General features: G+C 71.0%; 56 protein-coding genes (1 of these 56 cut by a window edge). 41 read left to right on the forward strand and 15 right to left on the reverse strand.

The features are described 5' to 3' along the window. Window positions 1-79 precede the first annotated feature (79 nt). The 6 genes from VGJ14_00550 (at window position 80) to VGJ14_00575 (ending at window position 4,833) form a co-directional block, all read left to right on the forward strand. On the forward strand, window positions 80-1,261 hold the full coding sequence (locus VGJ14_00550) for an acetoin utilization protein AcuC (GenBank protein ID HEY2830883.1): 1,182 nt from the start codon (window positions 80-82) through the stop codon (window positions 1,259-1,261). After that, window positions 1,258-2,052: a phosphatase gene (locus tag VGJ14_00555; protein HEY2830884.1), complete on the forward strand. Its 795-nt coding sequence runs from the start codon at window positions 1,258-1,260 to the stop codon at window positions 2,050-2,052. The genes VGJ14_00550 and VGJ14_00555 overlap by 4 nt, the downstream gene beginning before the upstream one ends. Window positions 2,053-2,300: 248 nt before the next feature. Beyond that, entirely contained in the window at window positions 2,301-2,510 is a 210-nt protein-coding gene (locus VGJ14_00560) for a helix-turn-helix domain-containing protein (GenBank protein HEY2830885.1), read from the forward strand. A gap of 153 nt (window positions 2,511-2,663) precedes the next feature. Continuing rightward, on the forward strand, window positions 2,664-2,762 hold the full coding sequence (locus VGJ14_00565) for an AURKAIP1/COX24 domain-containing protein (GenBank protein ID HEY2830886.1): 99 nt from the start codon (window positions 2,664-2,666) through the stop codon (window positions 2,760-2,762). Between the two features lie 41 nt (window positions 2,763-2,803). Continuing rightward, window positions 2,804-3,880 carry an NAD-dependent epimerase/dehydratase family protein gene (locus VGJ14_00570; protein ID HEY2830887.1) on the forward strand — a complete coding sequence of 359 codons (1,077 nt, stop codon included), beginning with the start codon at window positions 2,804-2,806 and terminating at the stop codon, window positions 3,878-3,880. A gap of 8 nt (window positions 3,881-3,888) precedes the next feature. Next, window positions 3,889-4,833 (forward strand): lysophospholipid acyltransferase family protein, encoded by a 945-nt coding sequence (locus VGJ14_00575; GenBank protein ID HEY2830888.1) that lies wholly within the window; start codon window positions 3,889-3,891, stop codon window positions 4,831-4,833. Between the two features lie 23 nt (window positions 4,834-4,856). On the opposite strand, the gene VGJ14_00580 is transcribed toward VGJ14_00575, so the two are convergent. The 3 genes from VGJ14_00580 to VGJ14_00590 form a co-directional block, all read right to left on the reverse strand. Then, window positions 4,857-6,071, reverse strand: a complete 1,215-nt coding sequence (locus tag VGJ14_00580; GenBank protein HEY2830889.1) for a DUF5667 domain-containing protein — start codon at window positions 6,069-6,071, stop codon at window positions 4,857-4,859. A gap of 183 nt (window positions 6,072-6,254) precedes the next feature. Then, complete coding sequence (locus VGJ14_00585) at window positions 6,255-6,947, reverse strand: ECF subfamily RNA polymerase sigma factor, BldN family (protein HEY2830890.1); 693 nt, start codon at window positions 6,945-6,947, stop codon at window positions 6,255-6,257. 297 nt (window positions 6,948-7,244) lie between these two features. Continuing rightward, window positions 7,245-8,105, reverse strand: coding sequence for an HAD-IB family hydrolase (locus VGJ14_00590; GenBank protein ID HEY2830891.1), 861 nt, complete (start codon window positions 8,103-8,105; stop codon window positions 7,245-7,247). Window positions 8,106-8,324: 219 nt separating this feature from the next. Here VGJ14_00590 and VGJ14_00595 point away from each other — a divergent pair, with 219 nt between their 5' ends. The 7 genes from VGJ14_00595 (at window position 8,325) to hemB (ending at window position 15,847) form a co-directional block, all read left to right on the forward strand. Beyond that, entirely contained in the window at window positions 8,325-9,818 is a 1,494-nt protein-coding gene (locus tag VGJ14_00595) for an AMP-binding protein (GenBank protein HEY2830892.1), read from the forward strand. Next, on the forward strand, window positions 9,815-10,060 hold the full coding sequence (locus VGJ14_00600) for a glutaredoxin family protein (protein HEY2830893.1): 246 nt from the start codon (window positions 9,815-9,817) through the stop codon (window positions 10,058-10,060). The genes VGJ14_00595 and VGJ14_00600 overlap by 4 nt, the downstream gene beginning before the upstream one ends. 108 nt (window positions 10,061-10,168) lie before the next feature. Then, window positions 10,169-10,861 carry a redox-sensing transcriptional repressor Rex gene (locus VGJ14_00605; GenBank protein HEY2830894.1) on the forward strand — a complete coding sequence of 231 codons (693 nt, stop codon included), beginning with the start codon at window positions 10,169-10,171 and terminating at the stop codon, window positions 10,859-10,861. Beyond that, complete coding sequence (locus VGJ14_00610) at window positions 10,858-12,192, forward strand: glutamyl-tRNA reductase (protein HEY2830895.1); 1,335 nt, start codon at window positions 10,858-10,860, stop codon at window positions 12,190-12,192. The genes VGJ14_00605 and VGJ14_00610 overlap by 4 nt, the downstream gene beginning before the upstream one ends. Beyond that, complete coding sequence (hemC, locus tag VGJ14_00615) at window positions 12,189-13,145, forward strand: hydroxymethylbilane synthase (protein ID HEY2830896.1); 957 nt, start codon at window positions 12,189-12,191, stop codon at window positions 13,143-13,145. The genes VGJ14_00610 and hemC overlap by 4 nt, the downstream gene beginning before the upstream one ends. Then, window positions 13,142-14,791 (forward strand): bifunctional uroporphyrinogen-III C-methyltransferase/uroporphyrinogen-III synthase, encoded by a 1,650-nt coding sequence (locus VGJ14_00620; GenBank protein ID HEY2830897.1) that lies wholly within the window; start codon window positions 13,142-13,144, stop codon window positions 14,789-14,791. The genes hemC and VGJ14_00620 overlap by 4 nt, the downstream gene beginning before the upstream one ends. Window positions 14,792-14,866: 75 nt before the next feature. Further along, window positions 14,867-15,847: a porphobilinogen synthase gene (gene hemB, locus VGJ14_00625; GenBank protein ID HEY2830898.1), complete on the forward strand. Its 981-nt coding sequence runs from the start codon at window positions 14,867-14,869 to the stop codon at window positions 15,845-15,847. On the opposite strand, the gene VGJ14_00630 is transcribed toward hemB, so the two are convergent. Next, a complete protein-coding gene (locus tag VGJ14_00630) occupies window positions 15,807-16,580 on the reverse strand; it encodes a hypothetical protein (GenBank protein HEY2830899.1) in 774 nt (257 codons plus the stop codon). The two genes, hemB and VGJ14_00630, sit on opposite strands and share 41 nt — an antisense overlap. A gap of 162 nt (window positions 16,581-16,742) precedes the next feature. Here VGJ14_00630 and VGJ14_00635 point away from each other — a divergent pair, with 162 nt between their 5' ends. The 6 genes from VGJ14_00635 to ccsB are packed head-to-tail and all read left to right on the forward strand — an operon-like array spanning window position 16,743 to window position 22,801. Next, a complete protein-coding gene (locus tag VGJ14_00635) occupies window positions 16,743-17,414 on the forward strand; it encodes a hypothetical protein (protein ID HEY2830900.1) in 672 nt (223 codons plus the stop codon). Between the two features lie 44 nt (window positions 17,415-17,458). Beyond that, complete coding sequence (gene hemL, locus VGJ14_00640) at window positions 17,459-18,763, forward strand: glutamate-1-semialdehyde 2,1-aminomutase (protein ID HEY2830901.1); 1,305 nt, start codon at window positions 17,459-17,461, stop codon at window positions 18,761-18,763. Next, window positions 18,760-19,404 carry a histidine phosphatase family protein gene (locus VGJ14_00645; protein HEY2830902.1) on the forward strand — a complete coding sequence of 215 codons (645 nt, stop codon included), beginning with the start codon at window positions 18,760-18,762 and terminating at the stop codon, window positions 19,402-19,404. Before hemL ends, VGJ14_00645 begins: the two co-directional genes overlap by 4 nt. After that, a complete protein-coding gene (locus VGJ14_00650; GenBank protein ID HEY2830903.1) occupies window positions 19,404-20,183 on the forward strand; it encodes a cytochrome c biogenesis protein CcdA in 780 nt (259 codons plus the stop codon). Before VGJ14_00645 ends, VGJ14_00650 begins: the two co-directional genes overlap by 1 nt. Before the next feature lie 5 nt (window positions 20,184-20,188). Then, window positions 20,189-21,799 carry a cytochrome c biogenesis protein ResB gene (locus VGJ14_00655; GenBank protein ID HEY2830904.1) on the forward strand — a complete coding sequence of 537 codons (1,611 nt, stop codon included), beginning with the start codon at window positions 20,189-20,191 and terminating at the stop codon, window positions 21,797-21,799. A gap of 3 nt (window positions 21,800-21,802) precedes the next feature. Continuing rightward, entirely contained in the window at window positions 21,803-22,801 is a 999-nt protein-coding gene (gene ccsB / locus VGJ14_00660) for a c-type cytochrome biogenesis protein CcsB (protein ID HEY2830905.1), read from the forward strand. 4 nt (window positions 22,802-22,805) lie between these two features. On the opposite strand, the gene VGJ14_00665 is transcribed toward ccsB, so the two are convergent. Further along, a complete protein-coding gene (locus VGJ14_00665; GenBank protein ID HEY2830906.1) occupies window positions 22,806-23,144 on the reverse strand; it encodes a PLDc N-terminal domain-containing protein in 339 nt (112 codons plus the stop codon). Window positions 23,145-23,280: 136 nt separating this feature from the next. Between VGJ14_00665 and VGJ14_00670 the strand changes: the two genes are divergently transcribed. Both VGJ14_00670 and VGJ14_00675 read left to right on the forward strand, forming a co-directional pair. Continuing rightward, entirely contained in the window at window positions 23,281-23,574 is a 294-nt protein-coding gene (locus VGJ14_00670; GenBank protein HEY2830907.1) for a DUF4229 domain-containing protein, read from the forward strand. A gap of 253 nt (window positions 23,575-23,827) precedes the next feature. Next, entirely contained in the window at window positions 23,828-24,985 is a 1,158-nt protein-coding gene (locus VGJ14_00675; GenBank protein ID HEY2830908.1) for a hypothetical protein, read from the forward strand. Window positions 24,986-24,989: 4 nt separating this feature from the next. Here VGJ14_00675 and VGJ14_00680 read toward each other — a convergent pair whose 3' ends face one another. Further along, window positions 24,990-25,862: a 1,4-dihydroxy-2-naphthoate polyprenyltransferase gene (locus VGJ14_00680; protein HEY2830909.1), complete on the reverse strand. Its 873-nt coding sequence runs from the start codon at window positions 25,860-25,862 to the stop codon at window positions 24,990-24,992. 49 nt (window positions 25,863-25,911) lie between these two features. Here VGJ14_00680 and VGJ14_00685 point away from each other — a divergent pair, with 49 nt between their 5' ends. Beyond that, a complete protein-coding gene (locus VGJ14_00685; protein HEY2830910.1) occupies window positions 25,912-26,358 on the forward strand; it encodes a universal stress protein in 447 nt (148 codons plus the stop codon). A gap of 8 nt (window positions 26,359-26,366) precedes the next feature. Here VGJ14_00685 and VGJ14_00690 read toward each other — a convergent pair whose 3' ends face one another. Next, window positions 26,367-27,515, reverse strand: a complete 1,149-nt coding sequence (locus VGJ14_00690) for an AMP-binding protein (protein ID HEY2830911.1) — start codon at window positions 27,513-27,515, stop codon at window positions 26,367-26,369. Then, entirely contained in the window at window positions 27,516-28,427 is a 912-nt protein-coding gene (locus VGJ14_00695; protein ID HEY2830912.1) for a 1,4-dihydroxy-2-naphthoyl-CoA synthase, read from the reverse strand. It lies immediately after the preceding gene. An 84-nt stretch (window positions 28,428-28,511) separates the two neighbouring features. Here VGJ14_00695 and VGJ14_00700 point away from each other — a divergent pair, with 84 nt between their 5' ends. The 8 genes from VGJ14_00700 to VGJ14_00735 all read left to right on the forward strand — a co-directional run bounded on the left by VGJ14_00700 (window position 28,512) and on the right by VGJ14_00735 (window position 35,842). Next, window positions 28,512-29,474 (forward strand): o-succinylbenzoate synthase, encoded by a 963-nt coding sequence (locus VGJ14_00700; GenBank protein HEY2830913.1) that lies wholly within the window; start codon window positions 28,512-28,514, stop codon window positions 29,472-29,474. Further along, window positions 29,471-31,150 carry a 2-succinyl-5-enolpyruvyl-6-hydroxy-3-cyclohexene-1-carboxylic-acid synthase gene (gene menD, locus VGJ14_00705; protein HEY2830914.1) on the forward strand — a complete coding sequence of 560 codons (1,680 nt, stop codon included), beginning with the start codon at window positions 29,471-29,473 and terminating at the stop codon, window positions 31,148-31,150. The genes VGJ14_00700 and menD overlap by 4 nt, the downstream gene beginning before the upstream one ends. 11 nt (window positions 31,151-31,161) lie before the next feature. After that, the gene (lspA, locus tag VGJ14_00710) at window positions 31,162-31,740 is read left to right on the forward strand and encodes a signal peptidase II (protein ID HEY2830915.1); all 579 of its coding nucleotides are present in this window, start codon (window positions 31,162-31,164) and stop codon (window positions 31,738-31,740) included. Continuing rightward, entirely contained in the window at window positions 31,737-32,705 is a 969-nt protein-coding gene (locus VGJ14_00715; GenBank protein HEY2830916.1) for an aldo/keto reductase, read from the forward strand. Before lspA ends, VGJ14_00715 begins: the two co-directional genes overlap by 4 nt. Before the next feature lie 104 nt (window positions 32,706-32,809). Continuing rightward, a complete protein-coding gene (locus VGJ14_00720) occupies window positions 32,810-32,932 on the forward strand; it encodes a hypothetical protein (GenBank protein HEY2830917.1) in 123 nt (40 codons plus the stop codon). Beyond that, the gene (locus tag VGJ14_00725; GenBank protein ID HEY2830918.1) at window positions 32,929-33,513 is read left to right on the forward strand and encodes a PRC-barrel domain-containing protein; all 585 of its coding nucleotides are present in this window, start codon (window positions 32,929-32,931) and stop codon (window positions 33,511-33,513) included. The genes VGJ14_00720 and VGJ14_00725 overlap by 4 nt, the downstream gene beginning before the upstream one ends. After that, window positions 33,513-33,947 (forward strand): hypothetical protein, encoded by a 435-nt coding sequence (locus VGJ14_00730; protein HEY2830919.1) that lies wholly within the window; start codon window positions 33,513-33,515, stop codon window positions 33,945-33,947. Before VGJ14_00725 ends, VGJ14_00730 begins: the two co-directional genes overlap by 1 nt. Before the next feature lie 77 nt (window positions 33,948-34,024). Next, window positions 34,025-35,842, forward strand: coding sequence for a long-chain fatty acid--CoA ligase (locus VGJ14_00735; GenBank protein ID HEY2830920.1), 1,818 nt, complete (start codon window positions 34,025-34,027; stop codon window positions 35,840-35,842). Between the two features lie 10 nt (window positions 35,843-35,852). Here the strand turns inward: VGJ14_00735 and VGJ14_00740 are convergent, their stop codons facing one another. Further along, on the reverse strand, window positions 35,853-36,575 hold the full coding sequence (locus VGJ14_00740) for a hypothetical protein (protein ID HEY2830921.1): 723 nt from the start codon (window positions 36,573-36,575) through the stop codon (window positions 35,853-35,855). Window positions 36,576-36,738: 163 nt separating this feature from the next. Between VGJ14_00740 and VGJ14_00745 the strand changes: the two genes are divergently transcribed. Further along, on the forward strand, window positions 36,739-37,323 hold the full coding sequence (locus VGJ14_00745; GenBank protein HEY2830922.1) for a YbhB/YbcL family Raf kinase inhibitor-like protein: 585 nt from the start codon (window positions 36,739-36,741) through the stop codon (window positions 37,321-37,323). 7 nt (window positions 37,324-37,330) lie between these two features. Here the strand turns inward: VGJ14_00745 and asnS are convergent, their stop codons facing one another. Then, on the reverse strand, window positions 37,331-38,740 hold the full coding sequence (asnS, locus tag VGJ14_00750; protein HEY2830923.1) for an asparagine--tRNA ligase: 1,410 nt from the start codon (window positions 38,738-38,740) through the stop codon (window positions 37,331-37,333). A 288-nt stretch (window positions 38,741-39,028) separates the two neighbouring features. Continuing rightward, entirely contained in the window at window positions 39,029-40,054 is a 1,026-nt protein-coding gene (locus VGJ14_00755; protein ID HEY2830924.1) for a DMT family transporter, read from the reverse strand. Here VGJ14_00755 and VGJ14_00760 point away from each other — a divergent pair. Further along, entirely contained in the window at window positions 40,053-41,447 is a 1,395-nt protein-coding gene (locus VGJ14_00760) for a PLP-dependent aminotransferase family protein (protein HEY2830925.1), read from the forward strand. The genes VGJ14_00755 and VGJ14_00760 overlap by 2 nt on opposite strands. 19 nt (window positions 41,448-41,466) lie before the next feature. On the opposite strand, the gene rpsD is transcribed toward VGJ14_00760, so the two are convergent. Next, on the reverse strand, window positions 41,467-42,075 hold the full coding sequence (gene rpsD / locus VGJ14_00765) for a 30S ribosomal protein S4 (GenBank protein HEY2830926.1): 609 nt from the start codon (window positions 42,073-42,075) through the stop codon (window positions 41,467-41,469). Between the two features lie 240 nt (window positions 42,076-42,315). Between rpsD and VGJ14_00770 the strand changes: the two genes are divergently transcribed. After that, complete coding sequence (locus tag VGJ14_00770; protein HEY2830927.1) at window positions 42,316-43,248, forward strand: DUF1524 domain-containing protein; 933 nt, start codon at window positions 42,316-42,318, stop codon at window positions 43,246-43,248. Here VGJ14_00770 and VGJ14_00775 read toward each other — a convergent pair. Then, window positions 43,245-43,799, reverse strand: a complete 555-nt coding sequence (locus tag VGJ14_00775; GenBank protein HEY2830928.1) for a hypothetical protein — start codon at window positions 43,797-43,799, stop codon at window positions 43,245-43,247. The two genes, VGJ14_00770 and VGJ14_00775, sit on opposite strands and share 4 nt — an antisense overlap. Before the next feature lie 164 nt (window positions 43,800-43,963). Between VGJ14_00775 and VGJ14_00780 the strand changes: the two genes are divergently transcribed. Further along, entirely contained in the window at window positions 43,964-46,933 is a 2,970-nt protein-coding gene (locus VGJ14_00780; GenBank protein HEY2830929.1) for a glycine--tRNA ligase, read from the forward strand. A gap of 16 nt (window positions 46,934-46,949) precedes the next feature. Here VGJ14_00780 and VGJ14_00785 read toward each other — a convergent pair whose 3' ends face one another. Then, window positions 46,950-49,091 (reverse strand): molybdopterin-dependent oxidoreductase, encoded by a 2,142-nt coding sequence (locus VGJ14_00785; protein HEY2830930.1) that lies wholly within the window; start codon window positions 49,089-49,091, stop codon window positions 46,950-46,952. Between the two features lie 150 nt (window positions 49,092-49,241). On the opposite strand from VGJ14_00785, the gene VGJ14_00790 reads away from it, so the two are divergent. The 3 genes from VGJ14_00790 to VGJ14_00800 all read left to right on the forward strand — a co-directional run bounded on the left by VGJ14_00790 (window position 49,242) and on the right by VGJ14_00800 (window position 52,063). After that, window positions 49,242-50,192, forward strand: coding sequence for a helix-turn-helix domain-containing protein (locus VGJ14_00790; GenBank protein ID HEY2830931.1), 951 nt, complete (start codon window positions 49,242-49,244; stop codon window positions 50,190-50,192). 153 nt (window positions 50,193-50,345) lie between these two features. Next, the gene (locus tag VGJ14_00795; GenBank protein ID HEY2830932.1) at window positions 50,346-51,431 is read left to right on the forward strand and encodes an S-(hydroxymethyl)mycothiol dehydrogenase; all 1,086 of its coding nucleotides are present in this window, start codon (window positions 50,346-50,348) and stop codon (window positions 51,429-51,431) included. A 2-nt stretch (window positions 51,432-51,433) separates the two neighbouring features. Beyond that, on the forward strand, window positions 51,434-52,063 hold the full coding sequence (locus VGJ14_00800; GenBank protein ID HEY2830933.1) for an MBL fold metallo-hydrolase: 630 nt from the start codon (window positions 51,434-51,436) through the stop codon (window positions 52,061-52,063). Here VGJ14_00800 and VGJ14_00805 read toward each other — a convergent pair. Continuing rightward, window positions 52,060-53,400, reverse strand: a complete 1,341-nt coding sequence (locus VGJ14_00805; protein ID HEY2830934.1) for a serine/threonine-protein kinase — start codon at window positions 53,398-53,400, stop codon at window positions 52,060-52,062. The two genes, VGJ14_00800 and VGJ14_00805, sit on opposite strands and share 4 nt — an antisense overlap. A 163-nt stretch (window positions 53,401-53,563) precedes the next feature. Here VGJ14_00805 and VGJ14_00810 point away from each other — a divergent pair, with 163 nt between their 5' ends. From VGJ14_00810 to VGJ14_00825, 4 genes are all read left to right on the forward strand, one after another. Further along, window positions 53,564-54,508, forward strand: coding sequence for a hypothetical protein (locus VGJ14_00810; protein ID HEY2830935.1), 945 nt, complete (start codon window positions 53,564-53,566; stop codon window positions 54,506-54,508). 25 nt (window positions 54,509-54,533) lie between these two features. After that, window positions 54,534-55,178, forward strand: coding sequence for a TetR/AcrR family transcriptional regulator (locus VGJ14_00815; protein ID HEY2830936.1), 645 nt, complete (start codon window positions 54,534-54,536; stop codon window positions 55,176-55,178). 117 nt (window positions 55,179-55,295) lie between these two features. Then, window positions 55,296-55,772, forward strand: coding sequence for a hypothetical protein (locus tag VGJ14_00820; GenBank protein HEY2830937.1), 477 nt, complete (start codon window positions 55,296-55,298; stop codon window positions 55,770-55,772). Window positions 55,773-55,779: 7 nt separating this feature from the next. Beyond that, window positions 55,780-57,079: the 5' portion of a hypothetical protein gene (locus VGJ14_00825; GenBank protein HEY2830938.1), read on the forward strand. 26 nt of this gene lie beyond the right edge of the window; 1,300 of the gene's 1,326 nt are visible here — the first part of the coding sequence; its start codon is at window positions 55,780-55,782; its stop codon lies off the right edge, out of view.

The raw sequence follows: 57,079 nt of genomic DNA on the forward strand, positions 1-57,079 counted from the left end.
CACACTCGATCGGCTCGGGAGCCAGAGCGAAAAGCGTGCTCCGGCTCCGCTCGCCTCACTCGTGTGTAGCGTGCAAGGCATGAAGTGCGACGTCCCGACCCGGGTCATGTGGGACCCCGCGCTCATTGGCTATGACTTCGGTCGCGGCCACCCGCTCGCCCCGATTCGGGTCGACCTGACCATGCGGCTGGCCCGTGAGTTCGGGGTGCTGGAGCGCTCCAACGTGACTGTGGCCGCCGCCCCCGCCGCCGCCCCCGAGTTGCTCGGCATGCTGCACACCGCCGACTACCTGGCCGCGGTGCGTAAGGCCGGGGCGGATCCGCGGGCGGTGGACCTCTCCCGCGGCCTGGGCACCGGGGACAACCCCACCTTCGCCGGCATGTACGACGCCTCCGCCCTGGTCGCCGGTCAGACTGTGGCCGCCGCCGAGGCGGTGTGGCGCGGCGAGGTTGCGCACGCGGTGAACATCGCCGGCGGCCTGCATCACGCCATGGCCGGCACCGCCAGCGGCTTCTGCGTGTTCAACGACGTCGCGCTGGGCATCGCCCGGCTGCTCGAACTCGGTGCCGAGCGCATCGCTTACGTTGACGTCGATGTGCACCACGGCGACGGCGTGCAGGAACTGTTCTGGGATGACCCGCGGGTGCTGACCATCTCCCTGCACGAGTCCGGCCGCACGTTGTTCCCCGGCACCGGCTTCCCGGCCGAGATCGGTGGGTCGGGCGCGGAGGGCAGCGCGGTGAACGTGGCGCTGCCCGCGGGCACCGGTGATGCCGGCTGGTTGCGTGCCTTCCACGCGATCGTGCCGCCCCTGGTGCGGGCGCACGCACCCGACGTGTTGGTCACCCAACACGGCGCCGACAGCCACATGGACGACCCGTTGGCGCACCTGGCGTTGACCGTGGATGGGCAACGCAGCGCCTATGCCGCGCTGCACGAGCTGGCCCACGAGGTAGCCGGTGGTCGCTGGCTGGCCACCGGCGGCGGCGGGTACGCCCTGGTCGACGTCGTCCCGCGGGCCTGGACGCACCTACTGGCCGAGCTCACCGGGGAGCCCATCGACCCGATGGTGGATACCGCCCCCGCATGGCAGGCACACGTGCGTGGGTTGGGCGCGAGCCCGCCAACCCGGATGACCGACGGCGCCGACGGCAACTACCAGGCGTGGACCGGCCCGGTTGCCGGTGATCAACTGGATGGCAGCGTGCAGGCCACCCGGGACGCGGTGTTCGCCCGGCATGGTTTGGACCCGGCGGGATGACGGTTCTGGACCGCGAGGCGTTGCGCGCGCAGTTGGTCGCCACGCGCATCGCCGGGGATGTGGCCACCCCACGGGAAGCCAACCTGCGTAGCTACCGCCGGCTGGCCGACGGCAGCAGCTACCAGCGCTTCGGGTTGGTCCTGCACCGGCGGTGGACCGGGCCGGCGATCCTGGAGGCCATGGCCCGGCTGGTCGGCGTCTCGCCCGACCCGGCGCACACCCACGGTCCGGACACCATCGATCCCGACCTCACCCTGGACGCGCTGGACGCGGCCGCGAAGCTGCTCGGCGATGCCGCTCGGGACCGGGCCCGGGTCATGCTGGCCACCGGCCACCCGTCGGGCCTGCTGCCGGTGCACCTGGCGCTGGCCGCCGGGCTGCGCGCGGCCGGCTGCACCGTGCTCACCCCGGTGCCCGGTTGGCGCTACGAGGAGTACAAGAACGACGACCTGGTGTTGCGGGAGATCCGCTACATCGGCGACGTGGCCATGGTGTCCAACCGCGGCGAGCTCAACCACACCCACTCCGCGGTGCCCATGCAGGGCGTGCTGGCCGCGTTGATCGAGACCGGCGAGGCGTTGCCGGATCTGGTGGTGGCCGACCATGGCTGGGCGGGTGCCGCGGGCGAGGCCGGGGTGACCGTCATCGGCTTCGCCGACTCCAACGATCCCGGCCTGTTCCTGGGTCAGGAGGAGGGCAAGGTTGACGTGGCGGTCCCATTGGATGACAACGTGTCACCACACCTGTACGGACCGTTGATTGGGTACCTGCGGCATGCCAGCGGCCTGTGAAAAAAATTCTGTTCACTGCCAGGTAAAGCACGTCGATGGCGCGGGGCGCTTTGTCATCAAATTTCCGAACACATCGGTCAACGCGTGTCGCGCCTGGCCCGGGCACCTCAATCAGGCACAATGCGGCCCCTTCCCCATCCGTACCTCAGGCCACTACTGTTGATGGTGTTGACGCAGAATCCCGCTCTGCGCCGTCGCGACGTGGGCCCACACTCACGCCGCCTTTGGCCGAAAGGTCCGGTGTGCCCATGGCAGCGAACGAGCAGCCTCTCGCCGACGTCTCGTTCCTCACCGTGGCCGAGGTCGCCACGAAGATGCGGGTGTCGAAGATGACCGTGTATCGGTTGGTGCACAACGGCGAGCTGCCCGCGGTCCGCGTGGGTCGCTCGTTCCGGGTTCCGGAGAACGCGGTGCAGGCCTACCTGCGTTCGTCGTATTACGAGGCCGACATCGGCTGAGCCGATCGCGCTTCTTCCGACGCCGATCCAATCCTCGCGGTTGGGTCGGCGTTCGCATGATGCGGCCGGCGAGCCGCGCCACACTGACGGGTAGGCTGACCCCCTTGCGCGCGCCGCTGGGCCGCGTGCCACTGAAGCGAGCGAAGGTACCCCGTGGGCTCTGTCATCAAGAAGCGTCGCAAGCGCATGGCGAAAAAGAAGCACCGCAAGCTGCTCAAGCGCACCCGGGTGCAGCGCCGCAACAAGAAGTAGCGCCCGCACCGGACAAGCACTGCGGCGGACGGGGTCGACGGGTGGGACGCACGGTTCTGGTCACCGGGGTCTCCCGACACGTGGGTAGTCGTCTGGTTCATCGGCTCAACGATGAACCGGGCGTCGATCGGGTGATCGGGATCGACGTGGTCCCGCCGCGCAGTGACCTTGGTCGGGCCGAGTTCGTGCGCGCGGACATCCGCAACCCGATCATCGCCAAGGTCATCGGGGCCGCGGAGGTGGACACCGTCGTGCACCTGAGCGTGAACTCCACGGGTTCGGGTTCCGGCGGCGCGTCGGCCAAGGAACTCAACGTCATCGGCACCATGCAGTTGCTCGCGGCGTGTCAGAAGGCACCGAGCCTGCGCCGGTTGATCGTGAAGTCCACGACCACGGTGTACGGCGCCTCGGCCAAGGACCCGGCGCTGTTCACCGAGGCCATGGAGCCGGTGGTGGCGCCGCGCGCCGGATTCGCCAAGGACGCGGTCGAGGTGGAGACCTACGTGCGCGGCTTCGCCCGACGGCGGGCCGATGTCGGCGTGTGCGTGCTGCGGTTCGCCAACTTCATCGGCTCCGACGTGGACTCACCGTTCACTCGGCTGTTCACGCTGCCGGTGATTCCCACCGTGCTCGGCCACGACGCGCGCCTGCAGTTCGTGCACGAACAGGACGCCCTGGAGGTGCTGCGCCGCGCGGTGGTCGCTGACCATCACGGAGTGTTCAATGTGGCCGGCGACGGCGTGCTGTTGCTGTCCCAGGCCGCGCGGCGGGCCGGCCGACCGACCTTCCCGGTGCCCGGGCCTTCGGTGAGCACGTTGGGCGGGTTGGCCCGGCGCATCGGCGCCTTCCATCTGTCCGGGGAGATCGTGCAGTACCTGACCCACGGCCGCGCAGTGGACACCACCCGGTTGCGGCAGGTGTTCGGCTACATCCCGCGGATGACCACCGCGCAGGCCTTCGACGACTTCCTCGCCGCGCGGGGCCACGGGCCGATCACCCCGGACCTGGTCGGGGCGGTCACCGACCGCGCCCACGACGCGGTCCGCGCGGTGACCCGCTACGTGCCCTCGCCGCGGGTGGCCGTGCCGGCCGGTTTCCGGGAGCGCCTTGATGATTGAGTTCGGCGATGACTGACGCCCGGGTGATTCCGCTCGACCCGCAGGGTCGTCGCCGGCCCAACCGGAGCCTCGCCGAGGTTGCCGAGCCGGCGGAGACCGACGGCGGTGGCCTGCGCCGCTTGGACCGCGCCGCGGCCCGCACGTTCTCGTTCCTGCGCCGCCGCTTGGTCGGCGAGTACGAGGTCGACGAGTTCGGCTTCGATGCCGAGCTCACCGATGCGGTGTTGATGGCGCCGTTCCGCCCGCTGTACTCGTCCTGGTTCCGGGTGCAGACCCGCGGGCTGGAGCACGTGCCGGACGTCGGCGGCGCGTTGTTGGTGGCCAACCACTCCGGCACGCTGCCGCTGGACGGCATCATGACCTCCCTCGCGCTGCACGACCATCACCCGGCGCACCGACACCTGCGGACGCTGGGTGCCGACCTGCTGTTCGGCACCCCGTTCCTCGGCTCCCTGGCCCGCAAGAGCGGTGCCACGCTGGCCTGCGTACCCGACGCGGAGCGGCTGCTGCGCGACGGGGAGATCGTCGGGGTGTGGCCGGAGGGCTACAAGGGTCTGGGTAAACCATTCGCCGAGCGGTACAAGCTGCAGCGGTTCGGCCGCGGTGGATTCGTCACCGCGGCACTGCGCGCCGGTGCGCCGATCGTGCCAACCGCGATCGTCGGCGCCGAGGAGATCTATCCGGTGATGGGCAATCTGTCCGCGGTGGCGCGCGCGGTCGGCCTGCCCTACCTACCGATCACCCCGACTTTCCCGTGGTTGGGGCCGCTCGGGCTGATCCCGTTGCCCTCGAAGTGGATCATCGAGTTCGGCAAGCCGATCCGCACCGACGAATACCCGGCGAATGCGGCCGACGATCCCATGCTGGTGTTCGACCTGGCCGATCAGGTGCGCGAGGCGATCCAGCAGGCGCTCTACCGGTTGTTAATGCAGCGACGCAGCGTCTTTACCTGACGGGCTTGACACCTGACGGGTAGTCAGCGCTCCAGGTGCATGTGGGCTTGTTTGCTGCCGGCCCGGGAGTCGCTGAAGTCCAGGCTGGCCGAGAGGCTGCCGGGCACCTTGGTGTCGATGCTGTCGAAGGGCAGCGGCAACAGGCCGAACAACCGAATCGCCGCGGACGGCGGAGGCTGTTCCACGGCACTCACCGAGCGGTGTTGGCCAATGCCACCGGGCAGGGCGCCCACCGAAGCCTGACCATTGCCCAGCAGGTCGACGTACACCAACTTGTGCACGTTGCGCTCGACCGCGACCTGCTGCGCCGACTTCGGCTGCGGCTTGGCCGCGGCCTCGGCGTTACGCCGTGCGTCGGCGACGGCCTTGTCGATGTCACGGACCGCCTTGGTGACCGAGCGGGCCAACGTGTCACGCTGATCGCTGCGGCTGGCCCGCGCCGCGAGGTCGGCGTTCAACGCCGACGACGGCGCGGAGATGCCCGCCACCGGGTGGCCGGTCACTGTGGCCACCCGGGCCGCGATGGTGTCCATCTCGACGACCAGCGTGTCCTGGCTCTGCCACAGCTCGGCAGGCAGCATCGGACGAACCTCGTCCAGTGTCACCGAGCGCTGGGCCAGGAAGCGCTCGAGCGGAGCCATCACGGCGGCGTCCGCGGTGCGGTTGAACACCTCGAAGAACCGCTCGCTGCCCGCCGCCAACGCGTCGGACATCGCTGACATCGTGTCGCGCAGCTCCTGGATGAGCACCGGGTCAGAGATCTGCCCATCGCTCTCCCGCAGCATCGCCTGCACCTCGCCCAGCCGGGTGGACGCGATCGACAGGTAGCGCTCGCCCCTGGCCAGATCCGAGTTCGCCAGCGCGAGCTGCATGGTTTCCATGGCGCGCTTGACGTCGTAGAGCCGGTCACCCGGCAGGGCGTGCTCGCTGGCCGCCGCGGTCGCCGCGGCGCCACCGGTGGCGACGGCCACCACCACGCCGGCAGCCACCAGACGGCGGCGCCACGGCGCGGGAGTGGCGGTCGGGACGATGGTCGGCGTCACCGCGCCGACGGCAAGCAACCGCTGGCGCAGGGCAAAGCGGAATTCCTCGGGCGGGCCCACGACCACGCCGCCGGCCGCGCTGAGCGCGGTGGCGACCCTGGTCCACGGGGCCATGGTCAGGTCATTGACCCCGACCTTGTCCAGCACGACCGCGAATTCGCGGGCACGCTGCCGGTCACCTGGTCGCATCGGCATCCAGTGCACCCCCGCCCTTACCCGGTCGTGGCGGCACGCGCCTCGACAGATTTGTCCGCTCGAAGGCCAACCGTTGCGGCGGGACGGTTGACCTCACTTGATCAATCCAACGACGCCGAGAGGCCGAGGTTACGGGCGGGTTCACGCTCGGCTGTCGCGTGGATATAACGATTGGGTATTCCGTCATCGGATGCCCTCCGGCAGTAGCTGGGCAAGTGTTCGCACCGCCCGGTACTGCAATGTCTTGATGGCACCCTCGTTCTTGCCCATGATCTTCGCGGTTTCCGCGACGGACAGACCTTGCAGGAAACGCAGCACCAGACATTCCTGCTGCTGCGGGTTCAGTCGCTTGACCGCGGCCAGCAGGGCGGCATTGGTCAGCGAGCGCAGTACCACGCCCTCGGGGCTTTCCGCGGATTCCGCGGCGCCCTCGGTGGCCACCATGTCGGCGATGGTGACCTCCAACCGGAACCGGCTGGATTTGAAGTGGTCGGCGACCAGATTGCGCGCGATGGTGACCAGCCAGGCGCCGAAGTCGCGGCCCTGCCAGGTGAACGTGCCCACGCTGCGCAGCGCGCGCAGGAACGTCTCGCTGGTCAGGTCCTCGGCGAGCTGCCGCGAGCCGACCCGGTAGTAGATGTATCGGTAGATGGTGTCCAGGTACCGGTCGTAGAGCTGGGCGAAGGCGTCGGTGTCGCCAACCTTGGCCCGCTCGACCAGCTGGCCGACCCGGCCGGTGGACGGGTCGACGGCGGGGCCGGCGACCGGCTGCGCGGGCGCCGGCAGCCCAAAGCCGCCAAGGGCGGGTTTGGCTGCCGCGGCGGCCGCCCCGGCGCTGACGCTGAACAGCGTCTGCGGGCCGCGCGGTCCGGCCAAGTTGGCCGCCGGCGCGGGCGTCCGGGACGGCGCCGGCAAGCCGGACAAAACTGCCGCACGCAGCCCGGAAAGGCCTGGCGCATGTGACGGCGGACGGGACATCGGCTCCCCGGGCGGGATTACGGCGGACGGGCTACTGGGGTTTCGGTCCGAATGGGCCAATGGTAGGCGCCGGTCCGGATTTCGACCAGGTTGTGTGAACGAAGCTTGACCTTTCGGACTCCGGTCCGAAGGCGGACGAACGACACAGTCCGGGCGCAGCCGTATTACAAACCTGTGATTAGTTCGTGATCTGCCTCAGGCGTGCGCTCGGCGTACCGAGATCGCGGCCGCGATTCCGCCCGCCAGGGCCCCGGCACCGACCGCTGTCGGCAATCCGATCTTGGCCGCTTTACGTCCGGTCCGATAATCCCGGATTCGCCATCCATGAGTTTTTGCGTGCGCGCGCAGATCGGCGTCCGGATTGACCGCGCAGGGATGCCCGACCAGGGTCAGCAGCGGGATGTCGTTGGCCGAGTCGCTGTACGCCGAACACCGCGCCAGGTCGAGCCCCTCCGCTGCCGCCAATGCCGCCACAGCCTCGGCTTTTGTGGGTCCGTGCAAGGGTTCTCCGACCAATCGGCCGGTGTATCGGCCCTCGGAGATCTCGGCCACCGTGCCCAGCGCGCCGGTCAGCCCGAGCCGGTCGGCGATGGTCCGGGCGAGCTCGATCGGGGAGGCGGTGACCAGCCACACCCGCTGCCCCGCATCCAGGTGCATCTGGGTCAACGCCCGGGTTCCCGGCCAGATTCGTCCGGAGATCAACTCATCGAAGATCTCCTCTCCCACGCGTTGCAGTTCTTCCACGCTGTGACCTTCGATGAAGCTCAGCGCGCGGGCGCGTACGGAATTCATGTCATCGAGATCTTCTGCACCGCCCACGACAAACTTCAGTTGCATGAGCGCGAATCGCGCTATGTCCCGATTTGTAAAGAAATGTCGGGCGTAGAGTCCGCGTGCGAGGTGAAATATCGATGCCCCGCGCACCACCGTGTTATCAACGTCAAAGAAGGCAGCCGCAGTCGGATCCGGCGCCCGGCGGCGGGGCCGTGGGCGGGGCACCGTTTCAACGGATGCGACCGCGCGCGGTTGCGGCGTGACGATCTCCCCAGCTGTCACGCGAACGAGACTAACCCTCCCCGATGACAGCCGTGGGTCGCGCGAGCCGGCCTGTCGATGGCGCTTCGCCCAACAGCAGGCACCGCCCGTCGGGGGGCTACCCGCCGCATGACACGCGCAGGCGGGCCTTGTCGTGCGTCCAGACGCCTGACAAGCGCCTTCTGCGCATGTCATGCGTCAGGGTGAGGGCGCGGTGCGGGTGTGCCAGACTCGCGAGGCGTGGACCAGCGCAGCGCGAATCTCGCCGGGTTGGTCGCCGCCGCCGCAGCGGCACGGTCGCAGCGCCCCGCGTTGCTGGCTGGGGGAATCCGCTGGACCTGGGCGGAACTCGATGCGGTGGTTGATGCGGCCGCGGCCGGGTTGCGAGCAGCAGACCTACGGATCGGCGACCGGGTTGCGCTGCTGACCACGGACGCTGTCGGCTTCATCCGCTGCTACTTGGGCGCCCTGCGCGCCGGGTTGGTCGCGGTCCCGCTGGATCATTCCGCCGCCGGGCCGGAGGTCGCCGCCGCGCTGACCGAGACCGGCGCCCGGCTGTTGATCGCAGACCCCGGCACCGAGCCCACCGCGCGGGCCGGGGCCGCGGCCGGTGGTGCCCGGCTTGCCGTCATCGGCTCGGCCGGCCCGGACGGGCTGGACGCGCTGCTCGCCGGGGGTCGCCCCGGGCCGCTGGACCCACCCGGATCCGGCGGCGAGGCCATCGCCGTGCTGCTGCAGACCGCCGGCACCGGCGGCCGGCCGAAGCGCGCGATGCTCTCCCACCGGGCCCTGTTGGCCAACCTCGACCAATGTGCCGCGTTGGACCCGGCCCCGGTCACCGCCGCCGACACCGTGCTGCTGGCGTTGCCGCTGTTCCACGTGTTCGGCCTCAACGCTGTGCTCGGCCAGGCCCTGCACGCCGGCGCCGCCGTGGTGGTGGCCACCGATCCGGACCCGGCCGCCACCCTCACGCTCATCGCAAACGAGCGGGTCACCAGCGTGGCGGGCACCCCGTCGACGTTCGCCGCCTGGGCCGGCGAACCCGCCGCGGCCGCGGCACTGCGCGGGGTTCGGGTCCTGGTCAGCGGGTCGGCGCCGATGCGGCCGGAGGCCGCGGAGGCCTTCCGCGCGGCCACCGGCAAACCCGTCTGGCAGGGCTACGGGCTCACCGAGGCCGCCCCGGTGGTCTCCGCGTCCATGCGGCCCGTCCCCGGCTCGGTCGGCGCCCCCCTGCCCGGCATCGAGATTCGCCTGCTGGACGCCGACGGCGCGCCGGTGGCCGAGGGCGACCCCGGCGAACTGTGGATCCGGGGCGCGAACCTGTTCTCCGGGTACTGGCCGGACCGGCACGACGGCCCCGGCCCGGACGGTTGGTTCGCCACCGGCGACGTCGGCTGGTCGGACCCGGACGGCAACCTGTTCATGGTCAGCACCCGCTCGGACGTCATCGTGGTCAGCGGCTTCACCGTCTACCCGGGTGAGGTGGAAGACGTGGTCGCGGCCATGCCCGGGGTGCGCGAGGCCGCCGTGGTCGCCGTCCCCGATGAGGGAACCGGGCAAGCGGTGAAGCTGTTCGTGGTGGGCGAGGCCGCGCTGGACATCGACGCCGTTCGGGAGTGGTGCGCGGCTCGGCTCGGCCGGTTCAAGGTGCCCCGTCAGGTGGAGTTCGTCGCGGAACTGCCCCGATCCGTGGCGGGCAAGATCGCCCGGGGCCGGCTGCGGGATGCCGAATGACGCCGACGCCGCGGGTGACCCTGCTCGGCAAGCCCGGCTGTCATCTGTGCGAGGAGGCGCGCACGGTGATCGAGGCGGTGACCGCCGAACTCGGCGTCGGCTATACCGAAGTCGACATCACCAGCGATGAGGAGCTGTACACGCGCTGGTGGGAGCAGATCCCGGTGACCCTGGTGGACGGCGTCCAGCACGACTTCTGGCGGGTCGACCCGGACCGGTTGCGCGCCGCCCTGCGTCGCTGACGGCAAGAGCCACGACGTCCACATACTGAGACGAGGGCCGTCTCCGAGTTTGTTCCTGTGTTCACAAATGCTTACCCTGGCGTCCGCGTCGAGCGAAACGGAGGCCCCGTGGTCGCAGGACAAGACGATGGTGTAAGCATCGTCCGCCCCTCTCGGGGTTCCCGGCGCGCCGGCCTCCCCGACGCCACCATCGCGCGCCTCCCGGAGTACCTGCGGGCGCTGCTCGCCCAGTCCGAGCGCGGGGTGGAAACGGTCTCCTCGGAGTCGCTGGCCGCCGCCACCGGGGTGAACTCAGCGAAGCTGCGCAAGGACCTGTCCTACCTGGGCTCCTACGGCATTCGGGGCGTCGGCTACGACGTGGCGTACCTGGTGCACCAGATCTCCAAGGAACTCGGGCTGACCCAGGACTGGTCGGTGGCCATCGTCGGGATCGGGTCGCTCGGCCACGCCCTGGCCAACTACGGCGGCTTCTCCTCCCGTGGTTTCCGCATCGTCGCGCTGATCGACGCCGACCCCGCGCAGGTCGGCGAGACGCTGGCCGGCGTCACCGTGGAACCGCTGGACGTGCTGGAGGACGTGGTACGCGCCCGGCGGGTTTCCATCGGGGTGATCGCCACCCCGGCGGCGGCCGCACAGGACGTCTGCGACCGGTTGGTCGCGGCCGGCGCGATGTCCATCCTCAACTTCGCCCCGGTGCTGCTGACCGTCCCGTCCGGCGTGGACCTGCGCAAGGTCGATCTGTCGCTGGAGCTGCAGATCCTGGCCTGCCACGCGCAGCGCAAGCTGGAGGTATTGGCGTGAGTGTGCTCGTGGTCGGGCTCTCGCACCGCACCGGTCCGGTGAGTCTGCTGGAGCGGGTGACCATCAGCGGTGACGCGCTGACCAAGCTGATCACCGACGCGGCGGCGGCGGAGCACGTGGTGGAGATCGCCGCGCTGTCCACCTGCAACCGCATGGAGCTCTACGCCGACGTGGACAAGTTCCACGGTGGCCTGGCCGACCTGTCCGAACTGCTCTGCCGGCACACCGGCGTCGGCCTGGAACAACTGCGTCCGCACCTGTACGTGCACTACGAGGACCGGGCCGTGCAGCACCTGTTCACGGTGGCCTGCGGGTTGGACTCGATGGTGGTCGGGGAGAGCCAGATCCTCGGTCAGGTACGGGCCTCATTGGCCGCCGCCCAGAAGCTGGGCACGGCCGGGCCGGTGCTCAATGAGCTGGTCCAACACGCGTTGCGGGTGGGCAAGCAGGCCCGCAACCGAACCGGCATCGACCGGGCCGGGCGTTCGCTGGTCGGCGTCGCCCTCGAGCAGGCTGCCGCGGTGCTCGGCGGATTGGCCGGACGGCGCGCACTGGTGGTCGGTGCGGGGTCGATGAGCGCATTGGCTGCCACGTCGCTGACCCGGGCGGACATCGGCGAACTGATCGTGGCCAACCGCACCCGCTCGCGCGCCGATCGGCTGGCGCGGGCCATGGGTGGGCGCGCTGTAGCGATGGACGACCTGCCCTCGGCGTTGGCCGCGGTGGACGTGGTGGTCTGCTGCACCGGGGCCACCGAGCAGGTGCTCGGCCTGCCCGCGATGAGCGCGGCGGCCGATGGGCGTCCGTTGGTGGTGCTGGACCTGGCCATGCCGCGGGACACCGACCCGGAGATCGCCGGCCTGCCGGGCCTGACGCTGATCGACCTGTCCGCGCTGGCCTGTGTGGAGGCCGCGGCCGGCACCCCGGCAGACGTGGAAGCGGTGCGGCGCATCGTGGCCGCCGAGGTGGCGAACCACGCCACCGAGCAGCGTGCCGCGCAGGTGGCCCCGACCGTGGTCGCGCTGCGCACCATGGCCGACGACGTGGTTGCCGCGGAGATGCTGCGGTTGGAGGGGCGGCTTCCGGAGCTGGACCCGCGACACCGCGAGGAGATCGCCCGCTCGGTGCGCCGGGTGGTGGACAAGCTGCTGCACGGGCCGACGGTGCGGGTCAAGGAACTGGCGGGCGGCCCGGATGGTCATGCCTACGCCACGGCGCTGCGCGAGCTGTTCGACCTGGACCGTAACGCGGTGGAGGCGGTCATCCGGGCGGACCTGACCGCCGAAGAAACGGCGTTGCCGCTCGAGTTCGGCAAGACGGAGTTGCTGTGACTCTTCGACTCGGCACCCGGGCCAGTGCGTTGGCGCTGGCCCAGGCCAATTCCGTGGCCGCGGACCTCACCGCATTGACGGGTCGTCAGGTGGAGCTGGTGGAGATCAGCACCTCCGGCGACACCTCCACCGAGCCGCTGGACCGCATCGGCGGCACCGGGGTTTTCGTCAGCGCGCTGCGGGAAGCGCTGCTCGATGCGCGCATCGACTTCGCCGTGCACTCGATGAAGGACCTGCCCACCGCCGATGCGCCCGGCTTGGTGATCGCGGCGGTGCCGCCGCGGCAGGATCCGCGCGACGTGCTGGTCACCTCCGATGGCCGCACGCTCGGTGAGTTGCGGCCCGGCGAGCGGATCGGTACCGGCTCGCCCCGACGGGTGGCCCAATTGCATGCGCTGGGCTTCGGGTTGGACGTCGTCGGCGTGCGCGGCAATGTGGACACCCGACTGCGCAAGGTCGCCGAGGGCGCGTTGGCCGGTGTGGTGCTGGCCAGGGCGGGTCTGGCCCGGTTGGGCCGGTTGCCCGAGATCAGCGAGGTGCTCGACCCGCTGCTGATGCTGCCCGCACCGGGCCAGGGCGCACTGGCCGTGGAGTGCCGGGCGCCGGACACCGACGCCGCGGCGGCGGAGTTGTGCGCGCTGCTGGCCGGCCTGAACGACCCGGATTCCCGCGCGGTGGTTGCTGCCGAACGCGCGCTGCTGGCGGCGCTGGAGGCCGGGTGCACGGCCCCGGTCGGTGCTCTCGGTGAGGCGATCACCGGCGACGAGGAGTACGAGGACGAGTTCTATCTCCGCGCGATTGCGCTCAGCCCGGATGGGTCAGCAAGCGTGAAGCTGTCGATCACCGGACCGTTGGCCGACGCAGAGGCCCTGGGCCGCAAGCTCGCCGGCGAGATGCTCAGCGAGGGCGCCACGGATTTGATGCAGGATGGAAGTTGGGAGCACAACGAATGAGCCCCACCCGCAAGGCGACCGCCAAGACCAGCCCCGCCGCGGCCCCCGCCAAGCCCGCCGTTCCGGTCGGCTCGGTGGCATTCGTGGGCGCAGGTCCGGGGGATCCTGGCCTGCTCACCGTGCGCGCGGTGGAACTGCTCGGGGAGGCGCAGGTCGTGGTCCTGGCCGAGCACTCCCGCGAGCAGTACCTCGGCGCGTGTGCGCCGGACGTGGCGGTGCTCGACGGGGCTTTCGACGCCGCAGGTGCAACATTGACTCCGTCGGCTCGGGGCAGGGTGCTGACCGCCGCGGCCAAGGGAGGCCGTCGGGTGGTGCGGCTGATGGACGGCGACCCCGGCCTGAACGGCGCGCTGGCCGAGGAGGCCGCGGCCTGTCTGAAGGCCGGGCTGGAGTTCCAGGTGGTGCCCGGTGTCGCGCCGATCAGCGCGGTGCCGGCGTTCGCCGGGGTGCCGCTGACCAACCGCACGGTGCGCGAGGTGCGGGTGGTCGACGCGCAGGACCCGAAGGTGGATTGGGCCGCCCTGGCCAGCAAGGACGCCACCCTGGTGGTGACCCATACGACCAGCACCGCACTGGTGGCCGGTGCCGCCGCCAAGTTGATCGAGGCAGGCCTGGACCCGGCCACCCCGGCGCTCACCACCTGGGCCGGCACCACCACCGAGCAGCGCACGGTGGCCGCCGCGCTGGCCGGCCTCGGCAAGGCGCTGCCGCATGAGCCATTGGAGCCGGGCGGTTTGACCGTGATCGGCGACGTGGTGGCGCTGCGCGATTCGCTGTCCTGGTTCGAGACCCGTCCGCTGTTCGGGTGGCGGGTGCTGGTGCCGCGCACCAAGGAGCAGTCCGCGGGGCTGGTGTCCCGGCTGCGCTCGTTCGGCGCTGTCCCCGAGGAAGTGCCGACGATTTCCGTCGAGCCGCCGCGCGCGCCGCAGCAGATGGAGCGCGCCATCAAGGGCCTGGTCACCGGTCGCTACGAATGGATCGCGTTCACCTCGCGTAACGCGGTGAAGGCGGTGCGGGAGAAGTTCGAGGAGTACGGCCTGGACGCCCGCGCGTTCTCCGGCATCAAGGTCGCGGCGGTCGGCGAGCAGACCGCCGCGGACCTGGCCGGCTGGGGCATCAAGGCCGACCTGGTGCCCAGCGGTGAGCAGTCCGCGCAGGGCCTGCTGAACGACTGGCCGCCCTACGACGACGTGTTCGACCCGATCAACCGGGTGTTCCTGCCGCGCGCGGACATCGCCACCGAGACGTTGGTGGCCGGGCTCATCGACCTCGGATGGGAGGTGGACGACGTCACCGCATACCGCACGGTGCGCGCCGCTCCGCCGCCCGCGCCGGTGCGTGAGGCCATCAAGAGCGGCGGTTTCGACGCGGTGGTGTTCACCTCGTCCTCGACCGTGCGCAACCTGGTCGGTATCGCGGGCAAGCCGCACGCCAGCACCGTCATCGCGTGCATCGGCCCGGCCACCGCGGCCGCGGCCGAGGAGCACGGGTTGCGGGTTGACGTGCTGGCCGAGACCCCGTCCGCGGTGGCCCTGGCCGATGCTCTTGCCGCGTTCGGCACCGCCCGGCGCACTGCCGCCGCGGAAGCCGGCGACCCGGTGCTGCGCCCGTCCGAAAAGCGCTCCAGCGCCCGCCGGCGGCGGTGAGGTCGTTGCTGACGTCATCCTCCCTGGCCACGGCTCCGGGCGATTTGTCCGGTTTGGCCGGCAAGGACGACTGACATGACCGGTCAGTTCCCGGCGGTCCGGCCGCGGCGGTTACGCCGGAGCGCTGCGCTGCGCCGGTTGACCGCGGAAACCACGCTGGCGCCCCGTCAGTTGGTGCTGCCGATGTTCCTCCGGGAGGGCGCGAGCGAGCCGATCCCGATCGCGTCCATGCCCGGCGTGGTGCAGCACTCGGCGGACTCGCTGCGCAAGGCCGCGGTGGAGGCGGTCGAGGCCGGCGTCGGTGGGCTGATGCTGTTCGGCATCCCCAACGCCAAGGATGCCCGCGGCTCGGGCGCGGACGACCCGAACGGGGTGCTCAACCGAGCGGTTGCCGACTTGGTCTGCGAGGTCGGCGACGCCACCGTGCTGATGACCGACCTGTGCCTGGACGAGTTCACGGATCACGGTCACTGCGGCGTGCTCGCCGCGGACGGCAGTGTGGACAACGACGCCACATTGGTCCGCTACGCCGAGATGGCGCTGGCGCAGGCCGCGGCGGGAGCCCACGTCCTGGGGCCCTCGGGAATGATGGACGGTCAGATTGGATACGTGCGGACGGCGCTGGACGCTGCCGGGTATGCCGACGTCGTGCTGCTCGCCTATGCCGCCAAGTACGCCTCGGCGTTCTACGGTCCGTTCCGGGACGCGGTGGAATCGAGCCTCCTCGGCGATCGGCGGGCCTACCAGCAGGACCCGGCCAACGGCCGGGAGGCGCTGCGCGAGGTCGCGCTGGACGTCGCCGAGGGCGCGGACATCGTCATGGTCAAACCCGCGATGGGATACCTGGACGTGCTGCACGCGGTGCGGGCCGCCGTCGACCTGCCGGTGGCCGCGTACCAGGTCTCGGGGGAGTACGCGATGATCACCGCCGCGGCCGCGGCCGGCGTGCTCGACCGCGACCGGGCCATCGAGGAGTCATTGCTGTCCATCCGTCGCGCGGGCGCGGACATCGTGCTCACCTATTGGGCGACGGAATGGGCGCAGCGGCTGCACTGAAACCATCCTGACGGTCCGTCAGCGACTGTGGGTGGTTCTGGTGGTGCGGCGCGTCGCTGAGGCACAGCGAGCCCAGCGCAATCAGCGCCAACCCGGCGCCGGCCAGCAGCAGGTCGCGCTGAAACGTGTGCTGCGCCGGGTCGCCGAGCGCGGCCGCATCCCCGCCGCCGGACAACGTCACCTCGCCGCCGAGCGTCGGGGTGCCGTCCGGCGCGCTGCCCACCTCGCCGGCCGCCAGCAGGTCCTCCCCGCCGGCCAGGGAGAACTCGAGGACCTGCACCGAGCCGACCGTGGTGGGCGCCTCGTCGAACCACGGGTGCGGCGCGTCCGCCTCCATCCGATAGGACGGCGCAATCTGTTCCAGGGCCGGGCACACCGGTCCCACCAGCACACGGCGGCCGGCCGCGTCCTGCAACGCGAACGGTGCCGGAGAGTAACGATCGACCGTGGACCGTTCGCCGTCGGCGACCGCGCTCTGGCTGGCCAGGTACCAGACGCACGCCGTGCCGGACAGCGGCGCGCGCAGCACGCCGCCCGGCCCGGCGACGACGGTGCCGCGGACCACCACCCGGCTGCCCGGCTTGGCCTCGGCCGGGGCGACGGAGTCCATGTCGACCGGCTTGCGGCCGGGCAGCAGGCGCATCTGCAGCCCAGCGCCGACCGCACCGAGCATTCCGATGATCGCCAGGAATGACCCGGTGAGCACGCAGACCAGACCGGCGAGCACGAGCACGGCGCAACGGTAGCCATCGCCGCGACAGCCCGTTGCGCCGGACGGGTGAGGGCATCCCGGACAAACCCGGACGAGCCGGGACATGTCGCGCCGTGCCGTGCAACCAGCCCGGTGCCGCCAACGTCGAACGGACACGGGGGAAGCCGGTTACAGGAGGTGAGCGTGGTGCGGGGCACCATCCACAATCGATTCACGACGATCGCGCTGGGCATCGGGACGGCGGTGGCCTCGCTGGCCTGCGTCCTGGCGGGCCCGGCGACCGCGCAGGCCGACAATGCACCCACCGCCGCGGCGGGCGGCCCATTGTTCGTCTCCACCGACGCGCTGCCGCAGGGCGCGCGGTTCGGCTCCTGGCACGGCGGCGCGGCGATCACCGGCGTGCCCGGCCGGGCCCCGTTCTGCCTGGGCGGGAAGTTCGATCCCGGTCACACCAAGTACCGGACCTACTCCGCGTCGCCCAAGGTGAACGCGCAGGAGTACATCAGCGTGATGCCGAGCGAGGCCGCGGCGAGTGCCCTGATCAGCAAGCTGGGTGCGCAACTGCAGGATTGCTACCGCAACTGGCTCGCCATGGACATCAAGGCGTACCACGACCACAAGCGCAGTGCGAGCTGGGAGAAGTACGCCTCGGACACCCCGGGCGGGATGACCGTCTACGGCGTGTTCACGGTGCCGCCGAAGGGCTATGACCCGGCCACCCACATGTACGCGGTGGGCCGAGAGGGCAGCACCGTGCTGCTGATGCACATGTCGATCGTCGGCGGCCGGGACAGCGCACCGGTGACTTCGTTCACCAAGGCCGCGGACACCGCGCTGCAGGTTATGTACCCCTGACGGGACCGGTCAGAGCATCCCGCGCGGTTTGAGACCATGGAGGGGTGAATCCCTCCGTTCCGGCACGTTCCGCGGCCCTGTTCGACCGGGCCCGGGCGGTCACGCCCGGCGGGGTGAACTCTCCGGTGCGCGCGTTCGGTGCGGTGGGCGGCACCCCGCGGTTCATGGCGTCCGGACGCGGTGCGTACCTGACCGACGTGGACGGCCGGTCCTACGTCGACTTGGTCTGCTCCTGGGGTCCGCTGATCCTGGGCCACGCCCACCCCGCGGTGGTCGCCGCGGCTACCGCCGCGGCCGCGGCCGGATCATCCTTCGGTGCGCCCACGGTCGGTGAGGTCGAACTCGCCGAGGAGATCGTGGCGCGGGTGCCGATCGTCGAGCAGGTGCGCCTGGTGTCCTCCGGCACCGAGGCCACCATGTCCGCGCTGCGGCTGGCCCGCGGCGTCACCGGCCGAGCGGCAGTGATCAAGTTCGCCGGCTGCTATCACGGTCACGTCGATGCGTTGCTGGCCGCGGCCGGTTCCGGGGTGGCGACCTTTGCCCTGCCGGACACCGGCGGCGTCACCGGTGCCGCGGTCGCGGACACCATCGTGCTGCCCTACAACGACCTGGACGCGGTCGCCGCGGCCTTCGCGGCCAACCCCGAGGGCATCGCCGCGCTGATCACCGAGGCGGCGCCGGGCAACATGGGGGTGGTCCCGCCCCGGCCCGGCTTCACCGCGGGGCTGGCGCGGCTGTGCCGGCAGTACGGGGCGCTGTTGATCTCCGATGAGGTGATGACCGGGTTCCGGGCCGGCCCGCAGGGCTGGTTCGGGGTCGAGGGCATCGCCCCGGACCTGATCACGTTCGGCAAGGTGATGGGCGGCGGCTACCCGGCCGCGGCGTTCGGCGGTCGGGCCGAGCTGATGTCCGCGCTGGCCCCGACCGGCCCGGTCTACCAGGCGGGCACGCTGTCCGGGAACCCGGTTGCAGTGGCCGCGGGCCTGGCTACGTTGCGTGGCTGCACCCCGGACGTGTACGACCACCTGGCCAAGGCGGGCGAGGTGATCGCGGGAGCCGCCGCCGAGGCGTTGACGGCGGCCGGTGTCGAGCATCGGGTGCAGTTCGCCGGAACCATGTTCTCCGTGTTCTTCACCGACGCCCCGGTGCGCGACTACGCGGCGGCCCGCACGCAACGGCTGGACCGCTACGCCGCGTTCTTCCACGCCATGCTCGATCACGGCGTGTACCTGCCGCCCTCGGCGTTCGAGGCCTGGTTCCTCTCCGCCGCGCACGACGCGGAGGCCGTGGGCCGGGTGCTGGACGCGCTGCCGCACGCCGCCCGGGCCGCCGCGGAGGTGGGCGCGTGACCACGCCGGTGACGCTGGTGCACGTGGTGCGCCATGGCGAGGTGCACAACCCGCAGAAGGTCCTGTACGGGCGGCTGCCCGGCTACCACCTCTCCGAACTCGGCCTGAAGATGGCCGAGCGGGTGGCGGAGTCCTTGGCCGGCCGCGACATCACCGCGGTGGTGTCCTCGCCGTTGGAGCGCGCCCTGGAGACCGCCGCGCCTCTCACGGCGGCCTTCGACCTGGAGATCTCGACCGATTCCCGGCTGATCGAGGCCGCCAACCACTTCGAGGGCAAGACCTTCGGCGTGGGTGACGGGTCGCTGACCCGTCCGGCGCACTGGCCCTACCTGGTCAATCCGTTCCGGCCGTCCTGGGGCGAACCGTACGAGAAGCTGGCCGCCCGGATGTTGGCCGCGGTCCAGGCCGCGCGTGGCCGGGCCGTCGGGCACGAGGCGGTGTGCGTCTCCCACCAACTGCCGATCTGGATCCTGCGTTCGCGCATCGAGGGCCGACACCTCTGGCACGACCCGCGCAAGCGGCAGTGCAACCTGGCCAGCATCACCACCATCCGCTTCGAGGGCGACCGCGTCCGCTCGCTGACCTATCGCGAACCGGCCGTCGACCTGGTGCCGCGCAAAGCCGGACCTCCGGGAGCCTGATGTTCGCCGTGCACACCTCCGGGACGCTGTCCCGACAGATCACCTCCGGCTCGTTGCTGGTGGCGATGCCGGTGGCGTTGCTGGCCGGGCTGGTGTCCTTCCTCTCCCCGTGCGTGCTGCCGTTGGTGCCCGGCTACCTGTCCTACGTGACCGGACTGGCCGGGGAGGATCTCGGCAGTGCCGATCAGGATGGGCGGCGGCGCGGTCGCATCTTGGCGGGCACCACGTTGTTCGTGCTCGGCTTCGCCGCGGTGTTCGTCTCGTTCGGCGCTGCCTTCGGCTACGTCGGGTCGCACTTGGTCGCGCATACCGACGCGGTGGACCGGGTGCTCGGGGTGATCACGATCCTGCTCGGGCTGAGCTTCCTCGGCCTGCTGCCAGGCACCGGTCGGGAGTTCCGGCTGCTGCACCGCGCGCCCGCCGCGGGCCTGTGGGCGGCGCCGGTGCTCGGCGTGCTGTTCGGCGTGGGCTGGTCGCCGTGCATCGGGCCGACGCTGGGTGCGGTGCAGGCCCTGGCCTTCAACTCGGCCAGCGCGGGTCGGGGAGCGCTGCTCACCTTCGTCTACAGCCTCGGGTTGGGGCTGCCGTTCATCGCGGTGGCGCTGGGCCTGCGTCGTGCGCTGGGCGCGATCGGTTGGGTGCGCGCACACCACCGGGTGGTCATGCGCACCGGCGGCGCCATGCTCTGCCTGCTCGGCGTGCTGCTGGTCACCGGGGTCTGGGAGACCGTGTCCGTGCACCTGCGCATCTGGAGCTCCGGCTTCGAGACGGCGATCTGAGCGCCATGGTCGTCGACACTCGCATCTCCGAGGAGCCGGTCGCGGTACCCCCGCCACTGGGTCCGCTGGCCACCGCGCGCTGGGCCTGGCGCCAGCTCACCTCGATGCGCACCGCGCTGATCCTGCTGTTCCTGCTCGCCGTCGCGGCCATTCCCGGTTCACTGATCCCGCAACGGCCGGTGGACCCGATCACGGTCGGCCAGTTCCACGCCCGGCACCCCGGTCTGTCCCGGTGGTACGACCGGGGATCGCTGTTCGACGTTTTCACCTCGCCGTGGTTCTCCGCGATCTACCTGCTGTTGATGATCTCGCTGATCGGCTGCGTGGTGCCGCGATCCAAGGTGTACCTCACCGCGGTCCGTGCCCGGCCACCGGCCGCGCCCCGCTACCTGGACCGATTGCCGGAGAATGCCAGACTGGACAGCAATCTGACGGTTGATCAGGTACTTGAGGCGAGCGTGACGGCGTTGCGCCGTCGACGCTTCCGGGTGGACCGGGTCGACGGCACGGTGTGCGCGGAACGCGGGTATCTGCGCGACACCGGCAACCTGGTCTTCCATCTGTCCCTGGTGGTGGTGCTGGTCGGCGTCGCCTACGGGCATCTGTACGGGTTCAAGGGCAGTGCGTTGGTGGTCGAGGGGGAGGGGTTCGCCAACACCGTCACCCAGTACGACAATGTGCACGCCGGCGCCCGCTACGACACCGACCAGCTGCCCCCGTTCGCGCTGAAACTGGACTCGTTTCACGCCACCTACCAGTCCGAGGGACAACAGATGGGCGCCGCCCGGTCGTTCTCCGCGGACGTGGACTACACGCCCGCGCCGGGCCAGCCCGCCGAGCGCCGGTTGATCAAGGTGAACCACCCGCTGCATGCCGGGGGCACCAAGGTGTACCTCGGCCCGCACGGCTACGCGCCGGTGGTCACCGTCAAGGACGGCAAGGGTGCCACTGTGTTCTCCGGGCCGGTGCCCTTCCTGCCCGAGGATCCGGTCGGGCTCACCTCCCGCGGTGTGGTCAAGGTGCCCGACGCCCAACCCAGCCAGCTGGGCTTCCAGGGCTTCTTCCTGCCCACAGCCGCGACGGACACTGTGCGCGGCCTGTTCTCGCTGTTCCCGGCGCCGAAGAATCCGCGGCTGGTGCTCAACGCGTGGACGGGTGATCTCGGTCTGGACGACGGCGTCCCGCAGTCGGTGTACCGGTTGAACACCGAACACATGGCCCAGGTGCACCAGGCGGCGGCCGCGGGCGCCCCACCGTTCACGGCGGCGCTGGCCACGGGGGAGACGATGACGCTGCCGGGCGGGCTGGGCAGCCTGACGTTCGATGGCTACCGGCAGTGGGTGGTGTTGCAACTGGCTGACGACCCCGGCCGCGGGTTGACCCTGCTCGGCGCGGTGTTGGCCGTGCTGGGCCTGCTCGGTTCGCTGTTCGTGCGGCCCCGCCGATTGTGGGTGCGCGCAACCCCCGACGGGGCCGGGCGTACCGTGGTCGACGTCGGTGCGCTGGCCCGCAGTGACGGCCCGGACCTGGCCGCGGACGTCGCCGGGGTGTTGGACGCCGTGCACGCGGGCCCGCCCGCTCACCGCGACATTGCTCAGCGTGGGAACGAGGAGTAGCCCGTGCACGTGCACCACAACCTCGCGCACCTCAGCGACCGCTTCATCCACTTCTCGCTGTTCGTCTACGCGCTGGCGATGTTCGCGCTGTGCGCGGAATGGGCCTTCGACTCCCGGCGGTTCGCAACGGCGCCGGCCGCCGTGCCCGCGGCCCAACTCGTCGGGGTGGGCGCCCGTGGGGTGGACGCATCCGTCGCGCCGCCGGCCGCTCCGATCCGGCCGTCCCGAACCGAGACCGAGCGCGCGGAACGGTTCGGGCGCATCGGGATCTCGTTGACCACGCTGGGCTTCGGACTGCACTTCGCCGGCGTGCTCTGCCGCGGCCTGGCCGTACAGCGGGTGCCCTGGGGAAACATGTACGAGTTCTCCACCGCGGCGGCACTCGCCGCCGTGGGGGTGTTCCTGGTGCTGACCCGCCTCTACGACGTGCGCTGGCTCGGCGTATTCGTGATCGCCCCGGTGCTGCTCACCATGGGCCTTGCGGTCACCGTGCTCTACACCGACGCCGAGCAACTGCAGCCCGCACTGCAGTCCTACTGGTTGGTGATCCATGTGGTCGCCGCGGTCACCTCGGCCGGGGTGTTCACCGTGGGCGCGGCGGTCAGCGTGCTGTACCTGATCGTGGACCGCGCCGAGCGGCGCGCGGTGATGGGACGCGCTGTTAGCGGGCGGTTGGCCGAGCGGTTGCCCAGCGCGGCCGCGCTGGACCGGTTGGCCTACCGGATCCACGCGTTCGTGTTCCCGCTGTGGACGTTCGCGGTGATCGCCGGCGCGATCTGGGCGGAAAGTGCCTGGGGCCGGTACTGGGGCTGGGACCCCAAGGAGACCTGGGCATTCATCACCTGGGTGGTCTACGCCGCGTACCTACACGCGCGGGCCACCGCGGGTTGGAAGGGCCGTCGCGCCGCGGCGATCGCGCTGACCGGCTTCGGCTGCTTCCTGTTCAACTACTTCGTGATCAACCTCGTGGTCACCGGGTTGCACAGTTACGCCGGGACCTGACCGTTCAGTCGCGGGCGGTTTGCTCGCCGTCGGTGTCCGGGCCGGGTTCGCCGCGCAGCCGACGCTGCAGGTCGAGGCGGGCCTCGATATGCCGCATGAACTCGGGATCGTCGTCGGGCGCCGGGGCCGCGACCCTTGCCGGACGCGGCCGCTCCGGCGCCGGAGTGGCGACCTTGGGCCGACCCAACCAGAACCAGGCCAACGGACCGAACGCGAAGACCAGCGCGATCAGCAGCGCCCACACCGGCCGTGGCAACTGGCGCACATGCTTGGGGTCCGCCTGCGCCACCTCGACCAGCGCCCACACCATCACGACCACGCCGAGGAGCAGCAGTATGGCCATGCCACTCCTTCCGGTCGTTCTCCGCGGTTGGCGCAGAACTCCAGAATAGTGCCCGCCGGCCGCTGATCCGGGGCGTATCCGACGGCCGGCGCCCCGGTCGGCACCCAGATCCGGGCGTCGTGCTTTCATGGGCCGCGTGCAGTTGCCTCCCGCCGTGTCCTACTCGATCCGCCGGATCGCCCTGTTCCTGGCCACGTTGGCGTTGGCTGCGGCCAGCCTGCGTGGAGTAAATTTCTTTGCGGTGATTCTGGTCGCCACGCTCGTGTCCGGTGTGCTCAGTTATGTCCTGTTATCCGGGCCGCGGGAGCAGATGGCCAGGTCAGTGTCAGGTCGGGTGGGCCGACTCAGCGCCCGGATTGATGCTTCCGCCGCCCGTGAGGACGCCGCGCTGGATGCGCCCGAAGCGGCCCGGCCGGCCCCCGAGCAGTAAACCGTTCGGCGCAATCTAATTCCCCTTTCACCGGTTCGGGGCGAATTCTGCATTGTGACCACACGCCCGAAGTGCGCGAGTTAGCGTGCTGGTGAGGTGGGCCGCCCGGCCGAGCCGGGGCAAACAGCGTCAATGGCCCGGCATAGCCGGGACAGCACGGTCAACGTCATAGGGGGACGTCGTGGGTGGTAACGGACCGAGCTCGCGGATCACGCCCGAGCTCAATCTTTGGGCTCAGGCGGTCCGCGGGTCGATGCGCAGCCTGAAGCGGCGCCGCGAGATGGGCTACCGGCATGGGTCCGGTTGGGCCGCCGCCGAGCCGCACTACTACGAAGCCCGGGGCATGGCCGCGCCGGAGGGTGGCGTACCGGCCGTGCACATCCCGGCGCAGACCACGGCGGCCACCGCCTACCGGGTGCCCAAGCGTGCGGCGGGCGCGGCCTTTCTGGCCCGTCGGCGCACCGCGCTGACCGTGGTGGGCATCGTGGCCGGTGCCAGTGTCCCCGCATTCGCGCTGGTCGCCGCGCTGACCGCACCGTCCATGCACGCCGGTGACCTGAACAACGTCACCGCCGACGGCCCGTCGGTGAGCGTCCCGGCGCAGGGCGCCCGGGCCGACCAGCAGCCGGCCGTCACCACCCAGGATTCCGACGCCGCGCAGCAGGCAGCCGAGGTTGCCGCCGCTCAGCAGGCCGCCGACCAGCAGGCCGCCGACCAGCAGGCCGCGGCTGAGCAGGCCGCCGCCCGGGCGGCCTCGGAGGCGACCCGCTCCACCTCCGCCGCCGACCCGGCCGCCGTGGCCCCGGCCGCGCCCATGCAGCACAGCGCGCCGGCGCAGCACGCCGCAACCACGCCCAAGCACGTGATCACCAAGGCACCCGCGCACCCCGCCGCGCCCACGGTGCACAGCGAGCCGAGCAGGCCGACCAGGCCCGCGCGGTCGGACCAGCACGGTTCCCGGTCCGACGCCTCGCAGCACAGCTCGCACAGCTCGCACGCCTCGCATCACCCGAGCGTGCCCGCCACCTCTACCGGCGGGGCCACCTTCACCGGCACCGCGCCGTCCGCGCCCACATCCCCGACCACCCCGAGCGGGCCGTCGGTGACCCAGGACCCGGCCGACCCGGGGAACAACTCCTCTCCCCAGGACCCGGCGCAGGACCCGTCGAACCCGGACTACGGCGCGGACAACCCGTCGGCGCCCGCCCCGGCCACCCCCCAGCAGCCGGTGTCCGACCCGGCCACTCCGGCCGCTCCGGCCGCTCCGTCCGCGCCCGCGGCGCAGCCGGTCACCCAGCCGCCGGTCGCCACCAAGCACAGCGGCGAGCGGTTCGAGCCGCGGGACACCGAGCCCTCGATGCACTCGGACTCGCACGACAGCGGTGACCCGTCGCAGCCCACCAACGGCTGAGGAATCAACGGGAGAAAGACAGAGCCAGCGCGAGCAGCAGCCCGTAACTGAGTTGCGCGCGCGCCGTCCCGGCCAACGCCGGGATCAGATCACGACTGTGCGCCCCGCCGGTGACCGCGAGCACCGGCGGGCGCGCTGCTGGTAGGGCCAGTAACGCCAGCGCGGCCCATGGATGGCGGGGCAGCAGGGCCAGGACCACCGCGAACGGCAGCAGCAACAGCGCCACGAACAGCGTGCGGGTGCGCCGATCGCCGAGCACCACCGCCAGGGTCTTCTTGCCCACCTTGGCGTCGCCGGGCGCGTCACGCAGGTTGTTCACCACCAGCAGCGCGCAAGCGAGCATGCCGACCGGCACCGCCACCACCACCGACAACGCGGTGAGCTCCCCGAGCTGGGCGTACGTGGTGCCGAGCACGGCGACCAAGCCGAAGAACACGAAAACCGACAGCTCACCGAGCGCCCGGTAGCCATACGGCTTGCTGCCGCCGGTGTACCCCCAGGCCGCCGCCACCGCGGCGATGCCGACTCCGAGCAGCCACCAGGAGCTGGTGGCCGCCAGCACCAACCCGGCAATCCCGCCGACCCCGAACGCGGCGAAGGCGGCCGCCTTGACCTGCCCCGGCGGGGCCAGCTTGCCGCCGACCAACCGGGCCGGACCAACCCGCAGCTCGTCGGTGCCGCGCACCCCGTCGGAGTAGTCGTTGGCGTAGTTCACCCCCACCTGCATGGCCAGCGAGACCACCAGCGCCAGCAGCGCCTTCCACCACACCGCGCCGTGGGCCTCGGCAGCCGCCCCGGTGCCCACCGCCACCGGGGCCACCGCGGCCGGCAGCGTGCGCGGCCGGGCACCGGCCCGCCATTGCCCGCAGGTCGCCATGGTGCCAGTGTTCCAGGGGGCTTCGGCGCCTGGAACTGGAGGGATTCGGATGTACACCACGATCGTGGTCGGCACCGACGGGTCGCCCACCGCCACCCTGGCCGTGCAACGGGCGGCGGCGATCGCCGCCGGGTTGAGCGCTCATCTGCACGTCGTCAGCGCGCACCGACCGTCGGGCGCGGGCGTGATTGCCGGTGCCGAGGGTGCCTTCGCGGGCGCTCACGGCGCCGAATGGAATGCCGAATTGCGCAGCGGCCTGACCACCATGCTCGAGGCCGTGGTCAACGAGCTGGCCGCCGGTGGGGTCAAGGCCACCGGGCACGTCGTGGACGGGCATCCGGTGTCGGTGCTGTTGGACATGGCCAAAACGCTGCACGCCGATCTCGTCGTGGTCGGCAACAAGGGCATGAAGGGCGCCCGTCGCATGCTCGGCAGCGTGCCCAACGATGTGGCCCACAAGGCCGGTTGCGATGTGCTGATCGTCAGCACAACCTGATCGTCGCCTCAGGGCGAGGTCTCGACCGCGCGCCGCACCGCGACCCGGTCGACCTTGCCGGAGGGCAGCATCGGCAGCCCCGCCGCCACCCGGAACTCGCGTGGCACGTGCGCGCGCCCCAACGCGCCGGCGACCGCCGCACGCAGTGGTTCCGGGTCGGGCGGGACAGCCGGATCGGCCGGCACCAGCAGCGCGACCACGCGCATGCCCCATTCCGGATCCGGCCGGCCGACCACCGTCACCGCGGCGACCCCGGGTTGGCCGGCCAGCACGGCCTCCACCGCTTGGGCGGCAACGTTCACCCCGCCGGTGACGATCACGTCGTCGGCCCGGCCGTGGACGTGCAGTACCCCGGCGGCATCGAGGTGGCCGAGATCCGAGGTGGCGAACCAGGCGCCGTGAAATCCCGACGGCGGCGGTCCCAGGTAGCCGTGGCCCAGCACCGGGCCGGAGATGTGAATCAGACCGTCCTCGCTGATTTTGAGCCGCACGCCGGGCAGCGGCAGCCCGTCGTAGACGCACCCACCACACGTCTCGGTCATCCCATAGGTGCGCACCACGCGTGCCCCGGCGGCGGCGGCGCGCTCGGGCAACCCGACCGGGATCGGGCCACCGCCGAGCAGGATCGCGTCCAGGTCGGCCAACCCGACCCCGGCGTCCAACAAGCGGATCAACTGGGTGGGCACCAGCGCGCTGTACCGGCGGGTGCCGGCGTCCATGCGGGCCACCGCGGCCGCGAAGGCGTCCGGGCGGAACCCGTCGAGCATGTCCAGCGCCACCGACGCGACGTCGGCCGTGCGGCAGCGCACCAGCACGGTCAGCCCGGCGATGCGGGCCGGGGACATGGCCAGCAACCACTGGCCGGGACCGCCGAGGTGGGTGTGGGTGGCGGTGGCGGAGTACTCCAACGCGGCGGTGCCGATTCGCACGCCCTTCGGCTCCCCGGTGGAGCCCGAGGTGGGGACCACGACTGCGGTGTCCGCAGGGACGACGCCGGCGCACGACGCCATCAGGTGCGCGGCGACTTGTGCGCCGTGCACCCCGGCCGGCACCGGTAGCAGCGCCGGGCCGGCCCCGGTCAGCGCCGCGTCCAGGCCCGGCACCGGGTCGGCGGCCGTGGCGTCGACGACGACCGGGACGAGGTCGCGGGTGTCCACTCAGAAGTACCAGGGGAAGCGGGACCAGTCCGGTGCGCGCTTCTCCAGGAACGAGTCGCGACCTTCGGTGGCCTCGTCGGTCATGTACGCCAACCGCGTGGTCTCCCCCGCGAAGATCTGCTGGCCGACCAGCCCGTCGTCGATGAGGTTGAACGAGTACTTCAGCATCCGTTGCGCCGTGGGGCTCTTGCCGTTGATGATCCGCGCCCAGCGCAGCGCCTCGGTCTCCAGCTCGGCGTGCGGCACCACTTTGTTCACCGCGCCCATCCGGTACGCGTCCTCGGCGGAGTACTCCTGACCGAGGAAGAAGATCTGCCGGGCGAACTTCTGGCCGACCTGCCGGGCCAGGTACGCCGAGCCGTAGCCGCCGTCGAAGCTGCCCACGTCCGCGTCGGTCTGCTTGAACCTGGCGTGCTCGGCGGAGGCCAGCGCGAGGTCGGCGACGACGTAGAGGGAGTGCCCGCCGCCGGCCGCCCAGCCGGGGATCACCGCGATGACCACCTTGGGCATGAACCGGATCAGCCGCTGGCATTCCAGGATATGCAGTCGGCCGGCCCGCGCCGGGTCGACGGTCGCCGCGGTCTCGCCGCTGGCGTACCGGTAACCCGTGCGGCCGCGGATGCGCTGGTCCCCGCCGGAGCAGAACGCCCACACCCGGTCGCGCGGGGAGGGCCCGTTGCCGGTGAGCAGCACGCACCCGACGTCGCTGGACATGCGGGCGTGGTCCAGTGCCCGGTACAGCTCGTCGACGGTGTGCGGCCGGAACGCGTTGCGCACCTCGGGCCGGTGGAACGCGATGCGCACGGTGCCGGAGTCGACGGACCGGTGGTAGGTGATGTCGGTGAGGTCGAACCCCTCGACCGGCTTCCATGCGTCCGGCTCGAACAGCTCCGAAACCCCGTTGTCAGTCACCCCGCCACCGTATCCACGCGTGGCGTCCGGCCCACCCGCACCTATAACTACGGGTTGGCCGCACGCAACGGGGAGGATGGGTGGGTGCTGGAGGTCCACACGTATGCGATTCCGCTGCGCACCCGGTTCCGCGGGTTGACGGTGCGCACCGGGGTGTTGGTGCGGGGGCCGGTGGGGTGGGGAGAGTTCTCGCCGTTCGACGACTACGACGTCGCGTCCTCGGTGCCGTGGTGGCAATGCGCGCTGGAGGCGGCCACGGTTGGTTGGCCCGCGCCGGTGCGCGACCGGGTGCCGGTCAATGTCACGGTTCCGGCCTGCGAGCCCGACCGGGCTGCCGCGATCGTCGCCGCTCATCCGGGTGCGCACACCGCCAAGGTGAAGGTGGCCGAGGTCGGTCAGGCCCTTGCCGAGGACCTGCAGCGGGTGGGCGCGGTGCGCGATGCGCTCGGACCATGGGGACGCATCCGCGTCGACGCCAACGGCGGTTGGCCGGACCCGGACGCCGCCGCGGCGGCGATCCTCGCGCTGGACCGTGAGGTCGGACTGGAATACGTCGAGCAGCCCTGCGCCACCGTCGAGGAACTGGCCGCGGTGCGCCGATTGGTGGACGTGCCGATCGCTGCGGACGAGTCGATCCGGCGCGCGGCCGACCCGCTGCGGGTGGCCCGCGAGCACGCCGCGGACATCGCGGTGATCAAGGTGGCGCCGCTGGGCGGGGTGGCCGCCGCGCTGCGGCTGATCGAGCGGATCGGGCTGCCCGTGGTGGTGTCCTCGGCGTTGGAGACCTCGGTCGGCATCGCGGCCGGGGTGGCGCTGGCCGCGGCCCTGCCCGAGCTGCCCTACGCCTGCGGGCTGGCCACTGTTGCGCTGCTGGAGCGTGATGTGTGCGCGGACCCGTTGCTGCCGGTGGACGGGCACCTGGCGGTGCGTTCGGTCGTCCCGGACCCCGCCGCGCTGGCCGCGCTGGCCGCCCCCCACGATGTGACGGTGGCCTGGGAGCAGCGACTGACCGCCGTGCGCGCGGCCGCGGATGGGAGTACCCGTTGAACCCGTCGACTGCGCTGGCCCGGGTAGTGGTCGACGAGCTTGCCCGCTGCGGCGTCACCGAGGCGGTGCTGGCGCCGGGCTCGCGGTCCGGGCCGCTGGCATTGGCGCTGCACGACGACGAGTACATCCGGCTGCACGTGCGCATCGACGAACGCTCCGCGGCTTATCTGGCCATCGGCCTGGCCCGCGGGTCCGGCCGACCGGTGGCGGTGGTGTGCACGTCGGGCACCGCGGCCGCGGCCCTGCACCCGGCGGTGCTGGAGGCCGACCTGGGTCGCGTGCCGCTGCTGGTGCTGACCGCCGACCGGCCGCCGGAGCTGCGGGGTACCGGGGCCAGTCAAACCGTCGACCAGATCGGGCTGTTCGGACGGGCCGTGCGGATGTTCGCCGAGGTTGGCGTGGCGCAGCCGGTGGCCGGTCAGGTTGGCTACTGGCGTTCCCTGGTGGGTCGGGCCGTGGCTGCGGCCGAAGACGGGGGGCCGGTGCACCTGAACCTGGCGTTTCGCGAGCCGCTGGTGCCCGACGCCGACCTCTCCTGGCCGGAGTCGCTGGACGGGCGGGCGGACGACGCCCCGTGGGTGTCGAAGGACCGGGTGGAGCCGGCCTCCATGCCGGTGTCCGAGCTCCTCGGGCAGACGGTTCCGCAGCGCGGTGCGGTGGTGGCCGGGGACGGCGTGGTCACCCCGTCCGGGGTCATCGCTATGGCCAAGCACCTGGGCTGGCCGCTGTTCGCCGAGCCGACCAGCAACTCCCGGCTCGGGCCCAACGCGATCGCCGGCTACCCCTTGCTGCTGGCCGAGGAGTCGCTGGCGGCGGTGCCGCCCGACGTGGTGTTCACCGTGGGCCGACCGGGCCTGTCCCGCTCGCTGCTGAGCTGGCTCGGCCGGGCCGGCGCGCAGGTCGTGATGGACTACCCGTCGCCGGTCTGGCCGGACCCGACCCGCACCGCGAGTCGGGTATTGCCCAGGCCGCCGTTCCTCGACCTACCCTCCGCGGAGCCGACCGATTGGCTGCGGACCTGGCAGCGCGCCGGCCGCGTCGCCGCGGCCGTGCTGGACGCTGAATTCGACGCTGCGCGGTTGACCGAGGTCGGCGTCGCCGGGGTGCTCGGCGCGGCCCTGCCCGCGGGCAGCCTGCTGGTCTGCGGGCCCAGCCGACCCATCCGTGACGTGGACCTGACACTGCCCGCCCGCGACGACATCACGGTGGTGGCCAACCGCGGGGTGAACGGGATCGACGGCGTGGTGTCCACCGCGATCGGCGCGGCATTGGCACACCAGCGCGCATGCGGCGGCGGACACGCCGTCGCGCTGCTCGGCGACCTGACGTACCTCTACGACCGCAACGGCCTGCTGCTCGGCCCGGACGACCCGCGCCCGGACCTGGTGCTGGTGGTCGTGGACAACGACGGCGGCGGGATCTTCGGTACGCTGCCGCAGGCCGACCTGCCCGGCTTCGAACGCGTCTTCGGCACCCCGCACGGTCTCGACCTGTGCGCCGACGCCGCCGTGGCCGGTATCCCGGCGACCACTGTGACCACCAGGGCCGAACTCGAGGCCGCGATCAAACCCGGTCCCGGCCTGCGTCTGGTGCGGGTGCCCGTCGATCGGGCGGACACCGCGACCGGGTTGGCCGGTCTGCAGCAGCAGATCGGCGCGGCACTGCGACAGCCGTGAGACGCTGAGCCGTGGCCGACGGGGACGAGAGCACCGGGTCGCTGGTGGATTCGACCCCGCCCGCCGCACCGCCGGCGGGGTTGCGGCGCAGCCGGTTGGTGCTGCTGGGAGTGGCCGCCGCCGCGGTCTACGCCATTGACCTGACCACCAAGGTGATCGCGGTGCATCACCTTGCGCACCGCACGCGCCCGGTGACCATCGTCCACTCCGCGTTCGACCTGGAACTGGTGCGCAACCCCGGCGCCGCCTTCGGACTGGGGGTCGGCATGACGATCGTGTTCAGCGCGGTCAGCATCGCCGTCATCGCCGCGATCCTGCGCTACGCCTCCCGGCTGGGCAGTGCGTGGTGGGCGCTGGTGTTCGGCCTGGTGCTGGGGGGCGCGCTGGGCAACCTCACCGACCGAATCTTCCGTGACCCGGGCTTCGGCCGCGGGCACGTGGTCGACTTCCTGCACATCCACCATTGGCCGGTGTTCAACGTCGCGGACAGTGCGTTCACCGTTGCCGGTGCCATCGTGGTGCTGCTGGCCATCAACAACGTGCCCCTCGAGGGCCGCGCACAGCGCGGAGCGGGTACAACGGAAGCATGACCTCCCGCATCCCGCATCGTCCGCTCGGCCGCACCGACATCACCGTGGGGGCCATTGGCCTCGGCTGTATGAGCATGTCGTGGGCCTATGACCCGTCCCAGAAGGACGACGACGCATCCGTCGACACCATCCACGCCGCCATCGACGCGGGCGTCACGCTCATCGACACCGCACCGGCCTACGGGCCGCACCACAACGAGGAGCTGGTCGGTCGCGCGCTGGCCGGTCGCCGCGAGGAGGTCACGCTGGCCACCAAGCTCGGCCTGTACGTCGACCTGACCACGTTTGAGTTTCGCAAGGAGGGCCGTCCGGAAACCGTCGCGACCCAGGTGGAGGACTCGCTGCGCCGGTTGCAGACCGACGTCATCGACCTCTACCAACTGCACCGGGTGGACCCGAACGTGCCGATCGAGGAGACCTGGGCAGCGATGGCGGCGCTCGTCGAGCGCGGTCTGGTGCGGGCCCTCGGGCTGTCCGAGACCAGCGCCGAGGAGTGCGCCCGGGCGCACGCCGTCCACCCGGTGTCCTCGGTGCAGTCGGAGTTCTCGCTGTGGACCAGGGACGTTATGCAGAACGGCGTGCTGGCCTGGTGCGAGGCCAACGGGGCCACCTTCATCCCGTTCGCCCCGCTCGGCCGTGGCTTCCTCACCGGTGCGATCGGCGCGGACCACCAGTTCGAGGCCAACGACTTCCGGGCACGCAACCCACGTTTCGCCGACGATGCCCGGGCGGCCAACCAGCACTTGGTGGACGAGGTGCGCGCGGTGGCGGGCGAGCTGGACGCCTCGCCTGCCCAAGTGGCCCTGGCCTGGACCTTGGCCGGCTCTCCGGCGATCGTGCCGATTCCCGGCACCCGGCGTCGGGAGCGGGCGCTGGAGAACACCGCCGCGGCGAACCTGGTGCTGCCCGATCACCTGCTCAAGCGGCTCGACGAGCTGCCGGCACCGGTGGGCGCCCGCTACTGACGCCGGCCTGCGGTCCACCGTGATCGTAAGAAGCCGTTGAGCGGGTAGGGGTTCTTCGTTCCGCATCGGCGCCGGAGGTGCGCCGACGGAGGCGGAGGTATGCGGTGCACACGCTGGCGGTGCTGATCGTCGTCCTAGCCGTACTGATCGCGTTCGCGATGCTGGTCGGTCTCCTGCAGATGCGCCGCCGTCGCGGCGGCGTTGTCGGCATCGGACGCAACCGATGACCCTCGCGCACGCCGGCGCGCTGCACGGCCTGCCGGTGGTGACCCTGGCCGGGGATCGCGAGGCGCTGGTCAAGGACGTGGTGTTCGACCGCGCCGACGGACGGGTCACTGGCTTCACATTGAACAACCCCGGCCTGCTCAGTCGCTCTCGCAAGGATGCGTTGCCGATCGGTGCGGTGCACGGCTTCGGCGACGTCGCGGTGATCATTAGCGACCCTTCGGTGCTGGTGCCGATCGACGAGGTCGCCCCCGCCGCGGAACGGGAGCGTGCGGACGTGCTGCAGGGGCAGGTACTCACCGACGCCGGGCAGGAACTGGGCAAGGTCGTCGACGTGATCCTCGATTTGGGCGCGCGTCCGCCGGACGTGGTCGGCTACGAGATCGAGCCCGGTCCGGCATTGCCCGGACACGGCCGGCGGGTGCTGCTGCCGCTGCCGGTCACCGGCGCGGTCTCCGGGGAGCGGTTGATCATTCCCGCCGCCGCCACCGAGTTCGTGGCCGACGATTTGGGTGCGTTCGCGATGACCATGCAGGCCTTTCGCGAGCGCATGGCCACAGGTATGACGGAGGGTCAGAACTGATGCGGCTGCGCGAGACACGACAACGCGAGGTGGTGGACACCTCCAACGCCGCCGGCGTGGGGCGGGTGGACGGCGCGGTGCTGCAGCTGGACCCGCCACGGGTGCATGCACTGCGGCTGAGCAAGACCAAGGACGGCGCGCTGCTGTCCTGGTCGGACCTGACCGCCATCGGGCCCGACGCGGTGACCGTGCCGAACAAGAACGTGCTGCGCGAGGCCGTCGACTCCGCCGAGGCGGCCGCCGCGGACGCGGACCGGGACCTGTTGGACAAGCCGGCCCTCAGCGAGTTCGGCATGGACCTCGGTACCGTGCTGGACGCCGAGGTGGACCCGGACACCGGTGCGCTGCTGAGCATCGTCACCGACCGCGGCGAACTCGACCCGCAGCGGCTGCTCGGCGTTGGTGGCTACGCCGCGATCTTCCGCGACGGCTGACGGGCGCGGGAGAGCAGGCCGGCGCCGTGAGCCCGCCGCATAGGGTGGGGACGGTAGGCCGAGCTCGAGGAGTTGGCATGACAGCCGGCACGGACGCCGCCGCGTCGATTCCCGCCCTGTTCGCGCAACGGGTGGCCCAAACGCCCGACAGCCTCGCGTTCCGGTACCGCAGCGAGAACGGCTGGACGGACCTGACCTGGGCGCAGTCCGAGGTGCCGGTGCGTCAGCTGGCCTCCGGGCTGATCGCGCTCGGGGTGGGCGAGGAGAGCCGGGTGGCCATCCTGGCCGGTACCCGGTGGGAGTGGATCCTGGCCGATCTGTCGATCCTGGCCGCCGGTGGCGCGACCACCACGATCTACCCGTCGAACACCGCCGAGGAGTGCGCGTTCGTGATCGCCGACTCCGACTCGATTCTGGTGGTCGCGGAGAACGAGGCCCAGGTGGCCAAGTTGCGCACGGTCCGGGAGAAGATTCCCGCGGTGCGTCACGTGATCGTCATGGACGGCGACGCCGACGACGATTGGGTGCTGACGCTGGATCAGGTGCGTGCCGCCGGCGCCGAACTGGCCGCGGCCTCACCCGGTGAGTACGCCGCGCGGATCGCGGCCATAAAGCCGGAGCGACTGTCCACGCTGGTCTACACCTCGGGTACCACCGGCCGGCCCAAGGGCGTGGAACTGACCCACGACAACTGGGTGTACGTGGCCGAGGCCTCCCTCGCGCTGGACCTGGCCCGTTCCGATGACCTGCACTTCCTGTGGCTGCCGATGTCGCACGTGTTCGGCAAGGTGCTCGAGGTGATCATGATCGCCAACGGCACGCCGACGGTGATCGACGGCGCGGTGGACAAGATTGTGGCCAACCTCGGGGAGATCCGCCCGACGATCATGGCCGGCGCGCCCCGGGTGTTCGAGAAGGCGCACAACACGATCGTGTCCACGGTGCGCAATGAGGGCGGCGCCAAGCTCGCGTTGTTCCAGTGGGCCCGCGGGCTGGGCCTGGCCGCGAGTCGGGCCCGTCAGCAGGGCAAGTCCCCGTCGTTGGTCACCCGGGCGCAGTTGCTGCTCGCCGACCGGTTGGTGTTCGCCAAGATCCGCGGTCGGTTCGGCGGCCGGGTGCGCGCGTTCATCTCCGGTTCCGCGCCGCTGTCCGCGGAGATCGCTGAGTTCTTCGACGGCGTCGGCATGCCGATCCTGGAGGGCTACGGGCTCACCGAGTCCTCCGCGGCCAGCTTCGTCAACCGGCCGAACTCGGCGCGCTACGGCACCGTCGGACCGCCGCTGCCCGGCACCGAGGTGCGCCTCGCCGAGGACGGTGAGGTGCTTATTCGTGGCCGCGGCGTCATGCGCGGCTACCACGGGTTGCCCGAGGAGACCGCAGCCACGCTGCTGCCCGGCGGTTGGTTGGCCACCGGGGACATCGGGGAACTCGACGAGGCCGGCCGGTTGCGCATCACCGATCGCAAGAAGGAGCTGATCAAGACCTCGGGTGGCAAGTACGTGGCGCCCGCGCCGATCGAGGGCAGGATCAAGGCGGCGTGCCCGTTCGCGTCCAACGTGGTGGTGCACGGGGAGCGGCGCAACTTCTGCGTCGCGCTGCTCACCCTCGACCCGGACGTGACCCGGGCGTGGGCGGCGGTGCACGGCAAGTCGCAGGACGTGGCCGTGCTGGCCGAGGACGAGACGCTGCGCGCGGAGGTGCGCAAGGCCGTTGACTCGGTCAACGCCGACCTGCCCAGTTACTCCACCATCAAGGACTTCGCGATCCTGCCCGCCGATTTCACTGTGGAGAGCGGGGAGCTGACCGCGAGTCTGAAGGTGCGACGCAAGATCGTGGAAACCAAGTACGCCGACGTGTTGGACCGCTTCTACGTAGGTGCTGTCGAGCAAATCTGAGTTTGCGTCACTACTTCTGTGGCGTGGTCACTGTCGAGGCGGCCACCGAGCCGTGCGGCGTGGGCTGTTCCGGCGCGTTGCCGGTCGGCAGCACGATGCCCACGATCAGCGCGATCGCGGCCAGCGCGGTGAGCCAGGCCGCCATGCGGTTGCCCGCCCAACCGCCATAGTTCTCGGCGCCTTCGGCGCGCTGGGTGAGCCGCGCCGCCCGCCGGTGCTGGCGGGGCACACTCGGCTCCAGCCGGCGCAGGAACACCTTCTCGGTGTGGTTGCGGGTGATCGCCCGCAGGTTCGCGAACGGGGCGAGCACGCCCCACCAACCGCGCCGCAAGGTCTCCCGCTGCACCCGCTGGTAGGTGGCCAGGCCGCAGGTGCGGCACAGCAGTGCGTTGTGCACCGTGCTGCGGGCGCGTAGACCGCCGGGGGCCACGGAGTGCAGGCTGACCCGTACCGCCGGCGTGGCGGTGCACTGCCGGCAGCCGCGCGCCCGGCGCGGGAACAGGACGCCGTGCTCATGCGCCTGCTCGATCGCGTGCCAGGCCAGGTCCAGTTCGTGGTGGCACAGGTCGGCGGATACGGCGCGGGCGGCGGCGGAGTTGCCGGCGTCGTGGTTCTGCTCGGTGGCCGTCTCGGAGAGCAGAGCGGCCCAGATCAGGTAGGCATCACGTGCTTGGGCGAGGGTGGCGTCGTCATCGAGCCCGAGCGTGGCGTATGCACGCCGAAGTTCCCTCACGTCCATGTGCCGCCCCCGCGAACCACTGCTCCCCTGGATCCCTTTGTTGTAGGGGATTTCCCCGTCCGCCCGGGGCGGTTTGCCGGCATACCGTCCGAACGACCGATGCCCGGCCCATCCGGGTGGGTTGAGTTGGCTCGGGCAGGCCGGGACAATTCGGGGCATGAGACCCACAACGCCATTGATGCTGACCGCGGCCCTACTCCTGGCCGGCTGCGGTTCGGGCTCGTCGAACGCGTCGAACAACACGGCGGCCACCTCGGTGCCGACGGTTCCGACGCCGTCGGTCGCGCCCAGCTCGTCCATCCGGGTCAGCGTCGACGCGTTCACCGACGGCGCCACCATCCCGGAGGAGTACACCTGTCGGGGCGCGGGCAAGCGGCCGGTGGTCAGCTGGACCGGGGTACCCAGCGGGGCGACGTCGACCGCACTCGCGGTGACCGACCCGGACGCGCCCACCGGGGAGTACCTGCACTGGCTGGTATTCGACCTGGCGCCGGACTCGAGCGGTCGGCTGGCCGCAGGGCCGGTGACCTCACCCGCGAAGGAGGCGGACAACAGCGGCGGCACGCCCGGCTGGAAGGCGCCCTGCCCGCCCAAGGGCACCGGCACGCACCACTACCACGTCACCGTGTTCGCGGTGGCGGGCACGATCACGGCCGGTGATTCAAAGGCAGAACTCGCCGCGGTCCGCAAGCAGGCCACGGCGCAGGGCGAGATCGTCGGTCTGGTGGCCGCGCAGTCCTGACAGCGTCTTAGAAGTCCGCGTTGCGCGGAGTGCGTGGGAACGGGATCACGTCGCGCACGTTGGTCATGCCGGTGGCGTAAACCATGGTGCGCTCGAAGCCCAGGCCGAACCCGGCGTGCGGCACGGTCCCGTAGCGGCGCAGGTCCCGATACCACCAGTAGTCGTCGCGGTTCAGCCCCATCTCGTCCAGCCGCGCGTCGAGCACGTCCAGGCGCTCCTCGCGTTGCGAGCCGCCGATGATCTCCCCGATGCCCGGTGCCAGCACGTCCATCGCGGCCACCGTGCGGCCATCGTCGTTGGCGCGCATGTAGAACGCCTTGATATCGCGCGGGTAGTTCATCAGCACCACGGGGCGGCCGACGAGTTCCTCGGTGAGGTAGCGCTCGTGCTCGGACTGCAGGTCGGCGCCCCAGGCCACCGGGAACTCGAACTTCGTGCCGGCTGCCACGGCTTTTTCCAATGCGGCGATGGCGTCGGTGTAGGTCATCCGCTCGAAGCTGGACTCGACGAAGCTCTCCAGCCGGCTGATGCAGTCCGGGTCGATGCGCTCGGCGAAGAAGGCGAGGTCGTCGCCGCGTTCGTCGAGCACCGCGCGGAACAGGTATTTCAGGAACGCCTCGGCCAGGTCGGCGTCGGCGGTGAGATCGGCGAAGGCGATCTCCGGTTCGATCATCCAGAACTCGGCCAGGTGCCGCGCGGTGTTGGAGTTCTCCGCGCGGAACGTCGGGCCGAACGTGTAGACCTTGCTCATCGCCAGGCAGTACGTCTCCACGTTCAGCTGGCCGGACACGGTCAGGTGCGCCTCGCGGCCGAAGAAATCCTCGTTGAAGTCGACCTTGCCGTCCGGGGTGCGCGGCAGGTTGGCCAGGTCGAGGGTGGACACCCGGAACATCGCCCCGGCGCCCTCGGCGTCGTTCGCGGTGATGATCGGGGTGTGGATCCAGAAGAAGCCGCGGTCGTTGAAGAATCGGTTCACGGCCATCGACAGGCAGTGCCGGACCCGGGTGACGGCGCCGAAGGTGTTGGTGCGGGCGCGTAGGTGCGCGATCTCCCGCAGGTACTCGAACGTGTGCTGCTTGGCGGCGGCGGGATAGGTGTCCGGGTCGTCCACCCAGCCGAGCACCTCGACCCGGCTCGCGTCCACCTCGACGCTCTGCCCCTTGCCCTTGGACTCCGCCACGGTGCCGGTGACCACCACCGAACAGCCCGTGGTCAGTCGAGTGATCTCATTGGCGTAGTTGTCCAACTCGGGTCGCGCGACCACCTGCAGGGTGGCGAAACAGGAGCCGTCGTGCACGGCGAGGAACGACAGCCCCGCCTTCGCGTCCCGCCGCGTCCGCACCCACCCCTGCACGGTCACGGTGTCGCCGACCCCGGCGTCGCCGCGGAGAACCTCGGAGATCATCAACGTGGTCACCGGGGCAGCCTAGCCGGCAGGTACCTCAGCCCACCCGCGTGATGTCCGGCCAGACCCGGCGGTGGATGCGCAGCACCTCCGCATCCACTCGCGCCGCCGCGTAGGGCCGGTGCTCCCCTACCGAAAGCCTCGCCCGAGGCGCTTCTCTCCGCTCATTCATGAGCGCAGCGGGCTCTGTCATACGCGGGGCGTCACTTTCGGGGCTCTGGGGGCCCCGAGAATGACGCCCCACGTATGACAGTCACGTCCGACGCCACGCGCCGCGCCGCCGCCGGTGGCGTGGATCCCCTAGTGGCCGGTTCGCCACCAATCGGCATCGGCCATCGACCGCAGCGCCCACGCCTGCCCGAACCGTCGGCGCTCGGATTTCAGCGAGGGAAACGGCGCGTGGCCGAGGGATTGGCCCGCGGCGGTCGGAGCCGACGCCCGCTTCCCCATGACCACCGCGCCCAGCACGACCAGCGCGGTGAGCACCGCGGCGGGTTGCACGGCCTCGCCGAAGAAGGCCGCCGACCAGATCATGGTCAGCACCGGCTGCGCCAATTGCAGCCGACCCACTCGCGCCAGGCCGCCGCGGGCCAGCCCGGCGTACCAGGCGAAGAACCCGCCCCACATGCTGATCGCGCCGACATAGGCCAGGCCCGCCACCGCGCCGCTGGTGACGTGCTCGGGGCGCCGCAGCGCCAGGGAGAGCGCGGTCAGCGGCAACGACAGCGGCAGCACCAGCAACACCGCCCAGCAGATCACCCGCCACCCGCCGTGCCGGCGCGCCAGAATCGCGCCCTCGGTGTAGGAGATGCCCGCGGCCAGCATCGCGCCCAGCAGGTAGCCGTCGGCCGGCGTCGGGCGGCCGGCACCCTGCACGGCGGCGAAGCAGAGCACCGCGGCCAGGCCAACGCCGGTGGCCGGCCAATAGCGGCGATCGGGTCGCTCGCCGGCCCGAAGCACGGCAAGCCCCGCGGTGATCGCTGGGATCAGCCCGGCCATCGCGGCTGCGTGCGTGCTGTCCACGTCGCGCAGCGCGAGCGTGGTCAGCAACGGGAAGGCGAACGTGGCGCCGACGGCGACCACGGCGATCTGTCCGGTGGCCTCGCGAGGTGGATGGGGCTCATGACGCATCGCCAACAGCACCGCGGCCAACACGCCGGCCGCCGCGGCCCGGGCGGTCACCACCGTCACCACGCCAAAGGCGGGCTCCGCGGCCCGAGTGGCCGGGAAGGTGAGGCTGAAGGCGAGGACGCCGAGCGCGCCGAGAAGGATTCCGCCGCGATGCGCTTCCCTACCGACCGCGGATGCGCTTTCCTTGTGTCCCATGAACTACGATAGCGGAGCCGATGCGCTTCTCCTAGAGCTGGAGCGAATCACGCGGGATTCTCCGCCCCAGACGCAACTTCCCGCCACGCGTGAGCTGCAGAAGCGCTTCCGCGTCAGCGCGCTGACCACGCAACGAGTGCTGGCCGCGCTCGCGGCCCGTGGGCTGCTGGTGACCCGGCCGGGGCGGGGCACGTTCACCGCCGCGGCACCCACGCCGGGTCGGGCGTTGGACCCGTCCTGGCAGGTGCTGGCGTTGGGCGCCCGACCCGAGCTGGCCGTCGAACTGGACGACCTGTTGGCCCCGGTGCCGGCGGGGACGGTCTCGCTGGTGACCGCATTCCTGGACCCGTCGCTGCAGCCGCTGGGGCTGCTGCAGGCCGCGGCCGGTCGGGCGGCGCGGCGTCCCGGCTCCTGGGCGCATCCCAGCGCCGAGGGTCTGCCCGAACTGCGCGCACACCTGGCCGCCGAGCTCGGGCCCGGCCACCGCGCGGACGACGTGCTGATCGCCCCGGGCGGGCAGGCCGCATTGGCCGCGGCGTTCCGCTACCTCGCCGCGCCTGGCGACCCGGTCGTGGTCGAATCGCCCACCTACCCCGGCGCGCTGGCCGCGGCTCGCAACGCCGGGCTGCGCCTGGTGCCGGTGCCCACCGATGCGGACGGCGTGCTGCCCGACGCGCTGGAGGAGGCACTGACCCGCAGCGGTGCCCGGCTGGTCTACCTGCAGCCCCGGCACGCCAACCCCACCGGCGCGACGCTGTCCGCCGACCGGCGCGACCCGGTGCTGGCCGCGGTCACCCGCGCGGGGGCGTTTCTGGTCGAGGACGACTGGGTGCGCGACCTGGACCTGGACGGCCCTACGCCGCCGCCCCTGGCCACCCGCGATTCGCACGGCGCGGTGGTGCACATCCGCTCGCTGACCAAGCCCGTCGCCGCCGGGCTGCGGGTCTCCGGCCTGATTGCCCGCGGGCCGGTGCTGGCCCGGCTGCGCCGTGGCCGACTGTGCGACGACCTGTTCGTCTCCCCGCTGCTGCAGCAGATTGCCGTCGACGTGCTCACGGCGCCGGGCTGGCCGCGGCATCTGGCCGGGGTCCGGCGTGTGCTGCGTGAGCGGCGTGCCGCCCTGCTGCAGGCGGTACTGGGCCTGCCCGGTGTGGAATCGGTGGGCACCCCCCGTGGCGGTGTGCACCTGTGGGTGCGGCTGCCCGCCGGCGTGGAGGAGCGCACGCTGGTGGAGGCAGCCCGCCGGCACGGCGTCGCGGTCGGCGCGGGCCGCGCCTATGTCGCCGGTGAACCGGACGCCGCCCACCTGCGCCTCAGCTACGGCGCCGCGGCGCCCGAGACCCTGCGCGAGGGCGTCGCCCGGCTCGGGACGGCGTTGCGCGAGGTCAGCTGACGTAAGAGGGGGCGGGGTACTAGCGGGAGTAGTACTCGACCACCAGCTGCTCGTCACACACGATGGGGATCTCGGAGCGGACCGGCGGGCGTTCCAGGCGGAATTTCAGATCGTCGTGGTTCACCTGCAGGTACGGCGGGATGACCTCGGCGGCGTTCGCACCCGCGGCGGCCACCTGGAAGTTCTTCTTGTTCCGGCTGCGGTTGGCCACGGCGACCACGTCGCCGGGCTGCACCCGGTAGGACGGACGGTCCACCCGGGAGCCGTTCACCTCGAGGTGCTGGTGGGTGACCATCTGGCGGGCCTGGTAGATGGTGCGGGCCAGACCGGAGCGCAGCACCAGGGCGTCCAGTCGGGTCTCCAGGTCGACGATGAGCACCTCACCGGTCTTGCCGGTGTGCGCGTGGGCGTGCTCGAAGGCGCGGCGCAGCTGGGTCTCGGAGATGTCGTACTGCGCGCGCAGGCGCTGCTTCTCCAGCAGACGGGTCTTGTAGTCCGAGGTCTGCTTGCGACCACGGCCGTGCACGCCCGGCGGGTAGGGGCGGGCCTCGAAGTACTTCACGCACTTCGGGGTCAGCGGGATGCCCAGTGCGCGGGACAGCTTGGCCTTGGGTCGGGAGTTGTTCACGTCGGTGGTCTCCGTCGGTCGCGTGTGTGCGTCTGCGTGCGGGCAAGGGAAAAAGTGCAGCGTCGGTCCGGAGGGACCTCCGGTGGCACGATGTGCCTCCACCGGGCTGCACTTCCAAGGCCCCGGAGAACCGGGATGCCTGCATGGTGCGGGGCGCCACCACAGGGCGGCGCCGGGCCAGCCTAGGGCACCGGCCCGGACGGGAGCGAATCGGGCCGACGGGGGCCTACCGTGACCAGCGTGATCCGGCGCCGGAGGTGGACCTTCGTCGCCGCGATGCTGGCGCTGAGCTTGAGCGGCTGCGGCGGCGCGGGAGGTTCGGCGGGGTCGGCGAGCGGGTCCAGCGCGGAGCCGAACCCGCCGGCCACCGGCCCGGCGAACACGGCACCGGCCTCCGGAACCGCGGCCGCGCTGCTCGCCACGCTGGCGGTGAAGGGGCGCGCGCCGATGACCGGCTACAGCCGGGAACAATTCGGCCAGGCCTGGGCCGACGTGGACCGTAACGGCTGCGACACCCGCAATGACGTGTTGCGCCGGGACCTCACCGGCCTCGCGTTGCGTCCGGGCACGCACGACTGTGTGGTGGTGTCCGGGACGCGCGCCGATCCCTACACCGGGCAGGACCTGCACTACGTCCGGGGCGGCAGCGTCGGCGTGGACATCGACCACGTGGTCGCGCTCGGTGACGCCTGGGCCACCGGGGCGCAGTACTGGCCGGTGGCCGAACGCATCGCGTTGGCCAACGACCCGGGGAATCTGCTCGCGGTGGACGCCTCGGCGAACCGGCAGAAGGGCGACGCGGACGCGGCCAGTTGGCTGCCGCCGCAGAAGTCCTATCGATGTGCCTATGTAGCGCGGCAGGTCGCGGTGAAGGCCAAGTACGGGTTGTGGGCCACCGCCGCCGAGCGGGACGCAATCGGTCGGGTGCTCACCACCTGCCCGGTCCAACCGGCGCCGGCGGTCGGCCTGATGGTGCTTGCCGCGCCGGGGTTAGGTGTGGTGCCGACCGCATCGGCAACGCCGCGGTCGTCCACCACGTCCGCGGGGACTGACCCGCAATTCGCCACCTGTGCCGAGGCGCGTGCACACGGGTATGGGCCTTACACCAGAGCCGACACGGAGTATGGCTGGTACCGCGACGCCGATGGCGACGGGACGGTCTGCGAGAGCTAACTGCTGCCGTTCTCCGGGGCCAGGTCCGCGCAGGCCAGCTTGGGCGGGTTGAGTTCCTGCAGGGTCTGATCCGGTGACTTCTGCATGTAGATCACCACTGACTTGGCCGCCGAGCCGTCCCCGTCCACGGTCTTGTCGGCGGTGATCCCGGTGAGTTTCGCGCCGTGTCGGTCGACCTCAAAGGTGATGTCGAAGCGCACGGTGTTCGGCGGTTGATCGCTCCCGGCAGGGTCGAACTTGAAATGCGGGCCGCCCGGATCGGTGGCCGAGCAGGAGTCCGCATGCAACCACCCGAAGTACTGGCCATTGTTGTCCAGACCCGCGGCGGTGATAGTGATTCGGGTCTTGCCGTGCCCGACGACCATCTCGGTCAAGCCGACGACCGCGTCGATGTTCTTCGGCGCGGCGGGCAGGTTCGCGAAGCTGCCCTCAAAGCTTTTGTTCGCCGGGTCGGAGGCCACCAGGTCGGTCGGTGCCTTGCTCCCACCACCGCATCCGGCCAGCAGCGTCACAGCAGCGAGCGCCGCCGCCGGCGTCGCGCGCATCTTCATACCCGGACGTCTCCAAACTCCGCTCGGCGAACTCCGCGCGGGCCATGCTAGAGCCGCTTCCTTTGGCGGACGCGGAGCACGCCGCGCACGGGCCGCGAACGTGGCCGCTCACTAGACTCGGGCCGAATCCTTCGACGCCTTGGACGTGACCGCTCGTGCTGACCATGCAGGACGCCCTGCTCGCGCTCACCACCTACTGGACCGAGCGCGGCGCGATGATCGTGCAGCCGATGAACACCGAGGTCGGTGCGGGCACCGCGAACCCGGCGACGTTCCTGCGGGTGCTCGGCCCGGAGCCGTGGCGGGTGGCCTACGTGGAGCCGTCGGTGCGGCCGGACGACGCCCGCTACGGGGAGAACCCCAATCGGATTCAGATGCACACGCAGTACCAGGTGATCCTCAAGCCGGAGCCCGGCGACCCGCAGCAGCAGTACCTGGGCAGCCTCGAGGCGCTGGGCGTCGACCTGCGCGCGCACGACGTGCGTTTCGTCGAGGACAACTGGGCGCAGCCGGCCATCGGCGCCTGGGGCCTGGGCTGGGAGGTCTGGCTCGACGGCATGGAAATCACCCAGTTCACGTACTTCCAGGCGGTCGGTGGGCAGACCCTGGACCCGATCCCGGTCGAGCTGACCTACGGCATGGAACGCATTCTGATGGCCCTTCAGGGCGTCGGGCACTTCAAGGAGATCACCTACGCGCCGGGCATCTCCTACGGCGAGGCCTTCGGCCAGGCCGAGTACGAGATGAGCCGCTACTACCTCGACGACGCCGATGTCGCGACCAACCGCGCGCTGTTCGAGCACTACGTGGTCGAGGCGCGGCGGATGGTCGAGGCGGCGCTGCCGGTGCCCGCGCAGATCTACGTGTTGAAGGCCTCGCACGCCTTCAACGTGATGGACGCCCGCGGCGCGGTCTCCACTGTCGATCGGCAGAAGTCCTTCGGCATCATGCGCGATCTGGCTCGCGACGTGGCCGGGCTGTGGATCGCCAAGCGGGCCGAACTCGGGCACCCGCTCGGCATCCCCGCCGTGTCCGAGCCGCCGCCGCTGGCCGAGGCGGGAAATGTGCCGACCGGTCCGGTGCCCCTGGTGTTCGAGATCGGTGTGGAGGAGATGCCGCCGCACGAGTGCGGAAACACGGTCTGCGCGGTGCGCGACGCGTTGACCGCGGCGTTGGCCGGCACCGGGTTGACCCACGGCGCGATCACCGTGGACGCCACCCCGCGTCGGGTGGTCGCGACCGTCGCCGACGTCGCCGCCCGCGAGGAGGATTCGCGCCGCACGGTGAAGGGCCCGAAGGTGGCCGCGGCCTACGACGCGGACGGCAACCTAACCAAGGCCGCGCAGGGCTTTGCCCGGGGGCAGGGCGTCGAGGAGTCCGCGCTGGAGCGGATCACCCTGGACGGCGTCGAGTACATCGGGGTCAGCACCGCGGCGGTCGGGCGTCCGGCGATTGAGGTGCTCGCCGAGATTCTGCCGGGCATCGTCACCGGGCTGCGCTCGGAGAAGAACATGCGCTGGAACGCGCCGGGGCTGTCCTTCACCCGGCCGGTGCGCTGGATCCTCGCGTTGCTCGGTGAGGCCGTGGTGCCGTTCCAGGTGTCCAATCTGTCCAGCGGGCGCGAGACGTGGGTGCACCGCGACGCGGACGCGCCGATCGTGTCGGTGCCCTCGGCCGGGACGTACGCGGACGTGCTCGCGGGCGCCGACATCGTGCTGGACAGCGCGGCCCGTCGTGCCGCGATTGTCACGGGGGCGCGGGAACTGGCCGCCTCGGTCGGCGCGACTGTCGACGTCGAGGGCGAGGCAGACGTCATCGACGAGGTGACCAACCTCGTCGAGTCCCCGAACCCGATCCTCGGCTCGTTCGAGCAGCGCTATCTGGAGTTACCGTCGGACATCCTGGTGACGGTCATGCGCAAGCACCAGCGTTACCTGCCGGTGCGCGCGGCCGACGGGACGCTGCAGGCGCACTTCGTCGCGGTCGCCAACGGCGACTGCGATGCCGACGTGGTCCGGGCCGGCAACGAGGGTGTGCTGCGCGCCCGCTACGAGGACGCCGCCTTCTTCTGGCGCGCGGATCTGCAGGTGCCGCTCGCGGAGTTCCGAGCCCGGTTGGACAAGCTGACCTTCGTCGACAAGCTGGGTTCGATCAGCGACCGCGCCGCGCGCATCGCCGCGATCGCCGTGGACCTGTCGGCGCACGTCGAGCTGTCGGCGCCCGAACGCACGACGCTGGCCCGGGCGGGCGAACTGGCCAAATTCGACCTGGCCACCGAGATGGTAGTCGAGCTGTCCAAGCTCGCCGGTGTGATGGCGCGGGAGTACGCCACCCGGGCCGGGGAGACAACGGAGGTGGCGCAGGCGCTGCACGAGATGGAGATGCCGCGCTCCTCCGGCGCGGCCCTGCCGACGTCGCTGCCCGGCTCGCTGCTCGCCGTCGCCGACCGCCTGGACCTGCTCGCCGGTCTGTTCGGCATCGGGCTGGAGCCGAAGGGGTCGGCCGACCCGTACGCGCTGCGCCGCGCGGCCCTCGGGTTGCTCGCCATCCTGCGCGCGCACCCGCAGTTGGCCGGTATCACGATCTCCGGCGGTCTGGCCGCGGCTGCCGCGCGGCAGCCCGGCGAGGTCGCCGAGTCCCGGCAGGCCGACACCGCCAGGTTCATCGTCGGCCGCTACGAGCAGTCGTTGCTCGACGCCGGTCACCCGCACAGGCTGGTGCGGGCCGTGCTGCCGCTCGCCGACCGGCCCACAGTGGCCGACTCGACGCTGAGTTCCCTGACCCGGCTGGAACCTGACGCCGCGTTCGCATCACTGGTGGAGGCCGTGCTGCGGGTGCGCCGCATCGTGCCCGCCGATGCGCCGGCCGGCGTCGACGCGGCCCTGTTCGCCGACCCCGCCGAGGGCGCGCTCGCCGACGCCATTGCCAAGGCCCGCGCCGAACTCGGCGACGCCCCCGCGGACCTCGACCGGTTCGCCGAGGTCGGAGCCGGCCTGGTCGCCCCGATCAACACCTTCTTCGACGCGGTGCTGGTCATGGCCGAAGACCCGGCGGTCAAGGCCAACCGCGTCGGCCTGCTCGCCTCGATCCGCGACCTCGCCGACGGCGTCGTCGGCTGGGAGGCGCTGGCCTGACGCCGAACCGAACCGATCAGGTCCGCTCCACCTCGACCAGGGTGTCGGAGAAGGTCGGGGCATTGCCCAGGTCGGCGAACTCGAAGGAGTTCACCGCGCTCACCGTGGCCAACGCCCGGGAGAGCTTGCGCCAGGCGCCGAGGTAGGCACAGGCCACGCCGGGTGCGATCTCGTCGCTGGTCCTGGCCACCACCGTGAACGAGCCGCGGTCGTTGAACACCCGCACCTCATCGCCGTCGGTGATCTTGCGGTCGGCGGCGTCGGTGGGGTGCAGGAGAATCGCCGGGTCGCCGGCCACCCGCCGCTGCGCCGGTTGGTCGCCGTAGCTGGAGTTCAGGTAGCTGTGTGCCTTCGGCGAGATCAGGTTCAACCCGCGACCGGACGCCCAGGAGGACTCCCGCGGTGGGATGTAGTGCGGCAGCGGGTCCACCGGCTGGCCCGCCTGGTGGTCGTTGGAGCCCTGCCGGAACAGCGGCAGCACGAAGTTACCACCCGCCGCGATCGAGGCCACGAACTCTGTTTTCCCTGACGGGGTGGGGAAATTGCCCTCCGCGTGCGGGGCGTAGTGGTCCGGGTCGGGCAGGTTGAGCCGCGCCCAACCGGTTTCCCGCAGCGACTCCAGAGTGATGCCCTGCATGGCCGGCGCCGACCAGTCGAACGCGGCGGCGAGCATGTCCTCGTCGGTGCGGGTGAAGTACCCCTCGGTGAATCCCATCCGTCGCCCCAGCCGACGGAACAACTCGGTGTTCGGGATTGCCTCGCCCAACGGTTCGATGGCCGGCTGATTGAGCGTCACGTAGAGATGACCCCAACTGAACATGATGTCGTGCTGTTCCAGCTGGCTGGTCGCGGGCAGCACGATGTCCGCCCAGTCCGCGGTGTCGGTCAGAAAGTGCTCGGAGACCACGGTGAACAGGTCCTCGCGCTTGAGCCCTTCGATCATCTTGTCCTGCTCCGGACAGACGATGACAGGGTTGGAGTTGTAGACCATGAGCGCCTTGATCGGCGGATCCAGCGGGATGTCGCCGTTGAGGTGACGACCCAACAGGAACTGGTTGAGCACCCGGGTGCCGGGTTTGATCATCTCGGCACCGAGGAACGCCGGCCAGTTCACCGGGAACGCCCACAGCGGCAACTGCAGGATGCCGCCGCCGACCTTGCGCCAGGCCCCGACCAGCGCCGGCAGCGAAGCCAGCGCGCGCACCGTCTGCCCGCCGCCCGCGTGCCGCTCGATGGCCACGCCGATACGAATCATCGAGGGTTGCGTGGTGGCGTACTCGCGGGCGAGTGTGCGGATGTCCTCGGCGTCCAGGCCGGTCTCCGCCGCCGCGAACTCGGGCGTGTACTGACCGACGCGCTCGGCGAGGTCGGTGAAACCCGCGGTGTGGTCGCGGACGTAGGCCTCGTCGATCAGGCCCTCGTTGATGATGACGTGGATCATGGCCAGCGCCAGCGCACCGTCGGTGCCCGGCCGGATCGGCAAATGCCAATCCGCGCGTTTGGCGGTCCGGGTGCGCACCGGGTCCACCACCACGACCTTGGCGCCGCGGCGCTGGGCCTCGGCGACGAACTTCCACAGGTGCAGGTTCGTGCTGATCATGTTGCAGGCCCAGATCAGGATGAACTTGGAGTGCACCAGGCTCTCCGGGTCCACGCCCGCGGTCGCGCCGACGGTCATCGCGTAGGCCGTGCAACAGCCGGAGTCGCAGAAAGTTCGTTCGCTGACCGTCGCACCCAGCCGGTTGAAGAACGCGTCGCCCGCGTTGAGCCCGTTGAGGATGCCCTGCGTGCCCAGGTAGCTGATCGGCAGGATCGCCTCCGCGCCGTACTCGGAGACGATCGAGGTGAATCGGGACCCGATCTCCTCGATCGCGGAGTCCCAGCTGATCCGTTCGAACTGGCCGCTGCCCTTCGGGCCGGTGCGCCGCAGCGGGAACAGAATGCGGTCGGGGGAGTAGACGGTGTCCGTGAAGTTGTTGACCTTCACGCACAGGCCGCCGTCGGTGAACGGGTGGTCGGGATCGCCGCGCACTCCCAGCGCTTTGCCGTTCTCGACGGTGACGAGCATCGCGCACGTGTCCGGACAGTCGTGCGGACAGGCGGCCCTGACCACGCTCTGGCCGGCGGCGTTGTCGGTAAGAGGCAGGGTCGCGGTCATGGGAACTCCCGGGTCGATGCGATCGAACCATCCTCCCGGTCCGCGCGCAGTGGAGCCATGACGGCGAACGACGCGGGGTTGACCACCGACGACAGGCCTCGGTACGGCCGGTTATCGTCGTCGCGCGGGTAATTGGGAGGCGATCTGCCCATGGGCGTGGGCAATGCCGTCGCGGCCACCCGGACCGGTCGGGTGGGTGTGTGGCGCGACATCGTGCGCGAGCACTTCGTCACGCTCGATGTGGACGCGGCCCGGGTCGGGCACTTCGAGGGCGTCGTGGCCACCGACGAAATCGCGCATTTGCGAGTGTCCGATGTGTCATCGGTGACGCAGGGAGTCCGCCGTACCCGGGCTTTTGCCCAGCAGGACGGAGTTCGCTATCTGCAGGCCGGGTTGGTCACCCGCGGCCGCGGACTGGTGAGCCAGGACGGTCGGGAATGCCAGTTGGGTCCGGGCGATTTCGCCGTCTACGAGACCGACCGCCCGTTCTTCTGGGGCCTGTCCGGGGACGCCACCGCCCGCTGGAACCTGCTGGTGTTCACCTGGCCGCGTACCTGCGTGGCGCTGACCGAGCAGCAGACCGCGGCGTTGACCGCGCGGCGGCTGTCCGGACATGAGGGCATCACCGGCGTGGTCTCCCGCATGCTGCGCGATCTCGCGGGAAATCGGCCACACCCCACCGAGGGCGGCGCCGCCAAGATCGCCGATTCGTTGGCCGAGCTGGTGCTCACCGCGGCCGGCGAGGCCTGCCCCACCGGGCTGTCCGTCGCCGAGTCCGACCTGTTGGCCCGCATCGAGCAGTACCTGTTGGACAACCTCGGCGACCCGTTCCTGTCTCCGGACGGGATCGCTGCCGCGCACTTCATCTCCACCCGAGCGCTGCAGCGACTGTTCGCCGCGCGCGGGCGTACCGTTTCCCAGTCGGTGCGCGAGGCACGGTTGGAGGCCTGCCGCCGCGACCTGCTCGCCGCCGGCCCGGGGGAGTCGGTCAGCGCGATCGCCCGGCGCTACGGGTTTACCGACGCCGCGGTGTTTTCCCGCGCGTTCCGGGCCGCCTACGGCACCACGCCGACCGGCTACCGGGCACTGGGCGCTCGCTAGGGCGTTCTTCCCATCCCAGCCGGATGCGGCGGCGACGACAACGCGGCCAGGGGGCGTCCGGGCGTCGATCCGCGCCGGCTTACGGGATGGGGAGACACGCCCTCCGGCCCGCCCGCCAGAATGGGCCGGACGGAACCGAGCGAGGAGTTGGCGATGGCACACCAGGTCAGCGGAGTCGTAGCGCTGCACAAGGGCGCTCCGGTCAGTGTGGAGACGATTCTCGTTCCCGACGCGGGCCCGGGTGAGGCGCTGGTGAAAATCGCCGCCTGCGGGGTCTGCCACACCGACCTGCATTACCGCGAGGGCGGTATCAACGACGACTTCCCGTTCCTGCTCGGCCACGAGGCCGCGGGCACCGTGGAGGCGGTCGGTCCCGACGTCACCGACGTCGCGCCCGGTGACTTCGTGATCCTCAACTGGCGCGCGGTCTGCGGGCAGTGTCGGTCCTGCAAGCGCGGGCGCCCCTGGTACTGCTTCGCCACGCACAACGCCACCCAGAAAATGACCCTGGCTGATGGCACCCCGCTGTCCCCGGCGCTGGGCATCGGGGCGTTCGTGGAGAAGACCCTGGTCGCCGCCGGGCAGTGCACCAAGGTCGACCCGGCCGCGCCGGCCACCGCCGCCGGACTGCTCGGCTGCGGCGTCATGGCCGGCCTGGGCGCCGCGATGAACACCGGCCATGTCGGTCGGGGGGACACCGTCGCGGTGATCGGCTGCGGCGGTGTGGGCAACGCTGCAATCGCGGGCGCCCGGCTGGCCGGGGCGCGCACGATCGTCGCCGTCGACGTGGACGAACGCAAGCTGGAATGGGCCCGCGGCCTGGGCGCCACCCACACCGTCAATGGCAAGAATGAAGACGTGGTGGAGGCGATCCGCGCGGCCACCGAGGGCAACGGGGCCGATGTGGTGATCGAGGCGGTGGGCCGCCCGGAGACCTACAAGCAGGCCTTTTTCGCCCGCGACCTGGCGGGCACCGTGGTGCTGGTCGGCGTGCCCACCCCGGACATGGTGCTGGAGCTGCCGCTGATCGAGGTCTTCGGCCGTGGCGGGGCGCTGAAGTCCTCCTGGTACGGCGATTGCCTGCCCAGCCGGGACTTCCCGATGCTCATCGACCTGTACCTGCAGGGCCGTCTCGACCTCGACGCGTTCGTGTCCGAGACCGTCGGTATCGGCGACGTGGAGAAGGCCTTCGAGCGCATGCACCATGGCGATGTGCTGCGCTCCGTGGTGGTGATGTAGGGGTGGTGGCGCCGATTCAGCGACTGGTCACCGCGGGCACCTTCACTCTCGACGGGGGCAGCTGGGAGGTGGAGAACAACGTCTGGATCGTCGGCGACGAACGCGAATGTGTGGTGATCGACGCCGCACACGACGCGGACGCGATCGAGCAGGCGATCGGCGGCCGGTTGGTCAGCGCGATCCTGTGCACCCACGCGCACAACGACCACGTCAACGCGGCCACCGAACTGGCCGCCCGCAGCGGAGCGAAGATCTGGCTGCACCCGGACGACATGGTCCTCTGGCAGATGGTGCACCCGCATTGGAACCCGGACCGCAATCTCGCCGACGGCACCACCATTTCGGTCGCGGGCACCGCATTGCACGCGCTGCACACACCGGGCCACGCGCCCGGCGCGGTGTGCTTCCACGCCCCGGACCTCGGCGTGCTGTTCTCCGGCGACACCCTGTTCGCCGGCGGGCCGGGCGCCACCGGACGGTCCTTCAGTGACTTCGCCACGATCATCGAATCGATCCGCGATCGGCTGCTGGTGTTGCCCGCGGACACCGAGGTGCGCACCGGCCACGGTGAGGGCACCACCATCGGCGCCGAGGGGCAACACCTGGACGAATGGATCACCCGCGGTCACTAGGGCGTCGGTATATCCCCGCTGTCCGGGTTGTCCGCCGGGTCCCCGGTGGACGAGGGCGTCGCGCTGAACGGGGGCAGATCCAGGATCGGCCCCCCGGTGCCGGCCGGCGCGGGGCTGCCGGTCGAGGTCGGGTTCTCATTGGGCAGCGGCAGCAGCGGCGGCGGGCTGAAGTTCGGTGAACCGCTCACCGTGGGCGGCGGGGCGAACGTTTCGGTGGGTTCCGGGGTCTCGGTCGGCGTGATCGTCGGGCTGGGCACCGGAGGCACGGGCACGGGTGTGGGCCCGGAGTCGTGCGACCGGGTCAGCGCCCAGGCCGCACCGCCCAGGGCGAGGGCCACCACGACGGCCAGCGCGGCGAGCGCCACCCGCTTGGCGCGCGTGTCCGCCGCGTGCGAGGGCGGCGGGGGCGGCGGCGGCAGTTGCGCGGTGGCGCCGGACCGGCCGTTGGTGGCCCCCGGCGGTGGAGCCGCTCCGCCGAACGTGCGGGTGGGCATCGGCACCGGGCCGGGCGACGGCCGGGCCGAGGTGCCGCCGACCAACCGGCGGGCCACCTCGGCGCAGTTCGCCGGTCGATCCTCCGGGCGCTTGGTGAGCAGGTCGGCGACCAGCGCGTCGAGGTCGGCGGGCACCTCGGGGCGGCGACTGGAGCACAGCGGCGGCGTCTCGGACAGGTGCTTACCGAGGATGTCGACCGGGCTGTCGTCGGTGAACGGCGGTTTCCCGGTGAGCAGCGTCATCAGCAGGCAGCCGAAGCTGTACAGGTCCGAGCGGGCGTTCGCCCGGCTGCCGGTGGCCTGCTCCGGCGCGAGATACGCGGCGCTGCCGATGATCGCGCCGTGCTCGGTCAGCGTGGCCTCGAACGTGGCGCCCAGCGCGATCCCGAAGTCCACCAGACGGGCCGAGGAGGTGTTGTCCAGGACCACGTTGGCCGGCTTCAGGTCGCGGTGCACCACCCCCGCGTCGTGCACCGCCTGCAGCGCGCTCGCGGTTTGCGCCCCGTACCGGCGCACGGTGTCGATCTCCAACGGGCCGGAGGACCGCAGCAATTCGGCCAGCGACGGCCCGGGCAGCAGTTCCATCACCAGATACGGCCGACCGCCGTCCACGCCGTAGTCGTAGACGGTGACCACGCCGGGGTGGCGCAGCGAGGCCAGCGTGCGCGCCTCCCGGGAGAACCGCTCGGCCGTCGCCGGGTCCTCCATCTGCCGCAACACCTTGATCGCGCAGTAGCGATTCAGTCGTTCGTCGTAGGCCCGCCAGACCTCACCCATGCCGCCCTTGCCCAGGCTCTCGGTGAGCCGGTATCGCTCGGCGAAGCGGGACGACGATTCGGGCACGGTGATCATTCTGACGCCGGCTGTGATCGGCCGCAGCACCGCGTCGCCACCGCTGACCGAAACAGTTATGGATCTTGTCCGGGGCCGGGGAATGGCCTACCGAGTCTGGGGCAGAAGTTGTGCAAACATGCGGTTGGGGTTATTGAGCCAAGGGGGTCCATCGTTGCGCAGCACCGCGACCCGTTGTCTGATCGTCACCACGCTCGGCCTGGGCGCATCCGTGCCCACGGTGGCCGCTGCCGCGGACCGAGACGACAAGATCGCCCCGCAGATCAGCGCGGTCACCCTGAACCCGAACGACGTGCTGCTGCCCGCGTCCCGTTCGGCCCACAAGACCACCGCGTTCACCATCAGCATGCGGGTCTCCGACCCCAGCGGGGTGGACACCGTGGTGGCCGGTCTGTACGGCCCGAAGGGCGGCTCCGGGCGTGCTTATCGCCTGGCCCGTACCTCGGGCACTGCCGCCAACGGGATGTGGAAGGTCGTGGTGCGGCTGGCCAACCCGCAATCGACCGGCCAGTGGCAGCTACAGGCCTTTGCCGTGGACAACAAGCAGAACAGCACCGATCCCGGCCGGGTCTACGGCGACTACCTGGTTCGGGAGGCCACCCACTTCGCGCACTTCGACGCCACCGAGCCCACCCCGGTGGGACAGGACGTGAAGTTCTCCGGCTTCCTGCAGCGCTTCGACCACAAGACCGGCTGGACCGGCTACCCGGGACGGGAGGTTGCCATCGAGTTCCGCCCGGCGGGCGGCAAAGCGTTCCGGCCCGTGCAGACCGTCCGCACCGGCGCGGATGGCTCGGTGTCGGGCGCCGCGGTGGTGGCCAAAAGTCCCGGCACCTGGCGGATGAGCTTTGCGGGCAACCCCGAGCGGGCCCCGTCCGTCTCCCGGGCTGATGACGTGGGACTGCCTGCGGTGGCCACCCCGCCCCGACCGGCCGTGCCGCCGGGGGTGCGCTGCCAGGGCACCTGCCCCACTGCGACGCCGACGCCCCGGGCCGAACGCACGGCCGATCCGACCCCGACACCGACCCCCGCGGCCAAACGCACGGCCGATCCGACCCCGACACCAACAGCTACTTACCGACGGTCAGTTCCTCGCTAAGCTGAAGGCGGTCGAGGGAGGCGAGATGAGCAGCGCGGCGGCGGAGTCGGACGGCGGTCCGCGGCGGCGCATGCCGCGAGCCCAGCGCGAGGCGCTCATGCTCGACGTTGCGGAGGAGATGTTCGGCGAGCGCGGATACCAGGCCGCGTCCATGGACGAGATCGCGGCGCGGGTCGGGGTCTCCAAGCCGATGCTCTACCACTATTACGGATCCAAGGAGGGCCTGTTCCTGGCCTGCCTGGGTCGGGCCCGGGCGGGCATGCGGGACGCCATCCTCACCGGCGCGATGAGCGCCGAGGCACGGGGTGACCGGCTCTACACCGCCCTGGTGGCCTGGTTCCGCTTCGCCGACGAACACCGCACGCTGTGGAACATCATTGACGAGTCGGTGCGCGAGTTCAGCGGTGCGGCCGAGGAGGTCGAGTCGATCCGCGACGAGCACACCGTGCTGATCGCGGGCCTGATCGCGGCGCACGCCGGCACCGACCATCTGGCCGACCCGGCGGAGATCGAGGTCATCGCCGCGGCCATCAGCGGCGTGGGGGAACGGGTCGCCCGTTGGCGCACCCGCAACCCCGGGTTGAGCCCGGAACGCACCGCCCGCCACCTCATGCAGCTGCTCTGGCTGGGCCTGGAGCGGATGGACGTGGGCGAGGTCTGGACGCCCTGACCGCCCAGCGCCGATACGCGGCGTGTTGCCGGGAACTCATCGGGCGTCTGGTACGACCATGTCGGGGGTACCCCGGTGCCGTACGCCGGGGCAGAGACGCAGGGAAGGGATCCGACTGTGCTGGGACGGACCGGGACCGGCGCTGCCGGCGCACTCGCCGCGATCGTGTTGTTGGTCAGCGGCTGTGGTGGCAGCGGCAACAAGAACAACGTGGACAGCTCGGCGGGCGCGCCCGCGGCCACGCCCAGCGCGGCGAGCAATGACTCCATGGCGGGCATGCCCGGCATGGACCACAGCTCGACGACCGCCTCGCCGTCGGCCACCCCGTCCGGTGTCGTGGTGCACATCGACCTGGTCAACGGGAAGCCGACGGTCCGCCCGGAGGCGATCGTCAAGGTGAAGAAGGGCGAAACGTTCACGCTGATCGCCACCTCGGACAAGGCTTATGAGATCCATATCCACGGCTACGACAAGAAGCTCGAGCTGACACCGGGTCAGGTGGGCACCGAGACGTTCGTGGCCGACGAGACCGGAACGTTCGAGGTGGAGATCGAGGACACCTCCACGCACCTGTTCAGCCTGCAGGTGCGGTAACCCGGCGATGCGCCACGTGCTGCTGCCGCTGCACGGCGTCAGTTCGCGTCAGGACCTGCCCCTCCCGTTCAGCTATGCGCTCACCGGTGCGGTGTGTGCGCTGGTGGTGTCCTTCCTGGCCTTGGCGTTCCTCTGGCGCACCTCCAAGTTCCGCGGTGTGCAGTCCGGTCGGCCGCTGCCGGCCGGACTCGCCGAGTTCCTGGACAGCCCTGAGTTCCGCTGGGGCATGCGGGGTCTGGGTCTGCTGGTGGTCGGGTTCGTCGCGTTCGCCGCCACCGCGGGCCCGGACCTCGCGACGAACCCGACCGCTGGCCTGATCTACGTGGTGTTCTGGGTCGGCCTGGTGCCGGCCTCGTTGCTGTTCGGGCCGGTCTGGCGGCTGCTGAACCCGTTGCGCACTCTGCACCTGCTCATCAACAAGGCGATCGGCCTGGACCCGAACGACCCGCCCGCGCGGCTGCCGCGGTGGGTGGGTTACTGGCCCGGAGCGCTCGGCCTGTTCTCCTTCGTCTGGCTGGAGTTGTGCGCCCCGCACCGGGACTCGCTGAGCACGCTGCGTACCTACTTCGCCCTTTACGGCGGGATCAATCTGCTCGGCGCCCTGGCCTTCGGTGCGGGCTGGTTTGCCCGCTGCGACGGCTTCGAGGTGTTCTCCTCCACAATCGGCCGGCTGTCGGTGTTCGGTCGGCGCTCGGACCGCGCCCTGGTGTTGCGCAACCCGCTGGCGAACCTGGACACCCTGGTGATGGCGCCCGGTCTGGTCGGCCTGCTCGGGGTGATGCTCGGCTCCACCGCGTTCGACTCGTTCACCTCCACCAGTTGGTGGATCAACAGGAGCTACGACTCCTCGCTGTCCCCGACGCAGTTGGCCACCATCGCGCTGGCCTGTTCGGTCGGCGTGGTGATGGCGTTGTTCTGCATCGCCTCCTGGCTCACCGGGTTACTGTCCCGCCAGGGCTGGTCCGGTACGGCCACCAAGTTCGCGCACTCGCTGGTGCCGATCGCCACCGGCTACCTGATCGCGCACTACTTCTCGTTGTTCGTGTTCGCCGGGCAGCAGACGATGATCCGTGCCTCGGACCCGTTGCTGAATGGGGGCAACTGGTTCGGCACGGCCCATCTGTCGGTGGATTACGGCGTGCTCACCACCACCTCGATCGCGGTGGTGCAGGTGATCGCGATCATCACCGGGCACGTGCTCGGCGTGTTCTCCGCGCATGACCGCGCGATGCGGCTGTTCACGGCCAAGGAGGCCATCGTCGGACAATTGCCGATGATGGCCTTGATGGTCGGCTACACCATCGGCG

It is taken from the genome of Sporichthyaceae bacterium (assembly GCA_036493475.1).
GTDB lineage: Bacteria > Actinomycetota > Actinomycetes > Sporichthyales > Sporichthyaceae > DASQPJ01.

Excerpts from the sequence above, each read along its gene's own strand:
- VGJ14_00550 (HEY2830883.1), top strand. The coding sequence starts at position 80 with ATGAAGTGCGACGTCCCGACCCGGGTCATGTGGGACCCCGCGCTCATT.
- VGJ14_00555 (HEY2830884.1), top strand. The coding sequence starts at position 1,258 with ATGACGGTTCTGGACCGCGAGGCGTTGCGCGCGCAGTTGGTCGCCACG.
- VGJ14_00560 (HEY2830885.1), top strand. The coding sequence starts at position 2,301 with ATGGCAGCGAACGAGCAGCCTCTCGCCGACGTCTCGTTCCTCACCGTG.
- VGJ14_00575 (HEY2830888.1), top strand. The coding sequence starts at position 3,889 with ATGACTGACGCCCGGGTGATTCCGCTCGACCCGCAGGGTCGTCGCCGG.
- VGJ14_00580 (HEY2830889.1), bottom strand. The coding sequence starts at position 6,071 with ATGCCGATGCGACCAGGTGACCGGCAGCGTGCCCGCGAATTCGCGGTC.
- VGJ14_00600 (HEY2830893.1), top strand. The coding sequence starts at position 9,815 with ATGACGCCGACGCCGCGGGTGACCCTGCTCGGCAAGCCCGGCTGTCAT.
- VGJ14_00620 (HEY2830897.1), top strand. The coding sequence starts at position 13,142 with ATGAGCCCCACCCGCAAGGCGACCGCCAAGACCAGCCCCGCCGCGGCC.
- hemB (HEY2830898.1), top strand. The coding sequence starts at position 14,867 with ATGACCGGTCAGTTCCCGGCGGTCCGGCCGCGGCGGTTACGCCGGAGC.
- VGJ14_00650 (HEY2830903.1), top strand. The coding sequence starts at position 19,404 with ATGTTCGCCGTGCACACCTCCGGGACGCTGTCCCGACAGATCACCTCC.
- VGJ14_00655 (HEY2830904.1), top strand. The coding sequence starts at position 20,189 with ATGGTCGTCGACACTCGCATCTCCGAGGAGCCGGTCGCGGTACCCCCG.
- VGJ14_00665 (HEY2830906.1), bottom strand. The coding sequence starts at position 23,144 with ATGGCCATACTGCTGCTCCTCGGCGTGGTCGTGATGGTGTGGGCGCTG.
- VGJ14_00675 (HEY2830908.1), top strand. The coding sequence starts at position 23,828 with ATGCGCAGCCTGAAGCGGCGCCGCGAGATGGGCTACCGGCATGGGTCC.
- VGJ14_00680 (HEY2830909.1), bottom strand. The coding sequence starts at position 25,862 with ATGGCGACCTGCGGGCAATGGCGGGCCGGTGCCCGGCCGCGCACGCTG.
- VGJ14_00685 (HEY2830910.1), top strand. The coding sequence starts at position 25,912 with ATGTACACCACGATCGTGGTCGGCACCGACGGGTCGCCCACCGCCACC.
- VGJ14_00715 (HEY2830916.1), top strand. The coding sequence starts at position 31,737 with ATGACCTCCCGCATCCCGCATCGTCCGCTCGGCCGCACCGACATCACC.
- VGJ14_00725 (HEY2830918.1), top strand. The coding sequence starts at position 32,929 with ATGACCCTCGCGCACGCCGGCGCGCTGCACGGCCTGCCGGTGGTGACC.
- VGJ14_00730 (HEY2830919.1), top strand. The coding sequence starts at position 33,513 with ATGCGGCTGCGCGAGACACGACAACGCGAGGTGGTGGACACCTCCAAC.
- VGJ14_00735 (HEY2830920.1), top strand. The coding sequence starts at position 34,025 with ATGACAGCCGGCACGGACGCCGCCGCGTCGATTCCCGCCCTGTTCGCG.
- VGJ14_00745 (HEY2830922.1), top strand. The coding sequence starts at position 36,739 with ATGAGACCCACAACGCCATTGATGCTGACCGCGGCCCTACTCCTGGCC.
- VGJ14_00760 (HEY2830925.1), top strand. The coding sequence starts at position 40,053 with ATGAACTACGATAGCGGAGCCGATGCGCTTCTCCTAGAGCTGGAGCGA.
- VGJ14_00755 (HEY2830924.1), bottom strand. The coding sequence starts at position 40,054 with ATGGGACACAAGGAAAGCGCATCCGCGGTCGGTAGGGAAGCGCATCGC.
- VGJ14_00775 (HEY2830928.1), bottom strand. The coding sequence starts at position 43,799 with ATGAAGATGCGCGCGACGCCGGCGGCGGCGCTCGCTGCTGTGACGCTG.
- VGJ14_00780 (HEY2830929.1), top strand. The coding sequence starts at position 43,964 with ATGCAGGACGCCCTGCTCGCGCTCACCACCTACTGGACCGAGCGCGGC.
- VGJ14_00785 (HEY2830930.1), bottom strand. The coding sequence starts at position 49,091 with ATGACCGCGACCCTGCCTCTTACCGACAACGCCGCCGGCCAGAGCGTG.
- VGJ14_00790 (HEY2830931.1), top strand. The coding sequence starts at position 49,242 with ATGGGCGTGGGCAATGCCGTCGCGGCCACCCGGACCGGTCGGGTGGGT.
- VGJ14_00795 (HEY2830932.1), top strand. The coding sequence starts at position 50,346 with ATGGCACACCAGGTCAGCGGAGTCGTAGCGCTGCACAAGGGCGCTCCG.
- VGJ14_00815 (HEY2830936.1), top strand. The coding sequence starts at position 54,534 with ATGAGCAGCGCGGCGGCGGAGTCGGACGGCGGTCCGCGGCGGCGCATG.